This window comes from Cellulomonas sp. PhB143 (genome assembly GCF_003752595.1).
Lineage (GTDB): Bacteria > Actinomycetota > Actinomycetes > Actinomycetales > Cellulomonadaceae > Paraoerskovia.
In genome coordinates, this window is record NZ_RKIJ01000009.1 from 114,381 (window position 1) to 172,051 (window position 57,671).

At 72.0% G+C, this 57,671-nt stretch carries 46 protein-coding genes and 2 pseudogenes (2 of these 48 cut by a window edge); 20 read left to right on the forward strand and 28 right to left on the reverse strand.

Annotated elements, in window-relative coordinates; translation table 11 throughout:
• A protein-coding gene (locus tag EDF32_RS02015; protein WP_123306865.1) for a hypothetical protein crosses the window boundary here: on the reverse strand, positions 1-711 show its 5' portion. It extends 36 nt beyond the left edge of the window; 711 of the gene's 747 nt are visible here — the first part of the coding sequence; its start codon is at positions 709-711; its stop codon lies beyond the left edge, outside the window.
• A 131-nt stretch (positions 712-842) separates the two neighbouring features.
• Here EDF32_RS02015 and EDF32_RS02020 point away from each other — a divergent pair, with 131 nt between their 5' ends.
• Complete coding sequence (locus EDF32_RS02020; protein ID WP_123306866.1) at positions 843-1,061, forward strand: helix-turn-helix domain-containing protein; 219 nt, start codon at positions 843-845, stop codon at positions 1,059-1,061.
• Positions 1,062-1,088: 27 nt separating this feature from the next.
• On the opposite strand, the gene EDF32_RS02025 is transcribed toward EDF32_RS02020, so the two are convergent.
• Positions 1,089-1,673 (reverse strand): hypothetical protein, encoded by a 585-nt coding sequence (locus EDF32_RS02025; RefSeq protein ID WP_148061547.1) that lies wholly within the window; start codon positions 1,671-1,673, stop codon positions 1,089-1,091.
• A gap of 150 nt (positions 1,674-1,823) precedes the next feature.
• Between EDF32_RS02025 and EDF32_RS15010 the strand changes: the two genes are divergently transcribed.
• Positions 1,824-2,645 carry a LysM domain-containing protein gene (locus EDF32_RS15010; RefSeq protein WP_123306868.1) on the forward strand — a complete coding sequence of 274 codons (822 nt, stop codon included), beginning with the start codon at positions 1,824-1,826 and terminating at the stop codon, positions 2,643-2,645.
• A gap of 82 nt (positions 2,646-2,727) precedes the next feature.
• Entirely contained in the window at positions 2,728-3,360 is a 633-nt protein-coding gene (locus tag EDF32_RS14450) for an Rv3235 family protein (RefSeq protein WP_148061548.1), read from the forward strand.
• A gap of 110 nt (positions 3,361-3,470) precedes the next feature.
• Here the strand turns inward: EDF32_RS14450 and EDF32_RS15055 are convergent, their stop codons facing one another.
• The 8 genes and pseudogenes from EDF32_RS15055 to mtrA form a co-directional block, all read right to left on the reverse strand.
• Entirely contained in the window at positions 3,471-4,052 is a 582-nt protein-coding gene (locus EDF32_RS15055; RefSeq protein ID WP_370449907.1) for an SEC-C metal-binding domain-containing protein, read from the reverse strand.
• A pseudogene (gene secA, locus EDF32_RS02040) lies at positions 4,053-6,545 on the reverse strand (preprotein translocase subunit SecA); the annotation flags it as partial.
• Positions 6,546-6,652: 107 nt separating this feature from the next.
• Complete coding sequence (locus tag EDF32_RS02045) at positions 6,653-7,918, reverse strand: winged helix-turn-helix domain-containing protein (RefSeq protein ID WP_123306871.1); 1,266 nt, start codon at positions 7,916-7,918, stop codon at positions 6,653-6,655.
• A gap of 142 nt (positions 7,919-8,060) precedes the next feature.
• On the reverse strand, positions 8,061-8,735 hold the full coding sequence (hpf, locus tag EDF32_RS02050; protein ID WP_123306872.1) for a ribosome hibernation-promoting factor, HPF/YfiA family: 675 nt from the start codon (positions 8,733-8,735) through the stop codon (positions 8,061-8,063).
• A gap of 197 nt (positions 8,736-8,932) precedes the next feature.
• A complete protein-coding gene (locus tag EDF32_RS02055; RefSeq protein ID WP_123307218.1) occupies positions 8,933-9,709 on the reverse strand; it encodes a ComF family protein in 777 nt (258 codons plus the stop codon).
• 202 nt (positions 9,710-9,911) lie between these two features.
• Entirely contained in the window at positions 9,912-11,693 is a 1,782-nt protein-coding gene (locus EDF32_RS02060; RefSeq protein WP_123306873.1) for an LpqB family beta-propeller domain-containing protein, read from the reverse strand.
• Positions 11,690-13,531, reverse strand: a complete 1,842-nt coding sequence (mtrB, locus tag EDF32_RS02065) for an MtrAB system histidine kinase MtrB (protein ID WP_370449886.1) — start codon at positions 13,529-13,531, stop codon at positions 11,690-11,692. Before mtrB ends, EDF32_RS02060 begins: the two co-directional genes overlap by 4 nt.
• Before the next feature lie 54 nt (positions 13,532-13,585).
• Positions 13,586-14,269, reverse strand: a complete 684-nt coding sequence (gene mtrA / locus EDF32_RS02070; RefSeq protein WP_199734791.1) for an MtrAB system response regulator MtrA — start codon at positions 14,267-14,269, stop codon at positions 13,586-13,588.
• Positions 14,270-14,434: 165 nt separating this feature from the next.
• Here mtrA and EDF32_RS02075 point away from each other — a divergent pair, with 165 nt between their 5' ends.
• Genes EDF32_RS02075 through EDF32_RS02095 form a run of 5 tightly spaced genes read left to right on the forward strand, consistent with a single transcriptional unit; the run spans position 14,435 to position 19,741 of the window.
• On the forward strand, positions 14,435-15,559 hold the full coding sequence (locus EDF32_RS02075) for a glycerophosphoryl diester phosphodiesterase membrane domain-containing protein (RefSeq protein WP_123306874.1): 1,125 nt from the start codon (positions 14,435-14,437) through the stop codon (positions 15,557-15,559).
• Positions 15,556-16,215, forward strand: a complete 660-nt coding sequence (locus EDF32_RS02080; protein ID WP_123306875.1) for a DUF4129 domain-containing protein — start codon at positions 15,556-15,558, stop codon at positions 16,213-16,215. The genes EDF32_RS02075 and EDF32_RS02080 overlap by 4 nt, the downstream gene beginning before the upstream one ends.
• A complete protein-coding gene (locus tag EDF32_RS02085) occupies positions 16,212-17,423 on the forward strand; it encodes a DUF4350 domain-containing protein (RefSeq protein ID WP_233565626.1) in 1,212 nt (403 codons plus the stop codon). The genes EDF32_RS02080 and EDF32_RS02085 overlap by 4 nt, the downstream gene beginning before the upstream one ends.
• The gene (locus EDF32_RS02090) at positions 17,420-18,436 is read left to right on the forward strand and encodes a MoxR family ATPase (protein ID WP_199734792.1); all 1,017 of its coding nucleotides are present in this window, start codon (positions 17,420-17,422) and stop codon (positions 18,434-18,436) included. The genes EDF32_RS02085 and EDF32_RS02090 overlap by 4 nt, the downstream gene beginning before the upstream one ends.
• 12 nt (positions 18,437-18,448) lie before the next feature.
• The gene (locus EDF32_RS02095) at positions 18,449-19,741 is read left to right on the forward strand and encodes a DUF58 domain-containing protein (RefSeq protein ID WP_123306876.1); all 1,293 of its coding nucleotides are present in this window, start codon (positions 18,449-18,451) and stop codon (positions 19,739-19,741) included.
• 257 nt (positions 19,742-19,998) lie between these two features.
• On the opposite strand, the gene EDF32_RS02100 is transcribed toward EDF32_RS02095, so the two are convergent.
• Positions 19,999-20,988 carry a stage II sporulation protein M gene (locus EDF32_RS02100; protein WP_123306877.1) on the reverse strand — a complete coding sequence of 330 codons (990 nt, stop codon included), beginning with the start codon at positions 20,986-20,988 and terminating at the stop codon, positions 19,999-20,001.
• A 74-nt stretch (positions 20,989-21,062) separates the two neighbouring features.
• On the opposite strand from EDF32_RS02100, the gene EDF32_RS02105 reads away from it, so the two are divergent.
• Complete coding sequence (locus EDF32_RS02105; RefSeq protein ID WP_123306878.1) at positions 21,063-21,875, forward strand: RDD family protein; 813 nt, start codon at positions 21,063-21,065, stop codon at positions 21,873-21,875.
• A 69-nt stretch (positions 21,876-21,944) separates the two neighbouring features.
• Here EDF32_RS02105 and ahcY read toward each other — a convergent pair whose 3' ends face one another.
• Positions 21,945-23,492 carry an adenosylhomocysteinase gene (ahcY, locus tag EDF32_RS02110; RefSeq protein WP_123306879.1) on the reverse strand — a complete coding sequence of 516 codons (1,548 nt, stop codon included), beginning with the start codon at positions 23,490-23,492 and terminating at the stop codon, positions 21,945-21,947.
• A 361-nt stretch (positions 23,493-23,853) separates the two neighbouring features.
• Between ahcY and EDF32_RS02115 the strand changes: the two genes are divergently transcribed.
• The 5 genes from EDF32_RS02115 (at position 23,854) to EDF32_RS02135 (ending at position 29,833) form a co-directional block, all read left to right on the forward strand.
• Positions 23,854-24,750, forward strand: coding sequence for a hypothetical protein (locus EDF32_RS02115; protein WP_123306880.1), 897 nt, complete (start codon positions 23,854-23,856; stop codon positions 24,748-24,750).
• A gap of 561 nt (positions 24,751-25,311) precedes the next feature.
• The gene (locus EDF32_RS02120) at positions 25,312-26,643 is read left to right on the forward strand and encodes a glycine betaine/L-proline ABC transporter ATP-binding protein (protein ID WP_123306881.1); all 1,332 of its coding nucleotides are present in this window, start codon (positions 25,312-25,314) and stop codon (positions 26,641-26,643) included.
• The gene (locus EDF32_RS02125) at positions 26,640-27,566 is read left to right on the forward strand and encodes a proline/glycine betaine ABC transporter permease (protein ID WP_123306882.1); all 927 of its coding nucleotides are present in this window, start codon (positions 26,640-26,642) and stop codon (positions 27,564-27,566) included. The genes EDF32_RS02120 and EDF32_RS02125 overlap by 4 nt, the downstream gene beginning before the upstream one ends.
• Positions 27,567-27,631: 65 nt before the next feature.
• Positions 27,632-28,540, forward strand: a complete 909-nt coding sequence (locus EDF32_RS02130; RefSeq protein WP_123306883.1) for a glycine betaine ABC transporter substrate-binding protein — start codon at positions 27,632-27,634, stop codon at positions 28,538-28,540.
• A gap of 123 nt (positions 28,541-28,663) precedes the next feature.
• On the forward strand, positions 28,664-29,833 hold the full coding sequence (locus EDF32_RS02135) for an acyltransferase (protein ID WP_233565628.1): 1,170 nt from the start codon (positions 28,664-28,666) through the stop codon (positions 29,831-29,833).
• Here EDF32_RS02135 and EDF32_RS02140 read toward each other — a convergent pair.
• From EDF32_RS02140 to EDF32_RS02160, 5 genes are all read right to left on the reverse strand, one after another.
• Positions 29,802-30,644 carry a glycosyltransferase gene (locus EDF32_RS02140; protein WP_123306885.1) on the reverse strand — a complete coding sequence of 281 codons (843 nt, stop codon included), beginning with the start codon at positions 30,642-30,644 and terminating at the stop codon, positions 29,802-29,804. The genes EDF32_RS02135 and EDF32_RS02140 overlap by 32 nt on opposite strands.
• A complete protein-coding gene (locus tag EDF32_RS02145; protein ID WP_123306886.1) occupies positions 30,641-31,417 on the reverse strand; it encodes a hypothetical protein in 777 nt (258 codons plus the stop codon). Before EDF32_RS02145 ends, EDF32_RS02140 begins: the two co-directional genes overlap by 4 nt.
• The gene (locus tag EDF32_RS02150; RefSeq protein ID WP_233565630.1) at positions 31,417-33,312 is read right to left on the reverse strand and encodes a polysaccharide pyruvyl transferase family protein; all 1,896 of its coding nucleotides are present in this window, start codon (positions 33,310-33,312) and stop codon (positions 31,417-31,419) included. Before EDF32_RS02150 ends, EDF32_RS02145 begins: the two co-directional genes overlap by 1 nt.
• Complete coding sequence (locus tag EDF32_RS02155) at positions 33,309-34,454, reverse strand: glycosyltransferase family 2 protein (RefSeq protein WP_123306887.1); 1,146 nt, start codon at positions 34,452-34,454, stop codon at positions 33,309-33,311. Before EDF32_RS02155 ends, EDF32_RS02150 begins: the two co-directional genes overlap by 4 nt.
• A gap of 95 nt (positions 34,455-34,549) precedes the next feature.
• On the reverse strand, positions 34,550-35,530 hold the full coding sequence (locus tag EDF32_RS02160; protein WP_123306888.1) for a cation diffusion facilitator family transporter: 981 nt from the start codon (positions 35,528-35,530) through the stop codon (positions 34,550-34,552).
• Between the two features lie 178 nt (positions 35,531-35,708).
• Between EDF32_RS02160 and EDF32_RS02165 the strand changes: the two genes are divergently transcribed.
• Both EDF32_RS02165 and EDF32_RS02170 read left to right on the forward strand, forming a co-directional pair.
• Positions 35,709-37,208: a glycosyltransferase gene (locus EDF32_RS02165; protein WP_148061549.1), complete on the forward strand. Its 1,500-nt coding sequence runs from the start codon at positions 35,709-35,711 to the stop codon at positions 37,206-37,208.
• 80 nt (positions 37,209-37,288) lie between these two features.
• Positions 37,289-38,524, forward strand: a complete 1,236-nt coding sequence (locus tag EDF32_RS02170; RefSeq protein WP_123306890.1) for a CDP-glycerol glycerophosphotransferase family protein — start codon at positions 37,289-37,291, stop codon at positions 38,522-38,524.
• Between the two features lie 23 nt (positions 38,525-38,547).
• Here EDF32_RS02170 and cysN read toward each other — a convergent pair whose 3' ends face one another.
• Genes cysN through EDF32_RS02185 form a run of 3 tightly spaced genes read right to left on the reverse strand, consistent with a single transcriptional unit; the run spans position 38,548 to position 41,476 of the window.
• Positions 38,548-39,816, reverse strand: a complete 1,269-nt coding sequence (gene cysN / locus EDF32_RS02175) for a sulfate adenylyltransferase subunit CysN (protein WP_123306891.1) — start codon at positions 39,814-39,816, stop codon at positions 38,548-38,550.
• Between the two features lie 2 nt (positions 39,817-39,818).
• Positions 39,819-40,721 carry a sulfate adenylyltransferase subunit CysD gene (cysD, locus tag EDF32_RS02180; protein WP_123306892.1) on the reverse strand — a complete coding sequence of 301 codons (903 nt, stop codon included), beginning with the start codon at positions 40,719-40,721 and terminating at the stop codon, positions 39,819-39,821.
• Entirely contained in the window at positions 40,718-41,476 is a 759-nt protein-coding gene (locus EDF32_RS02185) for an inositol monophosphatase family protein (RefSeq protein WP_370449887.1), read from the reverse strand. The genes cysD and EDF32_RS02185 overlap by 4 nt, the downstream gene beginning before the upstream one ends.
• A 215-nt stretch (positions 41,477-41,691) precedes the next feature.
• Between EDF32_RS02185 and EDF32_RS02190 the strand changes: the two genes are divergently transcribed.
• Together EDF32_RS02190 and cysC are read left to right on the forward strand one after the other, a co-directional pair.
• The gene (locus EDF32_RS02190; RefSeq protein WP_123306893.1) at positions 41,692-42,633 is read left to right on the forward strand and encodes a sulfite exporter TauE/SafE family protein; all 942 of its coding nucleotides are present in this window, start codon (positions 41,692-41,694) and stop codon (positions 42,631-42,633) included.
• Positions 42,630-43,931, forward strand: a complete 1,302-nt coding sequence (cysC, locus tag EDF32_RS02195) for an adenylyl-sulfate kinase (protein WP_199734793.1) — start codon at positions 42,630-42,632, stop codon at positions 43,929-43,931. The genes EDF32_RS02190 and cysC overlap by 4 nt, the downstream gene beginning before the upstream one ends.
• A gap of 504 nt (positions 43,932-44,435) precedes the next feature.
• Here cysC and EDF32_RS14815 read toward each other — a convergent pair.
• The 8 genes and pseudogenes from EDF32_RS14815 to EDF32_RS02240 form a co-directional block, all read right to left on the reverse strand.
• Positions 44,436-44,591, reverse strand: a pseudogene (locus EDF32_RS14815) (IS5/IS1182 family transposase); the annotation flags it as partial.
• Between the two features lie 124 nt (positions 44,592-44,715).
• Positions 44,716-45,540: a sulfotransferase gene (locus EDF32_RS02210; protein ID WP_123306894.1), complete on the reverse strand. Its 825-nt coding sequence runs from the start codon at positions 45,538-45,540 to the stop codon at positions 44,716-44,718.
• Between the two features lie 73 nt (positions 45,541-45,613).
• On the reverse strand, positions 45,614-46,774 hold the full coding sequence (locus EDF32_RS02215) for a capsule biosynthesis protein CapZ (RefSeq protein ID WP_123306895.1): 1,161 nt from the start codon (positions 46,772-46,774) through the stop codon (positions 45,614-45,616).
• A gap of 51 nt (positions 46,775-46,825) precedes the next feature.
• Positions 46,826-50,353, reverse strand: coding sequence for a bifunctional glycosyltransferase family 2 protein/CDP-glycerol:glycerophosphate glycerophosphotransferase (locus tag EDF32_RS02220; RefSeq protein WP_148061550.1), 3,528 nt, complete (start codon positions 50,351-50,353; stop codon positions 46,826-46,828).
• Positions 50,322-51,020, reverse strand: a complete 699-nt coding sequence (locus EDF32_RS02225; protein WP_123306897.1) for an NTP transferase domain-containing protein — start codon at positions 51,018-51,020, stop codon at positions 50,322-50,324. The genes EDF32_RS02220 and EDF32_RS02225 overlap by 32 nt, the downstream gene beginning before the upstream one ends.
• 1 nt (position 51,021) lies before the next feature.
• Positions 51,022-52,320: a CDP-glycerol glycerophosphotransferase family protein gene (locus EDF32_RS02230; protein ID WP_123306898.1), complete on the reverse strand. Its 1,299-nt coding sequence runs from the start codon at positions 52,318-52,320 to the stop codon at positions 51,022-51,024.
• Between the two features lie 124 nt (positions 52,321-52,444).
• Complete coding sequence (locus EDF32_RS02235; RefSeq protein ID WP_123306899.1) at positions 52,445-53,332, reverse strand: ABC transporter ATP-binding protein; 888 nt, start codon at positions 53,330-53,332, stop codon at positions 52,445-52,447.
• Positions 53,325-54,245 (reverse strand): ABC transporter permease, encoded by a 921-nt coding sequence (locus EDF32_RS02240; protein ID WP_233565633.1) that lies wholly within the window; start codon positions 54,243-54,245, stop codon positions 53,325-53,327. The genes EDF32_RS02235 and EDF32_RS02240 overlap by 8 nt, the downstream gene beginning before the upstream one ends.
• Positions 54,246-54,657: 412 nt before the next feature.
• On the opposite strand from EDF32_RS02240, the gene EDF32_RS02245 reads away from it, so the two are divergent.
• Together EDF32_RS02245 and EDF32_RS02250 are read left to right on the forward strand one after the other, a co-directional pair.
• On the forward strand, positions 54,658-57,045 hold the full coding sequence (locus tag EDF32_RS02245) for a hypothetical protein (RefSeq protein WP_123306900.1): 2,388 nt from the start codon (positions 54,658-54,660) through the stop codon (positions 57,043-57,045).
• A gap of 20 nt (positions 57,046-57,065) precedes the next feature.
• Positions 57,066-57,671, forward strand: the 5' portion of a protein-coding gene (locus EDF32_RS02250; RefSeq protein WP_123306901.1) for a 2-C-methyl-D-erythritol 4-phosphate cytidylyltransferase. Its footprint extends 84 nt past the window's final position; 606 of the gene's 690 nt are visible here — the first part of the coding sequence; it begins with the start codon at positions 57,066-57,068; the stop codon falls past the right edge of the window.

A 57,671-nucleotide genomic window follows, 5' to 3' on the forward strand; every position in this document is an offset into this window, starting at 1 on the left:
CCCGTCCGACGAGAGTGCGGCCAGGACCACCGGCAGGTCCGCCTCCTCGACCAGGACGTGCACGGTCGCGCCACCGCCGACGACGAACGTCCCGGACTCCGCGTCGACGTCGTCCACGACCGCCGCGTGCACGATCCGTCGAGGGCTGCTGCCGTCGGCCGCCGCGCCGTCGGCCGCCGCGCCGTCGGCCGCCTCGTCGCCGTCGTCGGCCACCAGGTCCCCGCTCAGCGCTGCAGCGGCCGGGCCGGCACCCGCGCCGCTCTTCGTCTCCGGGACGAACCACACGTCGACCGCGGACCCCGCGGAGACCCGGTCGGACAGGCTCGCCTCGACCTGGAACGCCACCGGGCTGACCTTCACGTCGTCGTCGCCGCCGAGCGCACCCTGCGGGACGAGCTCCCCCTCGCCCACGGTCCGCACCGCCACCGCCGAGGCGGGCAGGTGCTCGGGCGAGGCGTAACGGTCCTCCTCGCCGGGGCCGAGCCGGACGTCGACGACGCGCAGCGACCCCGGCGCGACCGGGTCGCCGGCCGTCAGGGTCGTCGCCGCGGCGTAGACGGGCACCGTCCGCCCCGCCGACGACACGGCCCAGGACCCGAGCAGCACCGACACCGCCACGAGCAGCACCCCGACGAGCAGGCGCGGGTCCCGCCAGCCGGGCCGTCGCAGGCGTGCGGCCGTCGCCCCGGGCAGGTCGTCCATCGTGGTCATCGCACTCCTCGGCGCCGTCCCCCTGGTGCCACGGCACCCCGTCGGGAACCCATCATGGACCGATCCGCGGACCCGTGGGGACGCCTGTGGACGACCTGTCCGCGCCCGGGCCACCGTGTCAGAATTGGGACATGTCGCAACGCTTCCTGACCCTCGCGGACGTGACCGAGGAGCTCAACATCTCGGCCGGCGCGGCGTACCAGCTCGTACGCTCCGGGGAGCTGCCCGCCATCCAGGTCGGGGGGCGCGGGCAGTGGCGGGTCGAGGCGAGCGCCCTGGAGACCTACATCCAGCACCTCTACGAGCAGACGCGCCGGCGGATCGAGGACGGCGAGCTGCACGAGTCCTGACGCCGCGCTCAGTGGGCGCGCGAGACCTCAGCCTCCGGGCACCGTCTCGTTGACGCAGACGAGCGAGGAGAACGCGACGCTCGCGCGCGAGCCGGTGGGGCGCACGCCGTCGAGCCCGACCTGCTCCACGTCGAGGTGGTCGCGCCCGACGCGCGCCACCCGTCCGCGCAGCACCGCTGCGCCCGTGCGGACCTCGACGGCCTGACGGTCGCGCATGACGCCGCGCAGCACCGCCGCCAGGCTCGCGCCGGGGCGAGCGGGGACGTCGACGGCGGCCGGACCGAGCCCCTCGACGACCGCCACGGCAGCCAGCGGCAGCAGATGACCGCGGCCGGCCACGTCGAGGACCACCCAGTCGTGCGCCACCGCCGCGACGACTCCCGACACCCGCAGGTCGCTCCCGGCCCAGGCCTCGGCGCCCGCGCCACCGCGGTCACCGCCGCCGCACGCCCGGACGCTCACCGCGCTCCCCCGGGCGCCGGCGAGCCGCGCCGCAAGGGTGACCGTGGCCTGCTCCGCGCGGGTGAGATCCCCGACCAGAGCCCGGTCGTCGGCGGCGAGCTCGGCATCGAGCTGGGCGGACAGGTCGTCCACGAGGCGGTCCCAACGCATCCTCGGACCGTACGCCCGCGTCCCCCGGTCCCTCGCGTCGTCCACACCCTGGACGCCACCTGGACAAGCGACGCCGTGTCCGCTTAGATCACCATCACCAAAGAACACCAAACGGCATCAAACACAGTCAGCAAGATCGCAGGGGGCGAAATGACTGAGTTCGACCATTCCAGCGACCCACAAGGGTCGTACCACCCGTCGGATCCCGGGCGCCGACAGCCCGGCGGAGGGCGGTTCCTCGCCGTCGCCGGGCTCGCCGCCGGGAGCGCGGGCGTCGGCGCACTCTTCGTCCTGCGCGGCGTCGCCGTCCTGAGCGGACCCGCCCCGCGCGTCCAGGACCTCGTCGAGCTCGCCGTCCTGGCGGCGGGCACGCTCACAGCGGTCTGGCTGCTCGGCTCCTGCCTGGTCGCCGCGAGCTGTCTCGCCGCGAGCGCCGCCGGCCGACGCTGGGTCGCCGGCGAGCGGCTCGTCGCCCGCCACGGGCCCGCGCTCGTGCGCCGCGCGGCCCGCCTCTCGCTGACGGTGGGGGTCGGCGCCGGCCTCAGCCTCACGGCCCCCGCGGCCTTCGCGTCCGCGGGTCCCGCCCCGGTCCCGCGGGCCGACGACGCGGCGTCGCCTCCCGGCGTGTCCGTCGTCGAGCTCGGCTGGCTCCCGACCTCCTCCACCGGGTCCTCGGACCACGGGCCGCCCGGGGGCGGGGGCGCGCGCCGACCCCCGGCCTCCGCACCGGGCGTGCCGGCAGGCCCGGCCGCCACGCCGCCCGCCGCCGCCGAGGCGCCCCGGGCGACGGACGACGTCGTCGTCCGCCCGGGCGACACGCTCTGGTCGATCGCCGCCGACGCGCTCCCGGTGGACGCGACGCCGTCCGACGTCGCCGCCGCAACCCGGGGCTGGTACGCCCGCAACGTCGACGTCGTCGGCGACGACCCCGACCTCATCCTCCCGGGGCAGCACCTCTCGCCTCCCGCCTGACCCGCAGCCTGATCCCCGGACCGCCCGGCACGCCCGCGCACGTCCCGCAGACAGACAGACAGTGCCGCAAAGGAGCAGCAACATGACCGTCACGACCGAGCACCCCCGCACCACGCCCGCCTCGCCCGCCGAGCGCAGCCTGCGCGCCTTCGTCGACCCGCCCAAGGACGCGCGCCGCGCGCCCTCCCCCGGTGCGGCGCCGCGAGACCCGGACGTCGCGCCGACACCCGTCCCCGTGCCGGTCCCGTCGTCCGACGGCGCCGCACGCCACCTGCGCAGCGCACCCCTCGGCCGACCCCCGGCACTCGACGCGACCCACCTGCGGCGCGCCCCGCGCACCGCGGCGCCGGGACGAGAGGCCGGCCCGGTGCGGCCGGGGAGCCCGCTCACCGACCCGACCGCGACCTGCTGCGCCGTCGCGCGCACCGCGCTGGAGGTGCTGCGGGGGGAACGCCCGGTGGCACAGCTCGCCCGGTGGCTCGCGCCCGACGTGCACGAGGCCCTCGCGCGCCGCGCACGGCTGCTGCTGGCGGCCGCCGTACCGAGCGCGGCCCACGACCCGATCACGGTCCGCCGGGCCCGCACGGTCCGTCTCGGTCCGTCGTCGGCCGAGGCGAGCGTCGCGCTCGAGTGCGGCGGGCGCGTGCGGGCGGTCGCGGTGCGCGTGGAGGACCACCGCGGGTCCTGGCGCGTCACCGCGCTCGAGATCGGCTGAGCGCGAGCGGCTGGCGACGGCACGCCGACGGGCGTCACGCGCCCCACGAACGACGGACGGCCCGGCGCCGCAGGGGGTCGCCGGGCCGTCCGTGGACGACAGTCCGTTCCTCAGGCCTCGTTCAGCCCGTGGCAGACCTTGTACTTCTTGCCCGAGCCGCACGGGCACTGCGCGTTGCGCGGCGTGCCGGGGAACGTGCGCCCGTCGCTCTCCGCGCTCGCCGCCTCGCCGTGCAGCTCGCGGCGCGCGCGCCGGGACGCGTCGCCCGAGACCACCGCGGCGCCCGTCCCGTCCTCGCTGGGCGCGGAGTAGGACAGCGGGACGGGCCGCTCGGGACCGTCGAGCCCCTTCGCGACCAGCGTCGGCGCCGCCGGCTCTGCCACGTCGGCGGCCTCCGGCGCATCGGCAGGCTCCGGCTCGGCGGCAGGCTCCGGCTCGGCGACGGCCGCGGCCGGCACCGGTTCCGGCTCGGGCTCGGCGGCCGGCTCCGGCTCCGGCTCGGCGGCCGACGGCGCGTCCGGCCCGGCTGCAGCAGGCTCCGCAGCAGCAGGCTCGGCAGCAGCGGGCTCGGGTACGGCCGGCTCGGCCGTGGCAGGCACGGCGGGAGCGACAGCCGGGCGCGTCGCCCGGCCGAGCGGGGACGTCGCGGCGGTGACGGCGGCGCTCGCCGCGGAGACCGGCTGCTCCTGCACCTGGACCTCGAGGTTGAAGAGGTAGCCGATCGACTCCTCCTTGATCGCCTCGTTCATCGCGGCGAACAGCTGGAAGCCCTCGCGCTGGTACTCGATCAGGGGGTCGCGCTGCGCCATCGCGCGCAGGCCGATGCCCTCCTTGAGGTAGTCCATCTCGTAGAGGTGCTCGCGCCACTTGCGGTCGAGGACGGAGAGCACGACGCGCCGCTCGAGCTGGCGCATGTTCGCCTCCCCGATCTGCTCCTCGCGGTCCGCGTAGGCGTGCCGCGCGTCCGAGAGGATCTCCGTGAGCAGGAAGTCACGGTCGAGCCCCTCGAGGCTCCCCGCCTGCTCGCGCACCTCGTCGACCGTGATCGAGACGGGGTAGACGGCGCGCAGCGCGGTCCACAGCTCGTCGAGGTCCCAGTCGCCGACCGCGGCCTGGGCCGCCGCCCCGTCGACGTACGCGGTCACGACGTCGGTGAGGAAGTGCTGGATCTGCTCGTGCAGGTCCTCCCCGTCGAGCACCCGACGCCGCTCGGAGTAGATGACCTTGCGCTGGCTGGAGAGGACCTCGTCGTACTTCAGGACGTTCTTGCGGATCTCGAAGTTGCGCGACTCGACCTGGTTCTGGGCGCTCGCGATGCCGCGGGTGACCATCTTCGACTCGAGCGGCACGTCGTCCGGGAACCCGGCGCGGTTCATCATCGACTCGGCGAGCCCGGAGTTGAACAACCGCATGAGGTCGTCCTCCATCGACAGGTAGAACCGGGACTCGCCCGGGTCGCCCTGCCGGCCGGAACGGCCGCGCAGCTGGTTGTCGATGCGCCGCGACTCGTGGCGCTCGGTGCCGAGGACGTACAGGCCCCCGAGCTCCGTCACCTCGTCGTGCTCCGCGGCGACCGCCGCCTTCGCGGACTCGAGCGCCGCGGGCCAGGCCGCCTCGTACTCGTCCGGCGTCTCCGCCGGCGAGAGCCCCTCGGCCTCGAGCGCGTCGACCGCCATGAACTCGGCGTTGCCGCCGAGCATGATGTCCGTCCCGCGGCCGGCCATGTTCGTCGCGACGGTCACGGCGCCCTTGCGCCCTGCCTGGGCGACGATCGCCGCCTCGCGCGCGTGCTGCTTCGCGTTCAGCACCTCGTGCGGGACGCCCTGCACCTTGAGCTTGGCGCTCAGGACCTCGGACTTCTCGACGCTCGTCGTGCCGACCAGCACGGGCTGCCCCTTGGCGTGCCGCTCGACGATGTCGGCGACGACGGCGTCGAACTTGCCGTTCTCGTTCTTGTAGACCAGGTCCTTCTGGTCGATGCGCTGCGCCGAGCGGTTCGTCGGGATCGGCACGACGCCGAGCTTGTACGTGCCCTGGAACTCGGCCGCCTCGGTCTCGGCGGTACCGGTCATGCCCCCGAGCTTGTCGTAGAGCCGGAAGTAGTTCTGGAGGGTGATCGTGGCGAGGGTCTGGTTCTCGGCCTTGATCTGCACACCCTCCTTGGCCTCGATCGCCTGGTGCATGCCCTCGTTGTACCGGCGCCCGGCGAGGATGCGGCCCGTGTGCTCGTCCACGATGAGCACCTCGCCCTTGAGGACGACGTAGTCCTTGTCGCGCTTGAAGAGCTCCTTCGCCTTGATGGCGTTGTTCAGGAACCCGATCAGCGGCGTGTTCAGGGACTCGTACAGGTTGTCGATGCCGAGGTGGTCCTCGATCTTCTCGATGCCGGGCTCGAGGACGCCGACCGTGCGCTTCTTCTCGTCCACCTCGTAGTCGGTGCCGACCTCCAGGCGCCGCACCAGCTTGGCGAACTCGCCGTACCAGCGGTTCGTGTCCCCGCCCGCCGGGCCGGAGATGATCAGCGGCGTGCGCGCCTCGTCGATGAGGATCGAGTCGACCTCGTCGATGATCGCGAAGGCGTGCCCGCGCTGCACGAGGTCGCCCGTCGACCACGCCATGTTGTCGCGCAGGTAGTCGAACCCGAACTCGTTGTTCGTGCCGTAGGTGATGTCCGCGGCGTACTCGGCGCGCCGCTCGGCGGGCGTCTGCCCCGACAGGATGCACCCGGTCGACATCCCGAGGAAGCGGAAGACGCGGCCCATGAGCTCGCTCTGGTACTTGGCCAGGTAGTCGTTGACCGTGATCACGTGCACCCCGCCGCCGGAGAGCGCGTTGAGGTACGCGGGCAGCGTCGCGACGAGCGTCTTGCCCTCACCGGTGCGCATCTCGGCGATGTTGCCGAGGTGCAGCGCGGCGCCGCCCATGAGCTGGACGTCGAAGTGGCGCTGCCCCAGCGTGCGGCGGGACGCCTCGCGCACGGCCGAGAACGCCTCGGGGAGCAGGTCGTCGAGGGTCGCACCGTCGGCGATCCGCGCCCTGAAGCGGTCGGTCTCCTCGCGGAGCTCCTCGTCGGTCATCTCCTCGAAGCTCGACTCGAGCTCGTTGACCTGCCGGGCGAGGCCGGAGAGCTTCTTCAGGATCCGGCCCTCGCCGAAGCGCAGGGCCTTCTCGAAGATGGAGGGCACGCAGATCTCCCGTGTCGTTCGCGTCCACGGCCGGTCGGCAGCGCGGCGGGTGCGCGCCGCGCCCAGGGGTCGCCGACGTCACACCACGGACCATCGTAGGGCCGTTGTCACACCGGGCCCGACGCCGTGGCCCCCCGTTCGCTCTCCGACGAACCGAGCACCGCGCCCGCGAGCGCCCCCGCGAGGTCGCCGACGGGGCTGACGAGCACCTCGGAGAGCCCGAGCCACCCCGCCAGCAGCGCGAGCTCGGCCGCCAGCGCGCCCGCCGTCGTCGGGCTCGTGGCTGGCTCCGCGTGCGCCGCGAGGACCCGCAGCACCCCGCGGGCGCGGTCGGCCTTGAGGTCGACGCGCGCGGTGATCTCGTCTCCCTCGAGGAACGGCAGCACGTAGTACCCGTGGACGCGCAGGGCCGCCGGGACGTAGATCTCGATCCGGTACCGCATGCCGAAGAGGCGCTCGAGCCGGGTGCGCTCGAACACCACCGGGTCGAACGGGCTGAGCAGCGCGCCGCCCGTCGCCCGGCGCGGCACCTGCGCGTCGCGGTGCAGGTACGTCGCCTCGTCCCAGCCCCGGACCCGGACGGGTCGCAGGACGCCGTCGTCCACGAGCTCGGCGAACGCGGTGACCACCTGCGGGCCGCGGAGGCGGAAGTAGTCCTTGAAGCAGCGCAGCGTCCCGACGCCGTGCGCCCGCGCCCCGATCTCCAGGAGCCCGCGCACCGCGTCGGCGTCGTCGACCGGGGCGAGGCCCTGCGGCGGCACGACGCGCTCGGCCAGGTCGTAGCAGCGCTCGAACGACGACGTGCGCCGGGCCGAGGCCAGCTCGCCCACGTAGAACAGGTGCTCGAGGGCCTGCTTCGCGAGCGACCAGTTCCACCCCCAGTCGGGGCGTTCGTGCCCCGGCCCTTCGGACTCCAGCAACCGGTGCAGCTCGGGGGCCGTCACGGGGCCGCGCTCCGCGACCAGGGCGCGCACCCGCTCCACGACCTCGGGACTGCCGGTGCCGACGTCACGGATCGAGCCCCAGGCGTCCTGCAGCCTCCGGCGCCGCCAGGCCAGCAGCCGGTACGTCTCCGGGGCGACGTAGGAGGCCTCGTGGCCCCAGGCCTCGAGGACCCGCCGCGGCGCGCGGCCCGCGGCGCGGTCGAGCAGCGTGGTCGGGTACGGGCCGATCCGGGAGAACAGCGGCATCAGGTGCGCGCGGGCGAGCACGTTGACCGAGTCGATCTGCAGGACCGCGATGCGGTCCACGGTGCGCTGCAGGTCCCGCATGGTCGGGCCGCCCGGCCGCTCCGGTCGAGGCCGGTGCATTCCCTGGGCCGCGAGCGCTGTCCGCCGCGCCTGTGCGAGCGTCATCGATTCCACGCCCACCATCCTGCCGCGCGCCCCCGACACCGGCCCGGCCGCCGCGGTGTCGTGCGGTGTCGCGAGGTGTCGTGCGATGTCGTGAGGTGGCCGAGAGCACCGCGACCCCCGGCGCCGGGCGTCGGAGGTCGCGGTGCGCGTGCGGGCGTGCTCAGACCTGGGCGGGCGCCTCGCTGGTCCGCTCGCCGGCCGCCTCGACGTGCTCGCAGGCCGTGTCGATCGCGATGACCCCGTAGCTCCAGCCGCGGCGGCGGTAGGCGACGGACGGGCGCGCCGTCTCGGCGTCGACGAAGAGGAAGAAGTCGTGGCCGACCATCTCCATCTCGTACAGGGCGTCGTCGACGCTCATGGACGTGGCGCTGTGCAGCTTCTGGCGGATGACGACCGGCGAGTCCCCGAGCTGGCTCTCCACGGACTCGCCCGGCGACGCCGGGGGACGCGTGGGCTCGGGCTCGGCCCGCGGGCCGTCGCGCTCCGGGTCGTACGGCCGCACGTCGACGGGGGGCTGGACGGTGTTCTTACGGTGGTCCTTGCGCCGGTCGCGCGAGCGGCGCAAGCGCTCCTGCAGCTTGGCCGCGGCGAGGTCGAGCGCGCCGAACCGGTCGTCGGCGGCGGCCTCGGCCCGGACGACCGGGCCCTTCGCGCGGACGGTCAGCTCGACACGCTCGCTGACCCCGGCCAGCTTGGGGTTGTTCTCGTGGGTGATCTCCACGTCGATGCGCTGCGCGGTCGGTGCGAGCTGCTCGAGCTTGGCGAGCTTGTCCTCGACATGGCGGCGGAACCGCTCCGGGACCTCGGTGTGCCTACCGACGACGACGATCTCCATGTGAACCTCCGCTGCTCCGCGGGCGCCCGCCGTGCGGACGTCCCGGGGTGTGTGATGGGCCGTGCGGCCCGACGGGTCTGTGCTCGGCACCCCGTGAGGCGCCGGTGCTCGTCACCTCCCCCGGCCGCCGTCCTGGCCGGCCACTCGGTACGTCCTCGACGACGCCGGGCTCGTGTCCTCGACGTCGAACCACCAGGCTATCCCGGACCCCCGTCCGACCGCACGGCGCGGCTCGGCGGAGGCGTCGCCGCCAGCACGACCGCGCCCACGACGCGCGCCCCGGCGCCCGACAGGGCCGCCTCGCAGGCGGACAGCGTCGCGCCCGTGGTCAGTACGTCGTCCACCAGGAGGCACACAGGGCGGGGCTCGTCGCCGAGGCGCGCGCGGCGGCGCAGCGCGACCGTCCCGGCCTTGTTCCCCCCGCGGGCGCGACCGCCCAGGCCCACCTGGTCCCCCGCGGCGCGGCGCTGGCGCAGGGCGCGCACCACCCGCACCCGGGGCGGCGCACCGGCGTCGCGCAGGCCGTCGCGCAGGCCCTGCGCCACGGCCCGTGCCAGCTCGTCCACGGGCGTGCGCCCGCGCGCCCGCGTCGCCCTGCCCGACGACGGCGCGGGGACCACCAGCACCTCGCGCGACCGCCGCCCGGGGGCCCCGGTGACCGCGGCGGCCGCCGCGCGCCCCGCGTCCCGCAGGAAGGGCGCGAGCTCGCGGGTCAGGTCGGCGCGGCCCCGGTCCTTCCACGCGAGGACCACCTCGCGGACGCACCCCGCGTACGGCGCGGTGCACCAGACCGGCACCGGGTGCGGCCGGTCGGAGCGGTCGAGCCGGGGTGCGCCGTCCTCGCAGCGGGCGATCCCCCCGAGGCAGGCGCGGCACCACGGGCACAGCCGCACGTCCGGCGTCGCGCACCCGGGGCACTCCACCGGCACGACGAGGTGCCCGAGCGCGCGGGCCGCGCGGGCAAGAGCGCGCACCGCACGCAGAGCACGCAGCCGCCGAGCGCCCCGGCCGCGCCCGGGAGGGCGGGCGGCGGCCCGGGAGGGCGGGCGGGAGACGTCGACGGTGCGGTCCACGCCGCCCAGCCTGCGGCGGCCGGGGCACGCCGCGCGGGCAGGCCCGCGCACCCGTGCCCCGCCCCGGCACCGCGCCCGCCTGTGGACGCCCACGGGAGGCCCGTCAGCCCGGGTAGGCGACCAGGTCGACGTCGGTGGCCTCCGGCACCCAGATCGTCGCCGACTCCGAGCGGCCGTAGAGAACACCCTTCTCGTCGACCACGAGCAGCGTGCTCTCGCCGTTGCCCGCCGCGATCGCCACCGCCCCGGGCACCCGGGACAGCGACGTCGTCTGGCCGCCGACCTGCGCGAGGTGGACGACGACGTCGTCCTCCCCTGTCTGCCTCCCGAGCACCCCGACCTGCGTCTGGTCGGTCCACACGACCGAGGTGACGTCGACCGTGGAGGCCGCGACGCGGAACGGGTCCGAGAGCGCCGTCGGCCTGCCCTCCTCGTCCCGGACGATCCCGGCCACCTGCACGAGCGGACCACCGGTGCCGTCGCTGGCGACGACGAGCCGCGCGCCGTCCGGGGCGACGCGCACGGAGACGAGCGTCCGGTCCGCGAGCCACGGCACGGCCGCCAGCCGGGTCCGCGTGCCGTCCCGGTCGAGCACCGTGATCGGCCCGGTCGCCGACCCCGACCAGATCCACCCGAACCGGTCCGCGGAGGGCGCCATGAGATCGGCGCCCTCGAGCAGGGTGGCGCCCTTCGTGCCCGCCGTGGGGAGCCGGCGCACGTGTGCCGTGCCGTCGCGCACCAGGACCGCAGCCCCCGCCGCGCCCTGGGCCACGTCGCCCGTCAGGCCCAGCGCCGTGGGGAGCAGGCCCTCGAGCGACGGCGCGCCGTCGATCTTCGTGAGCGTCGAGCCGTTCACCGCGACGAGCCTGCCGTCCGAGGCCGCCACCGCCCCGCCGGACACCTGCGCGGAGGGCAGTGGGTCGACCGTGTCCACGCTGATCGGGGTCCCGTCCGCGGACAGCACCACCGAGCGGACCGGCTCGAACGCCTGCGTGCGCGGGTAGGAGTCCACGATCACCGCCTGGATCTGCGCCTGGAGCAGCGCGCGGTCCGCGGCCGAGGCGGACAGCACCGCGGAGCTGAGGTTCACCGTCGCGACCCCGTCCGAGACGGGGACGGTCTGCAGCGCGAGCGTCGTGCCCGGCGGGGCGACCGTGACCACCGAGTCCTGGAGCCACTCCGCGGGGCCGTCGAGGACGGCGCTGACCGCGTCCGTCTGCCACCGGGCGCTCTTGGGGAACCACCGCTCGTCGGAGACGAAGTACGTGCGGTCCGGGGTGGGGAAGTAGAGCGTCGTCTGCTGGTAGAAGACGTCGAGCAGACCGCTCTGGATGAACAGGCCGTCCTCGGCGTCGTCGATGCGCCAGCGGCCGTCCGGGTCCTGCACGAGACCGAACGAGAGGTCCTGCGTCGTGCCGTCGGACACCTCCGTGTACACGCCGTCCGCGTCGATCGTGCCGACGACGGAGACCGTTCCGGTGACCGTCGTCTTGCCCGTGTCGTCCGCGTCGTCGGGCACGACGAGCCCGGCGTCGCCCCGGTAGACGGTCACGCGCGCGGTCGGGTCCCAGTCGGTCGCCGAGCCCGTCAGGTAGGCCCGCGCGACGTCGTAGCTGCTTGTCGTGCCGGGACCCTGCGCGCTGAGGAACCCGTTGACGATCTGCTCGGGCGACGCGTCGTCGCGCGGCGGGTTCGGGTTGAGGTAGATGGGCAGCGGCGGCGCGGGCTCGGCCTTGCCGTCCACCACGGGGCCGGACGTCGGGATCGACGCGCACCCACCGAGCACGGCGAGCCCGAGCAGCGCCAGGAGGACGGTCAGGGCCGTGGCGGGCGCCCGGCGGCGGGCCCCGTGCCCGGGGGCCGCGCTGCGGCGTGCTGCGGTCATCGGCGTACCTCCTTCGCCGCGTCGGCGCCCGGTGGCGGCTCGAGCGCGTCCACGGACGGCAGCGACGTCGGGCTGGCCTGGTCCACCACGGCGACCTGGCCGGTCACCGGCCCGGGCTCGGGGTCGCTGCCCCGCGCGGGGCTGGGTGCGTCCGGCACGAGCGGGAGCGGCGAGTGGTCCAGGACGATCCCCGCCCGTCGCGGCAGCGTGAGCCGGAAGCACGCCCCCTCGCCGGGCCGGCCCCACGCCTCGAGCCAGCCGCCGTGCAGCCGCGCGTCCTCCAGCGAGATCGCCAGCCCGAGGCCGGTGCCCCCGGTGGTGCGGGCGCGTGCCGGGTCGGCCCGCCAGAACCGGTCGAAGACCCGGGCGACCTCGGGCGCCGTCATGCCGACGCCATGGTCGCGCACCACGACCGCGACGGCGAGCCCGTCGGCGCCGACGGTGACCTCGACGGGCTTGCCCTCGGCGTGCTCGATGGCGTTCGTGACGAGGTTGCGCAGGATGCGCTCGACGCGGCGCGGGTCCACGTCCGCCGTCGCGGGCTCGTCGCCGAGGTGCACCGACAGCCAGACGCGCTTCGCCTCGGCGAGCGGCTGCGCCTGCTCGACGGCGGAGCCCGCGACGTCCCGCAGGTCGCTGCGCTCGGCGTCCAGCACCGCCGCGCCCGCGTCGAACCGGCTGATCTCCAGCAGGTCGGCGAGGAGGTCCTCGAACCGGTCGAGCTGGGTGTACATGAGCTCCGCCGACCGGCGCGCCATCGGGTCGAGCTCGTCGCGCGACTCGTGGATCACCTCGCTCGCCATCCGGATCGTGGTCAGCGGGGTGCGCAGCTCGTGGGAGACGTCGGAGACGAAGCGCCGCTGGAGCATGGAGAGCTCCTCCATCTGGGTGATCTGGTCCTGCAGGCTCTCGGCCATCTCGTTGAACGAGCGCGCGAGCGTCGCCATCTCGTCGTGCCCGCGCACGGTCAGCCGCTCGTCGAGACGGCCCGCCGCGAGGCGCTCGGCCACCCGCGCCGCGCGGCTGACCGGGTCGACCGTCTGGCGCGTGACGATCCAGGCGATGACCCCGATGATCAGCAGCAGCACGATCGCGCCCACGAACAGGGTCTGCTGGATGAACTCGAGCGTCTGCTGCTCCGGCTCGAAGGAGTAGAGGTAGTAGAGCTCGTAGGTGCCCTCGCGCGGCACCTGCACCGTGGTGCCGACGACGACGCCAGGGACCTCCGCGGCGTCCGGGCCGGGGTCCGTCTCGATCGCCACCGACTGCATCACCTGGGGGACCTCGCCGCCCGAGTCGGCGGTCGCGAGCGTCGCCTTGCGCATCTCCGGGGTGATCACCGTCCCGTACCGGTCGGCCGTGCTGACGTCGACCACCTGCGACGGCTGCCCCTGGGGGTGCCAGAGGAACACGTCGCGCGTGCCGGGGCTCGCCGTCTGCAGCGAGAGCACCATGTCGGTGAGCAGCTGCTGCACGTCGGAGCTGGTCTGCGGGTTCGCCGCGTCGAAGTTGGTCCGCGCCTGCGTCGTCGAGCGGGCGCTCTCGGCGTCGACCGCCGCGAGTCGCTCGTTGAAGAGGCCGTCCCGGATCGACTGCGAGAGGAACGCCCCGAGCACGGCCACCGACACGACGCCGACGACCAGCGCGATCGAGACGACGCGCAGCTGCATCGAGGAGCGCCAGCGGCGCACGACCCGCGACCCGGCCCGACGCAGGACCGGGGGGACGACGACGCGCCGGCGGACGGGGGGCGGCGGGGTCCCCGTGCCGGTCTCGTCGCCGGCGGCGCCCTCCGCGCGGGCCGGGCCCTCCGTGCCGCCCGCACCCTGGGTGCTCACGAGCTCACCGGTCCCGTCGGCCCGCCGGCTCCCGGACCACCCGGTCCGTCCCGGTCACCGGCGCGGCGAGCCGGCCTTGTAGCCGACACCCCGCACCGTCAGGACGATCTCCGGGTTCTCCGGGTCGTGCTCGATCTTCGAGCGCAGCCGCTGGACGTGCACGTTGACCAGGCGCGTGTCCGCGGCGTGGCGGTACCCCCACACCTTCTCGAGGAGGACCTCGCGGGTGAAGACCTGCCAGGGCTTGCGCGCCAGCGCGACGAGCAGGTCGAACTCGAGGGGCGTCAGGGAGATCTGCTCGCCGTCGCGCGCCACCCGGTGCCCGGGCACGTCGACCTCGATGTCCCCGACCGTCAGCACCTCCTGCGCCGGCTCGTCCGTGCGGCGCAGCCGCGTCCGGATCCGCGCGACCAGCTCCTTGGGCTTGAACGGCTTCGAGACGTAGTCGTCCGCCCCGGACTCGAGCCCCAGGACGACGTCGACCGTGTCGGTCTTGGCCGTCAGCATGATGATCGGCACGCCGGACTCCGCACGGATCAGCCGGCACACCTCCGTGCCGTCGCGGCCGGGGAGCATCAGGTCGAGCAGCACGAGGTCCGGCTGGCTCGAGCGGAAGGCCTCCAGGGCCTGGTCGCCGTCGGCGCAGAACATCGGCTCGAAGCCCTCGGAGCGCAGGACGATCCCGATCATCTCGGACAGGGCGGCGTCGTCGTCGACAACCAGCACACGTTGCTTCATGCTGCACATGATGCCACCCGGCCCGCGGCGTCCACGGGCGCACGCACCCGGGGGCGGCGAGCCTGTGGACCGCGCGCCCCGGCGCCCGTCCACGCACTAGCCTGGCCTCTCCCGCACGGCGAGCCCCCGGCCGCCGCACGCCCGCCGGCAGAACAGGACCCCGCGATGAGCACTCCAGGCGAACCGCCTGCCGGCTGGGGCGAGACACCGCAGGGTCCGCTGGGGTACGGGCAGCCGCAGTACGGGCAGCCGCAGTACGGGCCGCCGGGCGCCCTGCCCCCGGCGGGCTACGGGCAGCCGGGGCCCGGCGGGCCCGGCTGGGGTCCGGGACCGCTGCCGACGACCGACAGGCCCGGGATCGTCCCGCTCCGCCCGCTCGCGCTGGGCGAGATCCTGGACGGCGCGTTCGGCGCGGTCCGCGCCAACCCGCGCGTCATGCTCGGCGTGCCTGCCGCCGTCCTCGTCGCGTGCACGCTCGTCTCGGTGGTGCTGGGCCTGCTCGTCGTCGGCCTGACCTCCGCGCTCAGCGCCGGCATCGACGCCGACCTCTCGGAGGTCGGCCTCGGTCCGGGCGGGTACGCGAGCCTGACGAGCATCGGGCTCCAGGCCGTGATCGTCCAGCTGGTCGCGGTGCCCGTCCTCAACGGGCTGCTGGCGGGCGCGGTCGGGGACGCCGTGCTGGGGCGGCGGCCGTCGGTCACCGAGACCTGGCACCGCACCCGCGGCCGGCTGCTGCGGCTCGTGGGGTACACGCTGCTGCTCTTCCTCGCGGCGTCCGTGCTCGTGGTCGGGATCGTCGCCGGGACGGTCGCGCTGATCGTGACCCAGGTCGACGCGGGGACCTCGGTGTGGGCGTCGGTCGGCACCGGTCTCGCCGCCCTGCTGGTGCTCGTCGTGCTCGTGCTGTGGCTCCAGGTGCGGCTGCTCTTCACGCCCGCGGCGCTCGTCCTCGAGAAGCAGGGCGTCTGGCGGTCCGTGACGCGGGCCTGGCGGCTGACCCGCAAGGGCTTCTGGCACGTGCTGGGCATCTGGCTCCTGGCGACGATCATGGTCGCGATCATCAGCGGCGTGGTCGCCTACCCCTTCACCCTCGTCGGGGGCCTGCTGGTCACGGTGTCCCCCGTCGCGTACACGGCCCTGTCGCTGCTCGGGTCGATCGTCAGCGGGATGCTGACCACGGTCTTCATGTCGAGCATCGTGGCCCTGCTCTACATCGACGCGCGCATGCGGCGCGAGGGGCTCGACATCGAGCTCGCGGGCACCGCCCGGCGCGAGCACGGGCAGGCATGACGGCCCCGGTCGCGTGGGTCGACCGCCTCGCGGCCGACGTCCCCGTCGCCCCCGACGCGGACACCGCCCGCGCGTGGGCCCGCGGAGAGCTCGCGCGCCCGGAGTACGCCGGGCACGGCCCGACGCTCCTCGAGCGGTTCCTCGACTGGCTCTCCGGCCTCGGCGCCGGGACCGGCGGCGCGGACCTGCCGGACGCGCTGCCCGTGGCGCTCGTGGTCCTGGTCCTCGCGGCCGTGCTCCTGGCCTTCTGGTCCACGGGCCGGGTGCGCGCGAGCACGCGCGCGCGCGCCGCGGCGGTCGTCCTCGAGGACGACGCCCGCACGAGCGAGGAGATCCGCGCGTCCGCCGACCGGGCCGCGGCCCGCGGCGACTGGGCCGAGGCCGTCCTCGAGCGGTACCGCGCGGTCGTCCGGGCGCTGGAGGAACGAGCCGTCCTGGACGACCGCCCGGGCCGCACCGCCCACGAGGTCGCCCAGGAGGCCGCGGCGCGCCTGCCCGGGTCGGCCGACGAGCTCGCCCGCGCAGGGCGCCTGTTCGACGACGTCCGCTACGGCGACCACGCCGTCGGACCCGCCGAGGACGCGGCGGTACGGGCGCTCGACGCGGCCGTCGCGGGCGAGCGCCCGCGCGCCGCCCCGGCCGGCGGGCGCCCGTGAGCGCCCCGGCCGCCCCCGCGCGGGAGGCGGTGACGGACCCGCCCCCGCGCCCGTCACCGGTGCAAGGCGACGGCACCTCCGGACGCTCCCGGCTGCGCGCGCGGTGGCGCCGCGCCCGCCTGCCCCTGGGGCTGCTGCTCGCCACGGCCGTCGTCGTGCTGTCCGTGGCGCTCCTGCCCGCGCCCAGCTCGATCGTCCCCTATGCGATCGACAACGCAGGGCCGGACGGCGCTCGCGCGGTCGCCGAGATCCTGCGGGACCAGGGCGTCGACGTCGTCGCGACGACGAGCTCCGCCGAGGCCGCGGCCGCACCCGCGGGCACGACCCTCGCGATCGCCCCCGGCCTGCCCCTGACACCCGACGAACGCGGCGACCTGGCCGACGCCGGCGCCGACCTCGTGCTCCTGGACGCCGGTGCCGACCTCGTCTCGCGCGCCACCGACGGGGCGGTCGGGTCCGCGTACGCGAACGCGCCCCGCACCACGCGGGAGGCCAGGTGCGACGACGCCGACGCGAGCGCCGCGGGCACGGCGACGCTCGGGGGCAGCGGCCTCGTCTCCGACGACCCCGACGCGGTGCTCTGCTTCCCGGGGGCCGCCGACGAGGGCGCCGGGTACGCGGTCGTGCGCTCCGGGGACCGCACCGTGCGGGTGCTGAGCTCGGCCGACGTGGTCAGCAACGGAGCCCTGCTCGACGCCGGGGACGCCGCGCTCGCGCTGCGGGCTCTCGGCCACCACGACCGGCTGCTGTGGTACGTCCCCGACGGCGGCGCCCCGGCCGCCGGCACCGACGCGGGGCTGCTCCCGCCGTGGGTGGGCGTCGTCGGCCTCGAGCTGCTCCTGGTGCTCGTCGTCGTCGCGATCTGGCGCGGCCGGCGCACCGGACGCCTGGTCACCGAGGACCTGCCCGTCGTCGTCCGCGCGTCCGAGACGACCCGCGGACGGGGCCGCCTCTACCGGGCGGGCGGGTCCCGCGGCCACGCGGCCGCCGGCCTGCGCGCCCTCACGGCCCAGCGGCTCGCGGAGCGCCTCGGCGTGCCGCGCACGGCGGACGCCGGCGCGCTCGTCGACGCGGTCGCGCGCGCCGCGGAGCTCTCGCCCGACCACGTCGTGCACCTGCTGTACGGACCACCACCCACCGACGACCAGGCCCTGCTGCTGCTCGCGCACGAGCTCGACATCCTGGAGAGCGAGGTTCACCCGCTGTGACCGAGAACGCCGAGAACCGCGAGAACCGCGAGAGCCCGGGGAGCACGCCCCCGCCGGGCGCGTCGCGCGACCCGCGCACCGCCCTGGCCGGCGTGCGCACCCAGGTCGGCAAGGCCGTCGTCGGGCAGGACGCCGCCGTCACGAGCCTGCTCATCGCGCTCCTGTGCCGGGGCCACGTGCTGCTCGAGGGCGTGCCGGGCGTCGCCAAGACGCTGCTCGTGCGGGCCCTGGCCGCGTCCCTCGACCTGGGCACCAAGCGCGTGCAGTTCACCCCGGACCTCATGCCGGGCGACGTCACCGGCTCGCTCGTGTACGACGCGCGGACGGCGGAGTTCTCGTTCCGCGAGGGGCCGGTCTTCACGAACCTCCTGCTCGCCGACGAGATCAACCGCACGCCGCCGAAGACACAGGCGTCGCTCCTGGAGGCGATGGAGGAGCGCCAGGTCTCCGTCGACGGGACCCCGAGGCTGCTGCCCGACCCGTTCATCGTCGTCGCGACCCAGAACCCGGTCGAGTACGAGGGCACCTACCCGCTCCCCGAGGCACAGCTCGACCGGTTCCTGCTCAAGGTCGTCCTGCCGCTGCCCGAGCGCGAGCAGGAGGTCGAGGTGCTTGCCCGCCACGCGGGCGGGTTCGACCCGCGCGACCTGCGCGCGGCCGGCGTGGCACCGGTCGCGGACGCCGACCTGCTCGCCCGGGCCCGGGCAGAGGTCGCCGGCGTCCGCGTCGACCGGGAGGTCCTCGGCTACGTCGTGGACGTGTGCGCGGCGACGCGCCGCTCGCCCTCCCTGGCCCTCGGGGTCTCCCCGCGCGGGGCGACGGCGCTCCTCGCGACGTCCCGGGCCTGGGCGTGGCTGTGCGCGCGGGACTACGTCACGCCCGACGACGTGAAGGCGCTCGCCCTGCCGACCCTGCGCCACCGGGTCCAGCTGCGGGCCGAGGCCGAGCTCGAGGGGGTCACCGCCGAGTCCGTGATCCAGACCGTGCTCGGCTCCGTGCCGGTCCCCCGCTGAGCCCGCCGGGTCATGGTGCTCACCTGGCGCGCACCCGTGCTGGCCGCGCTCGGCCTCGTGCCCGTCGCGCTGCTGCCCCGGGCGCAGACGGTGCTCGTCTGGACGGTGGTCGTGGCCGTCGTCTGCGCGCTCGACGCGCTGCTCGCGGCGTCCCCGCGCCGCGTCGCGGTCGTGCGCGAGACCTCGCGCTCCGTCCGGCTGACCCAGGCGGCGACGTCCACGCTGACGCTCACCAACGGTTCCGGTCGCCGGCTGCGGGGGCTCGTGCGCGACGCCTGGGTGCCCTCCGCCGGCGCGGCGGTCAACCGTCACCGGCTCGACCTGCCGGACGGCGAGTCGCGCCGCGTGCGCACCGCGCTCCTGCCCACGCGCCGCGGGGACCGGGCGGCGGACCGCGTCACGATCCGCACGGTCGGTCCCTTCGGCGTGGCGGGCCGCCAGGCGTCGCTGGAGGTGCCCGGGTCGGTCCGCGTGCTGCCCGAGTTCGCCTCGCGCCGGCACCTGCCCAGCCGCCTCGCGCGGCTGCGCGAGATGGACGGGCGGGCTGCCGTCCAGGTGCGCGGCGAGGGCACGGAGTTCGACTCCCTGCGCGAGTACGTCGAGGGCGACGACGTCCGGTCGATCGACTGGCGCGCGACCGCCCGGCGGCGCGACGTCGTCGTGCGCACGTGGCGACCGGAGCGGGACCGGCGGGTCCTCGTGGTGATCGACACCGGGCGCACGTCCGCCGCGCGCATCGGCGAGGCCCCGCGGATCGACGCGTCGATCGAGGCGGCGCTGCTGCTCGCCGCCCTCGCGGGCCGCGCCGGCGACCGCGTGGAGCTCGTGGCGTTCGACCGCACGGCCCGGGCGCGCGTCGCGGGGGCGACCGGGCCGCGCCTGCTGCCCGCCCTCGCCGACGCGCTCGCCCCGGTGGGACCCGTGCTCCTCGAGACCGACTGGACCGCGCTCGCCGCCACGGTGGAGCAGCGCCTGTCGCAGCGGGCGCTCGTCGTGCTGCTGTCCGCGCTCGACGCCTCCGCCGTGACCACCGGGCTGCTGCCGGTCGCGCGGCGGATGGCGACCCGCCACCAGGTCGTGCTGGCGAGCGTCGCCGATCCCGAGGTCGTCGCGGCGGCCGCCGCGCGCGGCTCCAGCGCCGAGGTGTACGACGCCGCGGCCGCCGCGCGCACCGTGCTGGAGCGCGCTGCCGTGGCCGACGTGCTGCGCCGCCACCGGGTCGAGGTGGTCGACGCCGGCCCGGACGAGCTCGCGCCCCGGCTCGCCGACACCTACCTCGCGCTCAAGGCCGCGGGCAGGCTCTGAGTCCGGACCGGCGCCGGGATGGCATGATGTCGTCCCGCACCGAGACCTCGACGCGGCCGGGGAACGCCCCGGACGCGAGCCGGACAGACACCGACCCGCAGGAGCAGCCGTGGAACCGACGCCCGAAGACCGTGCCCGCCGCCAGCGCCGCATCGCGATGATCGTCGTGGGCGCCATGCTCCTGACGTTCGTGCTGCCGTTCCTCGGCATCGTCCTGCTGACCTGAGGCTCCGGCCTGCCGGGGGGTCTCGGCGGGCTCAGGCCGCGACCGGCGCCTCGTCGCCCGCCTGGTCGCGCGTCAGGTCACCCGTCTCGCCGGCTGCGACGGCGCGACCGCCCAGCACGATCACCCACGTCCAGAACGCGGCGAGGGCGAGCGCCCCGATCGCGATCTTCAGCCACCACGCCAGCCCGGACCCCGTGACGAAGCCCTCGATCAGGCCGGAGACCGCGAGCACGCCGACGAGCCCGACGGCCACCGAGAACAGGGCGCGGCCCTCGGCGGCGAGGGCACGGCCCCGCGGGCGCGGACCCGGGTCGACCAGGGTCCAGAAGATCCGCAGCCCCGCGGCGCCCGCGACGAACACCGCGGTGAGCTCGAGCATCCCGTGCGGAAGGATCAGCGAGAAGAAGACGTCGGCCTCGCCGTGCGCCGCCATGAGGCCGCCGGCGGCGCCGATGCTCACCGAGTTCTGGAACAGCACGTACGCGGGCCCGATGCCCGTGATGCCCAGCGCCACGCACTGCGCCGCGATCCACGCGTTGTTGGTCCACACGGTCAGGGCGAATCCCGTCCCCGGGTCGTAGTACTCGGAGAACGCGTGCCGCACGTACTCCTCCTGCGCGGACGCCGGCCCGAAGACCTCGAGGCCGCCCGGCGCCGTCGCGACCCACACGCCGGCGACGACCGCCACCAGCACGCAGGCGGCGGTCACACCCCAGGTCCACCAGCGGATCCGGTACAGGGCCGCGGGCAGGGACACGAGCACGAACCGGCCCACGTCGCGCCACGCCGGCTCGTGCGCCCCGGCGATCCGGGCGCGCGCCCGGCCGAGGACGTCGGAGAGCTCGCCGACCAGCTCCGGGTCCGGGGCCGCGGAGCGGACGGTGGACAGGTGCGTCGCCACGACCTGGTACAGCGCGACCAGCTCGTCGGCCTCGGCGCCGTCGAGCCGCGAGCGGCGCACGAGCGTCCGGAGCCGGTCCCACTCGGCCCTGTGCACACTCGTGTACGCGTCCAGATCCACGGCTGTACCCTGCCACAGGCGGGCCCGGCCCGGCCCGGCTCACCCACAGGCCCCACCCCACGAGCAGGAGCGACATGCGCGACGGGATCCTCACGGGCGAGGGCGTGGTGCTGGACGCCCGCACGGCGTCGTTCCTGACCCGCGCGCTCGCGGTCGCGCTGGACCTGACGGCCCTGTGGTTCCTCGCCGTGGCCGTGCTCCTGGTGCTCGACGCGTGGCCCCCGCCCGAGGAGTACACGATCCCCGTCACGCTCGGCGCGGTCGTCCTGCTCCTCGTCGGCGTGCCCACCGCCGTGGAGGCCCTCACCCGCGGCAGGTCGCTCGGCAAGCTCGCCGCGGGGATCCGCGTGGTGCGCGACGACGGCGGACCGGTCCGCCTGCGGCACGCGTTCGTCCGCGCCCTGGTCGGCACGGTCGAGATCGTCGCAACCCTCGGCTGCATCGCCCTGATCGCGTCGCTGTCCAACGACCGCGGCAAGCGCCTCGGCGACATGCTCGCCGGGACGTACGTCGTCCGGGTGCGCGGCGCGCGCGGCGGGTCCGCGCCCGTCGTCATGCCACCGTGGCTGGCGGCCTGGGCCGCGCAGGCCGACATGCGCCGCCTGCCGGACGGCCTCGCCCTGGACGCCCGCCGGTTCCTCGGCCGCGCCCCGCGGCTCAATCCCGACTCCCGCGCCCGGCTCGGCACCGAGATCGCCGCACGCGTGGAGTCCTACGTGGCGCCCGGCCCGCCCCCCGGCACGCCGCCGGAGGTGTTCGTCACCGCCGTGCTGGCCGAGCGGCGCACCCGCGAGCACGTCCGGGAGGCCGCGGCGCAGGAGCTGGTGCGCCGCGAGGCGGCCACGGTGCGGCGCCTGCCGCACGACGTGCCCGACCCGCGGCGCTGACCCCGTACGGGCCGAACCTCAGTACCGGCCGACCCTCAGTACCGGCCGACCCTCAGCACCGGCCGAACCTCAGTACCGGTAGTGCTCGGGCTTGTACGGCCCCTCGACCGGGATCCCCAGGTAGCCGGCCTGCGCGTCGCTCAGCTCGGTCAGCCGCACGCCCAGCGCGTCGAGGTGCAGGCGCGCGACCTTCTCGTCGAGGTGCTTCGGGAGGCGGTAGACCTCGCGGGCGTACGTGCGCTCCTGCGGGTCCCGCCGCGCGTCGGCCCACAGCTCCATCTGGCCGATGACCTGGTTGGAGAAGGAGTTGCTCATCACGAACGACGGGTGACCCGTCGCGTTGCCGAGGTTGAGGAGGCGCCCCTCGGACAGGACGATGATCGACCGCTCGGCGCGCGCGCCGTCGTCGGACGCCGGGAACGTCCACTCGTGCACCTGCGGCTTGATCTCGGTGCGGGTCACGCCCGGGGAGACCGCCAGGCCCGCCATGTCGATCTCGTTGTCGAAGTGGCCGATGTTGCCGACGACCGCCTTGTCCTTCATCGCGGCCATGTGGGCCGCGGTGACGACGTCCTTGTTCCCCGTGGTGGTGATGAAGAAGTCGGCCTCGTCCAGGACGTCCTCGATCCGGGCGACCTGGAACCCGTCCATCGCGGCCTGCAGGGCGCAGATCGGGTCGATCTCGCTGACGATCACCCGCGCGCCCTGGCCGCGGAACGCCTCGGCGGCGCCCTTGCCGACGTCGCCGTACCCGGCGACGAACGCGACCTTGCCGCCCATGAGGACGTCGGTCGCCCGGTTGATGCCGTCGGGCAGCGAGTGCCGGATGCCGTACTTGTTGTCGAACTTCGACTTCGTCACCGAGTCGTTGACGTTGATCGCCGGGAAGAGGAGCGTGCCCTCCTCGGCGAGCTGGTAGAGCCGGTGGACGCCCGTCGTCGTCTCCTCCGTCACTCCCTCGATGCGCTCGGCGACGGTGGTCCAGCGCAGCGGGTCCGTCTCGAGCGAGCGGCGCAGCACCGCGCGCACGACGTTCGTCTCCTCGGCGTGGTCCGGCTCCCCCGGGCGGGTGTCCGCCGGGACGGCGCCCGCCCGCTCGTACTGCAGGCCCATGTGCACGAGGAGGGTCGCGTCTCCGCCGTCGTCCAGGATCATGTTGGGGCCGCCGGTGCCCTCGGCGCCCGGCCACACGAGGATCTGCTCGGTGCAGTCCCAGTACTCCTCGAGCGACTCGCCCTTCCAGGCGAAGACCGGCACGCCCTGAGGGTCCGACGGCGTCCCCTGCGGCCCGACGACGATCGCGGCCGCCGCCTCGTCCTGGGTGGAGAAGATGTTGCAGCTGGCCCAGCGGACCTCGGCGCCGAGCGCCGTGAGGGTCTCGATGAGCACCGCCGTCTGGACGGTCATGTGCAGAGAGCCGGCGATGCGCGCGCCCGCGAGCGGCTTCGCGTCGCCGTACTCGGCGCGCAGGGCCATGAGGCCGGGCATCTCGTGCTCGGCGAGCCGGATCTGGTGTCGGCCGGCCTCGGCCAGCGAGAGGTCGCGGACCTTGTAGCGGCCGGGGACCTCGTCGAAGGCGCCGGTGGCGGGCGCGGGGGCGTGCGCGGTCGTGGACATGGTTCTCCTCGGACTCGTGCGCTGGGGGCTCCCGTGTGCGCTGGGCTGTGGTTGCTGGGCTGTGGATCTCGAGCGCCTCCCAGGGTAGTGGCTGCCCCGCCTCGTCCCACGTCGCCGTCCCTCCGCCGAGGGCGACGCCGCGTCCGCCGACGGCGACGTTCCGCGCCGCCACGGGGCCCGATCCGCTCGCGGAACGTCGCGCTCGGCGAGAGGGGCGTCGCCGTCGGCGCAGCGGGGGCGGCCGCCCGGGGCGCCGGCGGGGCGCGTCTCCCGTCGTGCACAGGCACGTCGTCGTGCCCCCCGGTCCCCGGGCCGGGGCAGTCCTTCCCGCGACCGCGCCCGCGGACGGCATCGTCGTCGGATGCGACCACGGACCGACCCCCTCCCCCGTCTCGTCCACCGCGCCGGCGCGGGGGCGCCGAGCGACGGGCGCCTCGCCGGTCCGGGCTTCCTCCCGGTCATGCGCGGCACGCACGTGCCCGCGCCCGTCGACCTCACCTACGAGCTGCGGCTGGTCGCCGCGCGCGAACGCCTGCCCGACGCCGCCGTCTTCAGCGGCCCGTCCGCCCTGTGGATCCACGGCGTCGACCACCTCCGCGCGGACGGGCCGATCGAGGTCTCCTCCCCGCACGGGGCCCGCGTGCGCTCGCGTCCGGGACTGGCGGTCCGGGCACGCAACCTCGCGCCCGACGACGTCGTGGCCGGCCCGTGGGGTCCGGTCACCTCGGTCGCGCGCACGGCCTACGACGTCGGCCGCCACCCGAGCCGGTACCGCAGCGTGCCGGAGCTCGACGCGCTCGCCGCCGCGACGGGGGTCACCGCGGACGACGTCCTGGCCGTCGCCGCCCGCAACCGCGGCGCCCGGTGGATCCGCCAGCTGCCGGCGGCGCTGGACCTGATGGACGGCCGGGCGGAGTCCGTGCGCGAGTCGCAGCTGCGCGTCGTCGCGGAGTCCTACGGGCTGCCCCGGCTCGAGCCGCAGGTTGTCCTGCGCGACGCCGCGGGTACGTTCGTCGCGCGGCTGGACCTCGCATGGCGGCGCCTGCGGGCCGCGCTGGAGTATGACGGCGCGTACCACGACGACCCAGCGCAGTTCGCGAAGGACCGCGCCCGGATCAACCGCATCACGGCCTGCGGCTGGCGGGTGCTCGTCGTCGACCGCCACCTCTTCGCCGACCACGACGCGCTGGAGCGCGCCGTCCGCCACCTGCACGCCCAGGCGGTCGAGGAGGCGGGGCTGCGGGACCGCCGAGGGTGACGCCCGGTCCGCTGACGGTGACGCCCGGTCCGCCGAGGGTGACGTTCCGCGGCGCGAGAGGGCCCGATCCGCTCGCGGAACGTCGCCGTCGGCGAGAGGAACGTCGCCGTCGGCGATGGGGACGTCGCCCTCGGCGGATCCCGCCGGCACACCGGCACACCGGCACACCGGCACGCTCCCCCGGTGGCCCGGGTCACACCGCGACCAGACCATGTGCAGCCCGTCACACCACCCGCGACCCCCGGATGTCACGAAGAGGTAACAATCACAGTCGCCGCATTCCTGCAGCGCACAGCCATTTTTGCCCGCACTGCCCCCCGAGATCGTTCCGATATGGCAAAGGGTTGCCTGGTCAATCGTCGCCATCTGCGGCATGGTGGATCGCTGTTGACGCCGGGCCCCCACGGGTCCCGCATCGGCCGGGACCGGCGTTGCCGCCGCCCCCCGCCCCCGGGACCCGCGTCCCGGACGGTGGCGGGGAGACGCAGCGCGACGACGGTCGGCCGACGCAGCGCGCGTCCCACGACTCATGCACCACGAGACAGAGGTGGCTCAGTTCTGATGACAGCCGTTCGTGTGGAGAACGTCTACAAGGTGTTCGGCCGGCGGCCCAAGGAGGCCGTCCGCCAGATCGAGGCGGGCAAGACCCGCGACGAGGTCAAGGACCTCGGCACCGCCGCGGTGATCGACGCGTCGTTCGACGTGGCCGAGGGCGAGATCTTCGTCGTCATGGGCCTGTCGGGCTCGGGCAAGTCGACGCTGATCCGGATGCTCAACGGCCTGTGGAAGCCCACGTCGGGCCACGTCCGCATCGGCGACGACGACCTGTCGGAGGTCGACGCGAAGACCCTGCGTGCCCTGCGCCGCAAGCGCGTGTCGATGGTCTTCCAGCACTTCGCGCTCCTGCCGCACCGCACGGTGCTCGACAACGCCGCCTACCCGCTGGAGATCCAGGGCGTCGGCCGCGAGGAGCGGCGCGCCAAGGCGCAGGAGGCGCTGGACCTCGTCGGCCTCTCCGGCTGGCAGGACTCCCTGCCCTCCCAGCTCTCGGGCGGCATGCGCCAGCGCGTCGGGCTCGCCCGCGCCCTGGCCGCCGACACCGACATCCTGCTGATGGACGAGGCGTTCTCCGCGCTCGACCCGCTGATCCGGCGCGAGATGCAGGAGCAGCTCCTCGAGCTCCAGTCGACGCTCGGCAAGACGATCATCTTCATCACCCACGACCTCAACGAGGCCATGCACCTGGGCGACCGGATCGCCGTCATGCGCGACGGGCGGATCGTCCAGATCGGCACGTCCGAGGAGATCCTCACGGACCCGGCGAACGACTACGTGGCGCAGTTCATCGCCGACGTCGACCGCACCCGCGTGCTGACCGCCTCCTCGGTGATGCAGAAGCCCCGCGCCCTGGTCTCCCTCGGCGGCGGCCCGCGCGTGGCGAGCCGCGAGATGCGCGAGGCGCAGGTCCCGGCGGCCTACGTCGTCGACCGCTCCCGCACGCTGCGCGGCGTCATCCGCGACGACGACGCGGTGCGCGCCACGAAGGAGGGCAAGGAGTCGCTGGAGGGCTACTACTCGAGCGAGTACACGGCCGTCTCCGCGGACACCCCGCTCGCCGAGCTGTTCGCGCCGTCCGCGGAGTCGACGCTGCCGATGGCGGTCGTCGACGACAACGGCAAGCTCGTCGGCGTCGTGCCCCGCGTGACGCTGCTCGAGGCGATGGTCCCGCCCGAGGTCCCCGACGCGTCCGTCGGCGACATCGTCGCCGGCGACACCGCGGCCGCGGAGCACGAGGCCGAGGAGAACGAGGCCGAGGAGAACGAGGCCGGCGCCACCACCACGGGGGCCGCGCTCCCGGACGACGAGACCACGACGGAAGGAGTCCGGTCATGAGCATCGCCACCATCGCCTCGCTCAGCAGCGCCGGCACCACCACCGCCGCGAGCGACACCGGCACGATCGTTCCGCGCCTGCCCTTCGGCGACTGGGTCGCCTCGTTCGTCGACTGGGCCACCGACGCCTGGGCCCCGTTCTTCGACTTCGTCAAGGCCGTCCTCGAGGGGGCGTACGACGGCGTGGCGTGGGTCTTCGAGACCCCGTCGTTCGTCGTCATCGCCTTCGTTCTCGCAGTGATCGGGTACTTCGCGAGCGGCGTGCGCCTCGCTGTCGGGACGGCGGTCGGCCTCGTGGTCATCGCCGGGCTCGACCAGTGGGACCACTCGATGGAGACGCTCTCCCTCGTGATCCTCGCGTCCCTGATCGCCCTGCTGATCGGCATCCCGCTCGGCGTCTGGGCGGCGCGCAACGACAACGTCTCGCGAGCCGTGCGCCCCGTGCTCGACTTCATGCAGACGATGCCGGCGTTCGTCTACCTCATCCCGACGGTCGTCATCTTCCTCACCGGCGTGGTGCCGGGGATCGTCGCGACGGTCGTCTTCGCCGCCGCCCCCGGCGTCCGGTTCACGGAGCTGGGCATCCGCGGCGTCGACAAGGAGGTCGTCGAGGCCGGGCACGCCTTCGGCTCGACGAGCCGGCGCATCCTGCGCCAGATCCAGATCCCGCTCGCGATGCCGACGATCATGGCCGGCGTGAACCAGGTCATCATGCTCGCCCTGTCGATGGTGGTCGTCGCCGGCCTCGTCGGCGGCGGGGGCCTGGGTGGCGACGTCGTCGCCGGCCTGTCCCAGGTGGACGTGGCGCTCGGCTTCGAGGCCGGCCTGAGCGTGGTCATCATCGCGATGTTCCTCGACCGGGTGACCTCCGCGCTCGCCGACCGCTCGCCGGTCGCCCGCGCGCTGGCCGCGTCGAACGCCTGAGCGCGCCCACCCCCGACGCACGCTTCATCACCCCGGCGGACACCTCCGCCGAAGGAAGGAATGACATGGTCAGCCCCAGGACGCGCACCTACGCGCGCCGCACGCTCGCCATCGGCACCGCACTGATCCTCGTCGTCGGACTCGTCATCGGCTCCCGGTCGTCGGACGGCGGCGGCTCGGGCGCCAAGGACGAGAAGATCGCCATCGGCGTCCCCACCGGCTGGGACGAGGGCATCGCCGCGTCGTACCTGTGGGCCACGATGCTCGAGGACCAGGGCTACGACGTCGAGACGCAGGACGCCGACCTCGGCGTCATCTTCACCGGCCTCGCGGGCGGCGGCTACGACCTGTACTTCGACACGTGGCTGCCGACGACCCACAAGGCCTACATCGACAAGTACGGCGACGACATCGTCGACCTCGGCACCTGGTACGACCAGGCCAAGCTCACCATCGCGGTGAACGAGGACTCGCCCGCAAAGACCATCGGGGACCTCAAGACGATGGGCGACGAGTACGGCAACAAGCTCGTCGGGATCGAGGCCGGCGCCGGCGAGACGGGCGTCATCAAGAACGACGTCCTGCCCGGCTACGGCCTGGACAACATCGACTTCCCAGCGTCGTCGACCTCGGCCATGCTCGCCTCGCTCAAGGGCGCGACGGACAAGGGCGAGAACATCGCCGTCGAGATGTGGCGCCCGCACTGGGCGTACGACGCCTTCCCGATCCGCGACCTGAAGGACCCCAAGGGCCTGATGGGCAAGACGGAGAAGATCCACACCTACGGCGACAAGACCTTCGCGAAGGACCACCCCGACCTCGTCGGGCCGCTGAAGAAGTTCCGGATGTCCGACGACCAGCTCTTCTCGCTGGAGAACCTGCTGACGAACGACTATCAGGACGACAAGGAGGCGGGCGTGCAGAAGTGGCTGAAGGCCAACCCCGACTTCGAGTCGAGCATCTTCGGCAGCTGACCGGCCGAGCGCGCCGACGGAGCCCGGTCCCTCCCGAGGAACCGGGCTCCGTCGCGTCCCGGGCTCGGAAGCGGTCCGGGGGTGAATTTTCGCGACGCGCCGCCATCATCTACGTTGGAACGGATGACATCCGCTATGCAGGCACCTCCCGCGCCCGGTCGGACGACGTCGAAGGCCCCGCTCCCGGAGGTCTCGCCCGACCTGCCCCCGCCGTCCGCCCCGGTCCCGGGCGCAGGCCGGCCCCGGCTGCACGCCCTCGACGGCCTGCGCTTCGTCGCCGCGTCCGCGGTGCTGCTGTACCACTTCACCGGCACGGGCCAGGACTACTGGGGCGGGACGCCGTCGACCGCCTTCCCGAACGTCAACGAGGTGAGCCGCTACGGGTTCCTCGGCGTCGAGGTGTTCTTCGTGATCAGCGGCTTCGCGATCCTCCTGACGGCGTACGACCGCCCGCTGCGGGGCTTCGTCGCCTCGCGCGTGGGCCGGCTCTTCCCCGCCTACTGGGTGGCGATCGGCCTCACGGTGCTGCTGCAGGCGGTGTGGTCCGGCGGCCGCGCGCCCAGCGCCCTGGACACCGTGCTCAACCTGACGATGATGCAGGACCCGTTCGGCGCGACGAGCGTGCAGGTCGTGTTCTGGACGCTGCTCGTCGAGCTGAAGTTCTACCTGCTCATGGGCCTCCTCGTCGCCGTGGGCGTGACGCGCGAGCGCGTGATCGGCCTCGCGGTGCTGTGGCCGCTGCTGGGCCAGCTCGCCAAGGACTCGGGCTCCGACCTCGTGACCACCCTGCTCGTGCCCGACTACGCGCCGTACTTCGCCGTCGGGATGCTGCTCTACCTGGTGGTTCGCGACGGCAACGACGCCGCCGTGTGGCTCGGGATCGGGCTGAACCTCCTGCTGTGCGTGCGCCTGCTCACGCGCTACTCCGTGCACGCCAGCGACATCACGGGCGAGCCGGTCCGCGCAGGCGTCTGCGTCGCCGTCTTCCTGGCGATGGCCGCGCTGGTGTGGTGCGTGACGGCGGGGCCGCTCGCCCACCTGTCGTGGCGGTGGCTGACGACGCTCGGCGCGCTGACCTACCCGCTCTACCTGGTGCACAGCCAGCTCGGGTACGCCGTGATCGACGAGCTGCACGACGTGGTCCCCGGGCGGCTCGTGCTGGTGATCGCCACGGCGCTCTCCGTCGCGCTCGCGTGGCTGATCCACCGCTGCGTCGAGCGCCCGTTCGGGCCGCGGCTGCGCGCCGCGGTGGACCGCGGGCTCAGCCGGCGGACGGCGACCGCGCCGGCCTGAGCGGCTGCGCGCGGGTGCCGTCGCGCACCAGCGCCCACCACGCCGCGGGGCCGCCCAGCCGCCGCGCGGCCCGGGTCGCGAACGCCACGCGCGCCGCGGGCGCCCACCGCCCGAACACCTCGTTGAGCACCACGGCCCGCGCCGCCACGTCCGCCCCGCCCCAGCGCGACCCGGAGCTCTCGGCGGGGTGCACCGCGTACGTGAGGGGGACGGCGTCGGCGCGTAGTCCCGCCCGCAGCAGCGCGGCGACGAACAGGTACTCGTCGCCCAGGTGGTGACGGGCCCCCGCGCCGAACCGCTCGTCGAAGCGCAGGCCCGCGGCGCGGACCTGGGCGACATCGACGAGCATCTCGTAGGTCGCAGCCTTGGCGGAGGTCAGCAGCGTCAGCCGCCGCGCGGTGCGCGCGTAGCGCTTGCGCAGCCTCCCGTCCGGGTCGGTCGCCCGGCCGAGCGCCAGGGCGGCGCCCGTCCGGCGCAGGTGGTCGACGCCGGCCCGCACCCCGGCGAGGTCGATCGTCACGTCGTCGTCGCAGAAGAGCAGGTACCGCCGCCCCGCGTGCTCGATCGCGGCGTTGCGGCTGCAGGCGACGCCCAGGCCGGGGACGACGACGGTGCGCGCGCCGGGCGGGCCGGGCACCGTCGTCGGCCCCGGGTGCCCGTCCTCCTGCACGCAGACCAGCAGCTCGACCTCTCCCCCGTCGCCCGGGCCGGCGAGAGCCGAGCGGGCGGGGACCGCGCCGTCGGGCGCCCGGATCGCGGACGCGCGCGAGGCGAGCGTCGACCACCCGAGGGTCAGGCCGTCGCGGGTCATCTCGCGCCCCGCCGGGCCGACGCGCGCGCGAAGCGCATCATGCCGCCGGACAGCGCCCCGAGCTGGCCGAACGCGATGCGCAGCGCGAGGAAGAAGACGATGGCGTCGGCCGTGGCGACCTGGTGGTCCAGCGCGCGCCAGAGAACGGTCACCAGGACCACCACCATGCCGGCGCTCGCGAGCGCCGCGCCCGTCTCCGCCGTGCGGATCCGGGTCCCGACCCGCTGCCCGACGGCGACGGTCCCCGGCCGGCTGCCCATGCTCACGTACCCGAGCTGGAGCCCGAGCTGGCGCGAGTACATCAGCGCCACGCCGGCCAGGACGGCGCCGCTGACCGCGAGCGCGACCGCCCCGGTGACCACGTCGAGGTAGACGAACAGCAGCCCGAACGCGACGATCTGCACGAGGTTGACGAGCACGCCGGACAGGTCGAACGCGAGCGCCCAGTCCCAGCTCTCCTGCGCGGGGCTGCGCCCGTGGGCCTGCTGGTCGAACCGGCGGCGGAAGACCCGCACGCGCACGAACCGCACGAGGTGGTGCACGCCGCGGGCGACCCCGAACGCGACGAAGAAGATCACTCCGTCGCGCACCACCCCGCCCGGGTCGGTCTCGAACCGGTCGGGCCCGGAGACGATCAGGTGCGAGAAGAGCCGGATCACGAGCATCTCGGCGACGGGCACCGCGGCCATGACGAGGATCAGCCCGCCCACCTGCGCGCGGCTCGTGGGCGTCGCGAACAGGCGGGCGAACGTCCGCCACAGGTCACGGAACATCAGGCCCCGTCGACCGCCGCCCGGTAGGCCGCGACGCCGCCGGCCACGGCCTGCTCGATCTCGTCGAGCTTGTCGTCGCCGATGCGGTCGTCGGTGAGCATCGACGCGACCGGCACCATGCGCAGGTCGCGCGGGACGGTGATCGGCTCGTGGACGCGGTCGAGGCCGACCCCGAGCGAGTAGTCGCGGTACTTGATGCCGGTGCCGTGCACGCTCGACTCCATGCCCTCGAAGGTGACGAGCACGCACGGGATGCCGTAGCTGTGGCAGGCGATCATCACGTGCATGGCGCTGGTGACGACGGCGTCGTACGTCGCGAGCTGCTCGACGAGGTCGCGGACGGCGGTCGGGTGCGAGCGCAGGACGCTCAGCTCGTCCATCGACTCGGGCAGCGTGAGCGGGACGCCGATGTGCGTGAAGTGGCGCACCAGGGCGGTGCGCCCGTTGGTCTCGCCGCGCTCCACGGGGATCGCGCGGCGCAGCAGGGCGCCCGGGTCGCCGAACGACCCGACCGCCGGGCCGCCGCTCTTCTCGAGCAGCGCAGCCGTGACCGGACCGCGCACGGAGAGATAGGTGGCGGACGGCTCGAGCTCGATCTCGTCGCTGCTGATGCCGGTGCCGACCACGATCGAGTCGGGGCGCACGAACCGCCCGATGGAACCCACCGAGATCAGGTGCGGCTGCGAGGACCGGGCCGTGGGCGACTGGTAGAGCACGGAGCGCTCGGCCTGCGCGGCCAGCACCAGCGGGCTGAGCCAGTCGCCGAAGTTCCCGGGGAACGGGCGCGCCCACCACGCCAGGCGCAGCGGGTCCTGCCCCGGGTCGATGGTCGCGAAGTGCGCGAACGACCCCGCCGCCGTGTAGGCGGCGACCTCGGCGCGGTCCGGCACGCTGGCCGAGGCGATGCGGTGGTAGGCGCCCTCCATCCGCTCGAGGTCCCCCGCCTGTCCGGCGGCGACCATCTCGCGCACGATGCGCACGCGGTGCGGCGAGCCGCCGGGGCGGGCGATGCCGCTCAGCGCGTCGGCGCCGCCCCCCGTGAGCGCGTGCGTGACGCCGATCCGGTCGACCGTGCGGCGTACGGGGTTCGACACCCCGGCGGGCAGGGCCCGCTCCACGGACTTGGCGACGCGCAGGGCGCTGCGCCGGCCGCGGGTCCACACGGACGCCGAGCGGCGCTCGCCCACCTGGCCGTGCTGGGTCACGCGGCCCTTGAAGTCGTCGACGTTCCCGCTGGAGCCGAACGTGAAGAACGGCTCGACGCCGGCCTCGGCGCCCGCCGCGCGCGACGTGACGGCGGCCGAGGGGATGACCTGGAACGTCAGGCTCGCGGCGTTGGCGCGCCAGGACTCCTCGAAGAAGTAGTCGTCGGTCGCCTTGATCGACGCGGTGCGCTCGAGCCGGGCGGCGTCCGCGATCCAGCGCCGGGCCGCGGCGGTGGGCGCCACGCCGAAGAAGCAGGGCTCCCAGAACCGGGTGCGGTTCGCGTACCCGATGGTCAGCGGCGAGGAGAAGCCGCGCTGAAAACCGATGAGGTCCGCGGTCGAGCGGCGCACGTAGCCCGGCAGGGAGTGCAGGCCGCAGTCGACGTCGATCCAGAAGACCGTCGAGTCGGGGTGCGCCTCGCAGACGCGGGCGAGGAAGCCGACCTTGCGGCGGCAGATGTCGGCCCAGTCCTGGCCCTCGAGCGCGACGACCTCCTCGAGCTCGTAGGCGATCCCGAGGCGCTCGAGATTGCCGCGCAGCTCGTCGGCGAAGGCACGGTAGTAGGAGTCGGCCGTGTAGAAGGAGCAGACGACGACGTCGGTCGGCGGCTCGGTCGGCAGGTCCTGCGGCACGGTCGCCGTGGCCGGCTCCTCGAGCCGGACGAGATCGGTCAGGTTCTGGATGGTCATCGGTTGTCCCACTCGGTGTCGAGGATGGTCAGGTCGCGACGGCGGTCGACGCCGCCGAAGTAGACGAAGGGCGCGTCGGCGTAGGTCGGCACGCGGGGCCGGTCGCCGGGGCGCACGCGGGGCAGCGACTCGCGCACGCCGCCGCGCAGGAAGCCGATCCCCCACGCCATGTGCATCGTGGCGAGGACGCCGGGCAGGCACAGGCGCGCACCGCCCGAGAGCCCGCGGCCGGCGAGCGCGACCGCGACGACGAGCAGCACGAGGTACGCGGCCGGCAGGAGCAGAAAGGCGCTGAGGGTGTCTCCCCCGACGGCGAGCCCGAGGACGCCGAGGAGCAGCCCGAGGGCGCAGCCGAGCACGGCGGCCGGCGGGGCGAGGTAGCGGGCGCTGAGCGTGCCGCGGTGGCGCTGGGCGACGTCGCGGCGCCAGCGGCCCGAGCCGTGGAACTGGCGGGCGAGGGCGGGCCACGTGCTGCGCGGGCGGTACCCGACGCGCAGGGACGGGTCGAACCACACGACGTGCCCGGCGTGGCGCAGGCGGTGGTTGAGCTCCCAGTCCTGGGCGCGCAGGTACGTCTCGTCGTAGCCGCCGACCTCGACGAGGGCGTCGCGCCGGAACGCGCCCAGGTAGACCGAGCGCGAGGGTCCCTCGTGCCCGCCGGTGTGGAAGCCGACGGGGCCGATGCCGAACCGGCTGCTCATGGCCCGGGCGACGGCGCTCTGCAGGGCACCGTCGCCGAGCGGCACCATGACGCCGCCGACGTTCGCGGCGCCGGTGCGGAGCATCGTCGCGACCGTGCGGGCGACGTAGTCCGGCGCCACGATGCTGTGCCCGTCGACGCGCACCAGGAGGTCGTGCCGCGCCGCGGCGATCGCGGCGTTCAGGCCCGACGGCGTCGCGCCGCTCGGGTTCGCGACGACCGTCAGTGCGGGGTGCGCCATCGCGGCCGCGGCGGCGATCTCGGCCGTCCGGTCCGACGACGGCCCCACCGCGAGGACGACCTCGTACGGTCCCGCGTAGTCCTGGGCGAGGAGACGCTCCAGGCACTCGGCGAGGTGGGTCTCCTCGTTGCGTACCGCGAGGAAGACGGAGACGCCGGGGGCGTCGCCGCTCGGCTCAGGGACGTTCGGGTGGTCGGGCACGGTGCGACCGTAGGGCCGCGGGCGGGCCGTTCAGGCGCGTTTCGCGCTCCGGGGGCGAGTGTTCACCGAGCGTTCGGCGGCGGTTGCCGGGCGGGTCAACCGGCCGACGGGCTACCGCCGCCGGTCGGGGTACCGCCGCCGGTGGCGGCGTCACCGGTCCGGGCGACGGCCCGGCGCAGGTCCGGCTCGAGATACATCCGCAGCGTCAGGGGCACGGCGGCACGGGCGCGGACCTCGGCCGCGTCGATGGCCTCGGCGATCTGCACGGCGTCCTCGGCGGCGTCGACCTCGATCTTCGCCGCCACGAGCAGCTCCTCGGGGCCGAGGTGCATGGTCTTGAGGTGGATGACCGACGCCACCCCCGGCCCCACGAGCGCCTGCTCGATCGCGGCGACGTGCGCCTTGGTCGCGGACTCCCCCAGCAGGAGCGACTTGGTCTCGATCGCGAGCACGATCGCGATGAGGACCAGCAGGACGCCGATGCCGGCGGTCCCGGCGGCGTCCCAGCGACCGTCGTCGGTCACGAGCGTCATGCCCACGCCGCCGAGCGCCAGCACGAGCCCGACCAGCGCGCCGGAGTCCTCGAGCAGCACCACCGGCAGCTCGGGTGCCTTCGCCGTACGGATGAACGAGACCCACGACTGCGAGCCGCGCGTCACGTTCGACTCCTTCATCGCCGTGCGGAAGGACGAGCCCTCCATGACGATGGCGGCGAGCAGGACGACGACGGGCACCCACTGCCAGGAGTCGATCGGTTCCGGGTGCTCCCACTTGTGGAACGCCTCGTACAGCGCGAACAGGCCGCCGACCGTGAACAGCACGATCGAGACGATGAACGCGTAGACGTAGCGCTCGCGGCCGTACCCGAAGGGATGACTCGCGTCGGCCTCCCGGCGCGCGCGCTTGCCGCCGAGCAGGAGCAGGCCCTGGTTCCCGGAGTCCGCGAGGGAGTGCACCGCCTCGGCGAGCATCGAGGAGGCGCCCGTCAGCAGGAACGCGAGGAACTTGGTGATCGCGATGCCGACGTTCGCGGCGAGGGCCGCGAAGATCGCCTTGTTGCTGCCGTGCGATGACATGCGTGCTCCTGTGGTCCTCGAAAACGATCGGTCAGCGGGTCTGGCAGAAGGGCCAGGCCCGTCGAGCACGGGCCCTGACGCCGGACATGATCTCGGGTACCGATCCGTGGCCGAGGCTCAAGACGAGGGTATCGACTACCAGCCCGACGATCGCCGCGGAACCTCGACCGACTAGCCTGTGACCCGGCGCACGGATCCGGGTACTCCGGCCGGCGGACGACCCCGGTCCAGGAGGAACATGCGGCAGAACGGTGCGTTGGAGAGCGTGGGCGGACATCTCAGGCGCGCGGGTGTCGGGCTAGCCCGGGTAGCGAGCCAGGGAAGCACCGGCCCCGTCTACGTCGCCACCTTTCGGCTGCCCGAGTCGTTCGGCGGAGTCACCCACGCGATGCTGCAGCACACCCGCATGTTCGCTCGAACCACCTCAGGTCCGGTCGCTCTCCTGACGTTCGAGCACGGGCTGGACGTCTCCGAACGCCGGCGCCAGCTGCGCTCCGCGGGCCTTCTCGATTCGCGCACCGAGCTGCGAAACCTCTGGGCAGAGCTTCGCGAGGCGCCCCGTGCACCCTGGGCCAAGGGACACGTACTGCCCGACCTGCCTCCGGTCCCGGCTCACCATGCGGCGACCACCGAGAGAGCCGGCGACGGATCGACGGTGACCTACGAGGACACAGCAGGTGTCGTCGCGCGCGACCACCTACGCGCTGACGGGACGGTCGTCGTTCGTGACGTACTCGAGAACGGTCGACGCGTCTCCTTCTCCTACGCGGACCGGGAGGGAAGCGTGCGCGAGGTCCGTGGCCTCCGGAGGCTCCGTCGACTCTGGCTCGATCACGTGGTGCAAGCCCCAGCAACACTCGTCGTGGAGTCCAAGGGTCTCCTCACGGCAGTCGGGATGACGCACCCGCCCGGGGTCCGCAAGATCTTCGTCGTCCACGGTTCCCACCTGCTCGCGGGGGCGGCCGACGCCCACGGCCCGCTCGATCCGAAACGGTCGTCGTTCGTCGACCACCTCGACGACTTCGACCGCATCGTGTTCCTCACCCACGCCCAGCTCCGGGACGTCGGTTCCCGATATGGCCACCGGAAGAGCTTCACCGTGCTCCCGAACGCCCGTGACACCACGCGCGTCCGAGCCGAGCGCGATCGCCGACGCGGTGTCGTGGTCGCCCGGCTCGTCGCCGCGAAAGGAGTCGATGCCGCGATGCGTGCGACCGGCACCGCCGCTCGGGACGCCGGGCACCACCTGTTGCTCGATATCCTCGGCGACGGCCCCCAGCGCAGTTCCCTGGAACAGGTCGCGCACACGCTCGACCACGTCGACGTCCGCATGCTCGGGCACGTCACGGACGTACCACGCCGCTTCGCGAGCGCGTCGTTCTCCGTCCTCGCCAGCTCGACCGAGGGTCACCCGCTCGTGCTCGTCGAGTCGATGGCGCAGGGCTGCGTTCCCATCGCGTACGACGTCCGGTACGGGCCCTCGGAGATCATCGAGGACGGGATCAGCGGCTTTCTCGTCCCGTCGGGTGATGAGTCCGCCCTGGCCCGCGCGATCGCCTGCATCGTGGCGATGGAGCCTCAACGTCTCGAGTCGATGCGCGCCGCGGCCCGACGCCGCGCCGACGCGTTCTCCGAGCGCGTCGTCCGACGCAGGTGGCGGGACCTGGTCCGCAACTGACCCATGCCCGGGCTCTGACACTGGTTCTCGCGCTACGATCGGCCTCGCCCGTCCGACGACAGAAGACTGAGAGACCGACCGTGCCCGCGATCCGCGACGTCCAGACGCTCTACCGATCGGGTCTCGCGGCGCAGCGGCGCCGGAAGGCTCGCGCCCGCTGGATCGCGCACGAAGCGGCACGCGGGGCGCTCCCCGCGGACAGGTTCGAAGCCGTCCTCTACTTCGCGGACTCGGAGGTCAACCTCTACCAGCTCCGTCAGTGGTACGAGCCGATGCGGCACCTGGCCGAGCAGCACCCGGTAGCCGTCGTCGCGCGCAATGTCGTCACCGCCGACCTCCTGAGCGCCGAATGCCCGCTCCCGGTTGTGCACAAGCAGACCGTTGCGGAGATCGAGGAGTGGCTCGGCACCCAGCGCGTCAGCATCGTGTTCTACGTCAATCAGAACACGCGCAACTTCCAGATGATGCGGTTCCGGGACCCGGCGCACGTGTTCATCAGCCACGGCGAGTCCGACAAGGACTACATGGCCTCGAACCAGCTCAAGGCCTACGACTACACGTTCGTCGCGGGCGACGCCGCGGTCGAGCGCATCTCGAAGCGGCTGATCGACTTCGACGCGGAGAAGAGACTGGTGAAGATCGGCCGTCCGCAGGTCGACGTCGACTACTACGGCCCCACCCTGCCCGACGACGGCAGGACCGTCATCCTCTATGCGCCGACCTGGGAGGGTGACCGGCCGAGCATGACGTACTCGTCGCTCGGGTCCCACGCCGGCCCCATGCTCGACGCGCTGATCGCGACCGGCACGCACCGGATCGTCTACCGCCCGCACCCCCGGACCGGTGCATACGACCCGGCGTACAAGGTCTTGCACCAGGCAATCGTGCGCAAGCTCGATACCGCCAATGCGGCCGATCCCGCCGCACACCACATGGTGGACACAGAGACGGCGTTCGGCTGGCACCTCAAGGCGGCAGACGCGTGCGTCTGCGACATCTCGGCGGTCGCGTTCGACTGGCTGGCGACGGGCAAGCCGCTGCTGCTCACCGAACCGGCGTCACCGGAGGCGGAGGTGGACCGCAGCGGGCTGGTCGGAATGATCGAGACGTTCAGGGCGTCCGATGCCGCGAACGTCGTCGAACTCATCCGGTCAAGACCCGCGGCGATGGGCGGGTGGACCTACGACGCCATCGTGAAGCACTACTTCGGTGCCAGCAGTCCAGGCGGCGCCATAGCCGCCTTCACCGCTGCGGCCACGCGAGTGATCTCGCGGCGCCACACGTCGATGCCCGCGATCCAGTCCCCGGGCGACTGAACCTCAGGCGCACGACCTCTCGATCAGACGACGTGCGGGAGCGCGCCGACCATTCCCGCTGCGACGGTCTTGTTCGTGCTCTCGTCCACCAGGATGAACGAACCCGTTTGCGAGTTCTGCTGGTAGGAGTCCACAAACAGAGGCTGAGTGACCCGCATCTGGACGCGGCCGATCTCGTTGAGCGCGATCTCGGGCGCGCTCTCGTCCCGGTGCAGGGTGTTGACGTCAACGCGATAGTTGATCTGCCTGACGACCACGCGTGCCCAACGCGTCGTGTGCTTGATCGCGTACCGCTTCCCCGGCATGAGGCTCGCGGTCTCGTCCATCCAGCAGATCTGGGCATCGAGGTCCTGCACCGCTGCCGGTGTGTTGTTCGGCCGGCAGATCATGTCGCCGCGCGAGACGTCGATCTCGTCCTCGAGCCGGACCGTGACCGCCATGGGCGGGAAGGCCTCGTCCACCGGTCCGTCGGCAGTCTCGATCGAGGCGATCGTGGTCTCGAGGCCGGACGGGAGCGCGACCACGCGATCCCCCGGCTTGAGCACACCGCTCGCGACGGTGCCGGCGTAGCCGCGATAGTCGTGGAACTCGTGCTGCTGCGGGCGGATCACGCACTGGACCGGAAAGCGCACATCGACAAGGTTCCGATCGCTCGCGACGTGCAGCCGCTCGAGGTGGCTGAGCAGAGGCGCACCGTCGAACCACGGCATGTTCTCGCTGCGGTTGACCACGTTGTCCCCGGCGAGCGCGGAGATCGGGATGAAGGTCAGGTCCCGCACGCGCAATCGCGCGGCGAACTCGGTGAACTCCGTGCGGATGTCCTCGAAGACCTGCTCGTCATAGTCGACGAGGTCCATCTTGTTGACGCACACCACCACATGCGGGACGCCGAGGAGGCTGGCGAGGAAGGTGTGCCGCCGGCTCTGCTCCAGGACGCCCTTGCGCGCGTCGACCAAGATCAGGGCCACGTCTGCCGTCGAGGCACCGGTGACCATGTTCCGCGTGTACTGGATGTGACCCGGCGTGTCCGCGATGATGAACTTGCGCTTCGGCGTCGCGAAGTAGCGGTAGGCCACGTCGATCGTGATGCCCTGCTCGCGCTCGGCACGCAGGCCGTCGGTGAGAAGCGCGAGGTCGGTGTAGTCGTTGCCGCGCTCCTTGGACACGCGCTCGACCGAGTCGAGCTGGTCCTCGAAGATCGTCTTGGAGTCGAACAGCAGTCGCCCGATCAGCGTGCTCTTGCCGTCGTCGACAGAGCCGGCTGTGGCGAACCGGAGCAGGTCGGTGGTCATCTCTAGAAGTAGCCCTCTCGCTTGCGATCTTCCATCGCAGCCTCGCTGACCCTGTCGTCGCCGCGGGTCGCTCCACGCTCGGTAATCCGGACCGCCGCGGTCTCCTCGACGATGAGCTCTAGCGACGACGCCTCCGACTCGACCGCTGCCGTGAGGTTTGCGTCTCCGATCGTGCGGTATCGGACCGAGCGGACCTCGGACTGCTCGCCGTCCCTGAGCGGGGTGAACTCGTTGACGGCGAAGAGCATCCCACCGCGGTCGACGACCTCCCGCTCGGCGCCAAGGTACAGCTCGGGGATCTCGATCTGCTCGGCGGCGATATATGTCCAGATGTCGAGCTCGGTCCAGTTCGAGAGTGGAAAGACCCGGATGCTCTCACCCTGGTGGACGCGCCCGTTGTAGAGGTTCCAGATCTCGGGACGCTGGTTCTTCGGGTCCCACTGGCCGAAGTCGTCGCGGAAGGAGAAGACACGTTCCTTCGCGCGAGCCTTCTCCTCGTCACGACGCCCTCCGCCGAAGAGAGCGGTGAACCCGTTCTTCTCGACGGCGTCGAGGAGCACTGGAGTCTGGATGCGGTTGCGGGAGCCGTTCGGCTCCTCCCGGACGAGGCCGCGGTCGATCGCCTCCTGCACGGAGGCAACGACGAGCTGGAGCCCCAGGCGTTCGACCCATCGGTCACGGCACGTGAGCACCTCGGGGAAGTTCAGCCCCGTGTCGATGTGCATGATCGGGAACGGAACCCGAGCAGGGGCGAACGCCTTCGCCGCCAAGTGCAGCATGACGATCGAGTCCTTGCCGCCCGAGAACAGGAGGCACGGGCTCTGCATCTCAGCGACGACCTCGCGGAAGATGTGGATGCTCTCCGCCTCGAGCGAGCGCAACTGGCTCAGGACGCGGTTGTTCACGAGTGGGAACCTCCCCTATCGACGACCCCGACGGACGCGAGCAGGTCACGCACCCGATCCGCGAGGAAAGGATCGCACACGAACAGATCCGGCAGCCACGGGCTCTCACGGTTGTACTCGAGCGCGCTCCCGTCGAGTCGTGTGCACACCAGACCGGCGGCCCGGGCGACCGCGACCGGGGCTGCGGAGTCCCACTCGTACTGACCACCGCCGTGGATGTACACGTCGGTGGTGCCGTCGACGACGGACAGCACCTTCACACCGGCGGAACCCATCGGGACGAGCACTACGTCGTCGCGCTCCGCGAGCGCGCCGACGAATGCGGGCGGCCGGCTCCGGCTCGCGGCGACCCGCAACGGTCGAACATCGTCGAGCACCTCGGCGGAGCCGCACTGGGTGACGCGGTGCGTGCTCGCCGTGCTCTGGGCGATCCCGCGCGCAGGCAGCGCGACTGCCCCGTCGCCCAGTCCACGGCCTCTCTGCCACAGAGCGACGTGCACCGCGAAGTCGTCCCGCCACGACCCGTCGGCGTTCCGCTCGGCGAACTCACGGGTCCCGTCTAACGGGTCGATGATCCAGACGCGGTCCGCACCGAGCCGGGCAGGGTCGTCAGCGGCTTCCTCGGAGAGCACCGCGTCCGACGGTCGACTCGAGGCGAGCGCCAGCGCGAGCCAGGTCTGGGCAGCGCGGTCCCCCGCGTCCTTGAGGACCCTGACGTCGAGGTCGGAGGTCTCGTGCTCGCTGCGCAAGGACATCAGCACGCGACCGGCACCCTCAGCGAGTGCGACTGCTAGCGCACTGTCCGACATGGCGCCGAGACCCGTCGGATCGTCGGTCATCGTCCGCCAACTCCTTGCGATCGTTCGGGCCTCAGCCACGCGTCAGACCTTCCTGGGACTGGGTCGAAGCCGCAGGCGCGACGTCGAGGCTAGCATTCTCGGGTGCTCAACCATCCGACCGGAGGGCCACGATGGACCTCCCCCTGACGCTCGGCGGCCTCGTCGTCGGCTTCGTCGTCGGCATGACCGGCATGGGCGGCGGCGCGCTGATGACGCCGATGCTCATCTTCGTCTTCAAGGTCGACCCGCTCACGGCAGTCTCCAGCGACGTCGTCGCCAGTCTGTTCATGAAGCCTGCTGGTGCGTTCGTCCACCTGCGCCGTGGCACGGCAAACCTCCGGCTCGTCCTGTGGCTGTGCGTGGGTTCCGTGCCGGCCGCCTTCGTCGGCTCCTTCGTGATCGGAGCGCTCGGCGACGACGTCTCCGGGCTGGTTCAGAAGCTTCTCGGCGCTGCCCTCCTCGTGGCATCCGCAGGGCTCGTCACACGCGCCATCCTGGGGATGACGCAGCGCCGCACCCCAGCCGGCGAGGGCCCTGCGGCACCTCGCTCCCCCGAAATCGTCGTGCGTCCGATCCCGACCGCGGTGCTCGGCGCCGTGGCCGGGCTTCTCGTCGGCATGACCTCCGTCGGCGCAGGATCGGTCATCATCATCGTGCTGCTGATGATGTACCCGGCGCTAAAGGCCTCGGAGCTCGTCGGCACCGACCTCGTCCAAGCCGTGCCTCTCGTCGCAGCAGCGTCTCTCGGCCACCTCCTGTATGGAGACTTCGATCCCGGCCTGACCCTCTGGCTCCTCGTCGGCGCAGTCCCCGGTGCGTGGATCGGCGCTCAGGTGTCGAGTCGCGCACCAGGGGGGATCATCCGTCGCGCCTTGGCGATCCTGCTGCTGGCGTCGGGTCTGAAGCTCCTCGGTGCTCCTCTGGTCGTCGTGCTCGGCGCCGCGGTCGCCGCACTGGTGCTCGGCAACCTTCTGTGGATCACCGTTCGCCGTCGCCTGGCACGTGCGGACGCGGCGCCGAGCTCCAGACCCGTAGAAATCCGAACAAGCCCGAAGGGTCGAACCGACCAGTGAACCCGACCCGCGACGTCCCGCACCCTGTTCGCGCCCTCGACGAGGACGAGCTCGACCGCCTCGAGCTCTCGCTCGGCGGTGGCCTCGCGCCTCCTGCGTTGCCTGAGGGCACGGACCGTCTCACATTGACCGATCGGGAGAACACCCCGCTGGCAGTCGTGGAACGGACGCCGGACGGTGTACGGCTGACCGCTCAGCGTCAGTTCGCGCGGGGCACGGGTCCGGCCTCGGACGACAGGTTTCGCCGACCACCAACGGCGGTCCGGGGGACCCTTCCGGCCGATCATGAGATCGTCGCCGCAGTCGTCCGCACGCTTCCCACACGTGCGGACGTGAGGCTCGCGGTCCACTCCGCGTCGCGCGTCCGGGTCCATATGCTCCTGCTGGTGCCAGTACGGCGGCGCGCGACCGGCGGGCCGGGTGCCGACGCGCTGATTCGCGCCACGCAAGGACTCGCCGCCGAGATCACCGAACAGGTTCCCGGTACGTCGTGGGAGATCGTCGCTGTCCCCTGGTCGGAGGACGGGCCGATACCCGACGACGTCGCATTCGCATACGGCGCGGAAGACGTCGTCGACCTCGAGGGACGCCGCAGCGACGTAGAGCGCACCGCCGCAGCGTCTCTCGCGTCCCGCCGACAGGCGCTCACCGACAAGCTCTACCCGTCCTACTCCGCCGTGGAGCTCGGCGTGGCGCAGCGTGCGGACGGCGCCGTCATCCTCCTGACCGGGCTGTCCGGCTCCGGAAAGTCCACGATCGCCCGCGCCCTCGTCGCGCGGCTCGGGCAGGAGGGGCGCAACTCGACGCTTCTCGACGGCGACGAGGTCCGCCATCACCTCTCGCGCGGACTGGGATTCGACCGGCGGTCGAGAGAGTTGAATGTCGAACGCATCGGCTATGTCGCGTCCCTGATCGCGAAGCACGGCGGCGTCGCAGTCGCGGCCCCCATCGCGCCATTCGCCTCAGGTCGTGCGGCTGTCCGCAGCCTGGCTGAGACGTACGGCCGCTTCCTCCTCGTGCATGTCAGCACCCCGCTCGACGTCTGCGAGCAGCGAGACCGCAAGGGGCTCTACGCGCGAGCGCGATCTGGCGAGATTCCGGACTTCACCGGGATCTCGTCTCCGTACGAGACCCCGGACGACGCTGACGTCGCCGTCGACTCGACCGACCGATCGATCGACGAGACCGTCGACCTGATCATCAAGGCGCTGAGCATGCCAGCTAGTTTGGAGCCCTCGGCACGTCGATCGGGAGCGCACGTCGGCAAGGGCGGGTCGCTCGAGGCGGATGAGAGATAAAGGGCGGGTTGTTTCACATCTACGTGTGGTTCGATCTGCCGAGCTCAACGATGCACCTAATACGCACGGAGCACTTGTAGACGGCGTTGTGCGCCTGGTGTTCCTTGTCGGTGCGTGCCCCGCTCGAACTGGACGGGACGGCCGCAATCGCGGCCGCGGGGGACTACGTCAGACAGGCCGCCAAGTGTATTCGGAATATGACCGATTCGTTGCGAGCGGCCGGCGCATAGCTGCGGGATGTCGTGAGCTCCCGAGGCTCGCGTCCGCGTACCGGTCGGACCTCGCGCAGTGTGCAATGTCGCCCACGATGCGTTCGGCGATCACCACATGCCCAGCACGCTATTAGACGTCACCGTTGTGGGTTATGGAGATCAGGTGGTCGAGATCAAAACGGGTGCGGCGATCTCCGACTGAACCGTCTCGAAGCTGCTCGACAGCCAATGGAGCGTCATGACGAGGCAAAGTCTGGACAACTGCCCTGGAGGCCGCGGGAACGCGAGGGAACGGCCGGCCCTTTCCATCCCAGTGCAGATGGATTTTGGTCGTCAGCCCGCCGCTGGAACGGCCGACCGCGTGACCAGGCGGCTCATCATCGATTTTCTTGCGGTTCGACGGGGCCTCTGGGGACCCGGGCAGGGCAACGCCATGCTGATCTGCGCGCGATGGTGGAGTCGATCGAGCCGACCCGGCCCGAGTCTCCGCACGGCTGCGCCAAAGCCTGCGTCGTCTCCAGCGCCCGCGCCCTCCCCGCCCAGCTCGGGCCAACATGGAGTAGCAACACGGCCTAGTACGAGTGGCGGACCGCCATGACCTGCTTGACGCTCTCGACATCGAACTCCTCGCCCAGCCACTCGAACATCGCACGCAAGCTTGCGGGATCGGCGATGTATTCGTCGTAGTGCACACGGAAGGCTCGATCTCCCAGCACCTTGCACATCGCATCCAGCTTGGCCTCGTACTCGCCCAGCTTCTCCAGCGCCTGCGGGTCCTTGGCCCACCACTTGCTCTGCGCGACCACCTCGTGCTCGCGCGTGTTGACGACAAATCGCGCCCCGGGGAACACGGAGACGACGAATGCCAGGTACTCCTGGTAGTCCGGCGTGAACCACCGGATCTCCTTGTATCCAACGACGCGCGCGTCCAGCGGCGGGTGGATCACGGTGGCCAGCGCCAACCCCTGCAGCTGCTCTCGCGCGGCCGGGTCGTCGTAGAGATCGATGCCGTAGTAGGGGTGAGACGAGGCCAGCTCCGTGCTCCGACGCTGCTTGTTCGAGTTAAATCTCATCCGCTCCCGAAACTCATACAGCCCGCGAAGTGCGTCGCCGTTCTCACCGCGGATCGCATACCCCGGGATCGAGTTCAGAATTCCCTGGAGCAGCGTGGAGCCCGAACGGCCGTAGGTCACGATGAAGAGGTAGCCAAGGCCGGCGGGCGCCTCGCCCGCGCGCGTGCCGAGCTGAGCCAAGAGCTCGTCTCGCTCTCTCCTCGCGCGCTTCAGCCTCCGCCTCGACTTGTCCAGCTCGGCACGCAACGAGTCGCGCTCGTCCACGAGCGATCGCAGCCGCGGGGAGGCTCCCAGCAGGAGTTCGCGCAACTTCTCTGACGCCACAGTTCTCTACTCACAATCCACTAGACCGTTCGAATTTCTTCAGCGGTGGCGCACGGGCGGGACCGCCGACAAATCATGCACTACGCCGCCGGCGCGCGACCGCGTCGCGGATATCGAGGTCGGCGACGAGCCTTTCCGGATCGACGACGGCGGCCTTGCGGCGATATTTCCAGTCGGTGTTCACGCCCTTGAAGTGCCGGTGCAAGATCTCTGGATCCACGTCGAGCTGGAGAGGATTGAGGCTGTGAACGCGCCATTGGACGCTGCCGGGGAGCCGGCGAGGGTCGATGCACCACTTCTTCGTCGTCGCCTTCAGAGTCGGGTCGTAATGGAAATAGTCCGCGAAGGACGGAACCCCCTCGACAGCCTCTTCCGAGGCCTTCTCGATCCAACGCCCCTGGAACACGACCGCCCCATAGCGGGCTTCACTGGCGTGCGCGTAGACCGCTCGACCGTCCGCGGTCAGGACCAGCTCATCGATGTCGACGCTCAACACGCCCGATGCGCGCGCAAGGTACCTGCGCCGGGCGTGCTCGAGCACCGAGTACTGGCAGTAGTCGGAGTCCCAACGCACCGCAGGCCCTCCCCCTGGCCCGTAGGGGAAGTTCCACGGGACAACGACGACGACCTCGATGCCCGGCACCCGGGACAACGTCGAGAGGATGTCCTCCGGCGTGTACGCATCGGACCCGTTGTCGTAGAAGAGCACCGCTGACGTTCCGTGCTCCCGGGCGTAATACTCCGCCCACTCCTCCACCCACAACAGGTCGTTGTTCTTCGACAACGTGACCAGGACGCGGTGTCCCGCGAAAAGCTCCTGCCCCGACTCTTGCACCACGAGCGTCGCTCGACCCAGCGGGCCCTCGACCTGGATCTCGCGCGTTCGCCGTGGGACGAGACGTCGATGGCCCTCACCGGTCGGAACGAGATGGGACTCCTGCGTGCGGCCACGATCGTAGAAGGTTGGCAAGAGCTCTCCGCCGGGCCCGTTCCACCGCCATGTGCTCGCGCCCAGTCCCTTGGCCAAATTTCGCGTCGGCGGCCCCGCGAGGCCCACGACTCCACCCTCGTCGAAGACGTCGTAGAAGAGGGTGCTCGCGTCGTAGGCGTCCTCGTACCCGTCCTGGCGAAGCTCCGGAGGGCGAGGCGACGAACGCCGGATCGGCGCATCGGCTGGCAAGACCCATGAACTGAGCTGGGCGACATGCCGGTTGCTGGTGCTCTTCGATGACACTTCGGTTCCTTCCTGAAGTGCGACGAACGCCGCTACCCGACCGGCGCCCCGCTAGAAGAACCCGTCGATAACTCGGTCCGAAGCTTTTCCGTCCTCGAGGGCGTTGAACCGTTCCGTCCACGCCTCGTACCGTGCCGAGAACTCAGCTGCCACGCCGTCGAGGGATCGTAGCGCGTCGACGAGCTCTTCGGTCGAACGGAGGATCGGCCCCGGCGCCTCGGCCTCGAAGTCGAAGTAAAAACCTCGGACGCGGTCCCGGTAGTCGTCGATGTCGGGCGCCAAGAACATGACGGGGCGACGCGTCACGGTGTAGTCGAACATCACCGACGAGAAGTCGGTCACGAGGACGTCGGCCGCCGCGTAGAGCTCGGCGACCTCACCGTACCTCGAGACGTCCACGACGTTTTCCCCGGAGACACCCGTCCCGTGGAGCAGCGTGTTCGAGTGTCCGCGGACCAGCACGACGTACTCGTCGCCGAGCTCTGCTGCGAACTTTTCGAAGTCCAGGTGGTAGACCGACTGATACCGCCCGGGCTTGCCGTCGTACTTGTCGTCGCGCCAGGTCGGCGCGTACAGCAACAGCTTTCGAGGGTCGTCCACGAGCCCCAGGAGGCGTCGAGCCTTGGCGGCAGCGCCCCCCGGATCGTTGACGAGGACGTCGTTTCGCGGATATCCGCTCTCGAGGACGGACCCCTCGTAGGCAAACGCTCTGGGAAAGATCCCGCTGCAGAACCGGTTGGGCGAGATCAGGCCGTCCCAACTGCGAGCCTCACGGTCCATCATCTCCAGGTAGTTGCGGTAGCTGAACAGAACCCGCTTGATGTCGTGGCCGATCAGCTTCAACGGTGTCCCGTGCCAGGTCTGCAGGTACTTCTGCTCGTCGGCCTGCTCGAAGAAGGCCGGAAAATTGCTGTTGTTGACCAGATAGCGTGCCGAACCCAGCACGCGGTACCACTCGGCACTGAGCCGGACGAGCGGCACGGTGCCCTCCGGCACCTCGACAGAGCTGTCGTTCACGCTCCAATACGACGTGATATCGGGACGCACGACCCGTAGCCGCTGCCAGATCGCGTGGGGGTTGCACGTGACGTTCCTGCCGTGGAACGACTCGAAGAGGACGGCCTCCTCACGCGCGGCGTGGCGCGCCGGCTCATAGACCGTCTCCTGGAGCGTCCGTTGACTGAGCGCCGAGTTCACGCCGCCGGTATCGGCAAGCACCTCGAGCACTGGCCGGCGTTCCCGGGTGCTCCGCACCCAGAGGTCGCCGCCCTGGTTCAGAGCCGGCAAAGAACCCCAACATGCGTTGCCCCAGACGGTACACACAGGCTGGCCGCCGGCGTACTCGCACACGAGCTCGTAGAGCCCGGGCGGCAACCGTCGCTCACTGCCCGACCACTCTCGGAACGAGAGGGGGAACCTCATCTCGAACGAACCGCCCGGGTCGATGCGGACGGAGCTTGCAGAGACGTCGACCCGTGACCCGGTGAGGCGGACGTTCGAGAGCCCTTCAACCGCTCCCTCGCCGCGAAGCGCCCACTCCCCGTCATCGAACCGGTGCTCGGTAACGACGAGCGTGGCGCCACCTCGGGTGATCGCGACGTTGCCGCGATCGGTACGCCGCACACCGACGCCAGGTGCGAGCACCCGTCGGTCCGGGAACCCGGCGGGAACTGCGATGGCTTGGTATTTTCCGGCCTTGGCACGCAGACGCCACGTCCGGTGCGCCGCCAGATCGCTCGCGGCACCACGCAGCACGGCACGGTGAAGGTTCTCCCTCCCGACCACCGCGCTGGCCTTGGCGGTGTGGCGTCGGCGATTGCCGTCGTGGATCGCGACCACCGTGATGTCCTCATGCTCGGAGCAGAGCGTCAGCTCGACGTCGTCGTCGACCACCCGGACGTCCTCGAGCATGACACCGATGACCTCAGGCAGCACCGTCAGCGTGCCGTCCACCCACTCGAGGCGGTTCCTGCGCAGCGACTCCGGCGGACTCGCGAGCGGTAACTTCGCCGCACCGTTCGCCCGCGGACGTTCCAGGGGCGCCTCGCGGACGATCCCGGCCGTGGTCACCCGCAACCAGACACCACCCATGGCGGCCCGGAGCCCGCTCAGGTCGAGTCGCGCGACAAAGCCTGCCGGATCGTAGTCCAGCCACCGGTTCCGGATGTGCTGCATCGGCCGGACGCCGGCGTCATGCCGCCCCTCGGCCGACGCGAGCACGACCCCTCCCGGATCTTTGACCAAGATCTCGATCCGGGTCTCGTGCTCAGCAAGGTCGATGTTCGCGATGAATGCCCAGGCGCGGAGAACGAGCAGGTCGGTCCCCTCCCACGAGACACCGCGGAGCGAGCTGGTCAGCCGCAGCGCCGCCTCGCCGAACGTGAGCACGTCCGCCGGGATCGGCCGACCGACCTGACGGAGCTCCGGCGCACGGACGACAACCGTGCCGCTCTCCACGGACGTGGCGACACCGCCGCCGTTCTTGCGCTCGAACTCCCGCAGCAGCTCGACGTCCTCGCGGTCGCCGTGCACGCAGGTCCATGCGATCGCGCGCTTGATCGGAGAGGTCCGGTAGTGGAACGACCAGTCCCTCTCGTCGAAGATCGCCGTGAGCCATCGCACGATCACGGCGTAATACTCGTCCTCGACCCAGTCGACGTCCTTGACATACAGAGCTAGGTCGTTTCCGAGGATCCGCCGGTCGAGCCACTCCCGACGCAGCGCCGGGTTGCCGTGGGCCTTGAGCATCTCGTTCACCGCGCAGGTGACGGACTCGCGGTCCTTGAGGTTTCTCAGCTCGGCCGTAGTCTGAGTGATGGACCCCCCGTCCGTGCGGATCGTCCAGTTGTAGACCGACGTGCTGAGCACGTCGAAACGCCGAGCATTCAGGTAGGCGTTGACGGACGGCACCTGGTCCTCGTAGTAGATCCCCTCCGGGAACGAGAAGTTGATCCGCGAGAGGAACTCACGCGTGTAGAGCTTGTTGGTGGCGAAGACGTCGAGGATCATGTCAGGGCGATCGGCGATCGTGACGCCGAGGTCGTCGACGGCGTGCAGCTCCGCCACCCATGCCGCCGTCAGTTTTTTGCCGTTCTCGACGCGCTGCATCGCACCGCACGCGAAGTCCGAGCCAGTCGCCCGCACCGAGCTCAGGAGGCTCTCGACGGCATTCCGGGGGATCGTGTCGTCCGAGTCGACGAACATGACGTGTTTGCCGCGCGCGAGGGCAAGCCCCCGGTTGCGCGCGTTGCCGAGCCCGCCGTTCCGCTGGCGGACGTACCGGACCCTCTTGTCGGACTCCTCCACGGCCCGCACCACGGACCCCGTGGAGTCGCTCGATCCGTCGTCGACGACGACGATCTCGAGGGAGCGCTCAGTCTGGTTGAGGATGCTGTGAAGGCAAGCCCGGACGAAGGCCTCGGCGTTGTACGCCGGCACCACGACGGTGACTTCCGGCGGTTCACGGCGCACTCGTCGCCACGCAACAGCGCCGAGCGTCCTCAGGCGCCTTGCGGCCGACCGCGCGCGCGAATGTGTTGCACCCATCTCAGACGTGCTCGTTCGCACGCTCGAGGTCACCTTCGAAGTCGACCTCCACCGCGTACAGGTCGCTGATGTCCACCGGCTCGACCTTGAGACCGTGCTCCGCGATCCCGACCTCGATACCACGCTCGAAGTAGTCCTGGTCGTCGACCGCGTCCAACTTCTCGACGAGATACGCCTTGTCGGAGGCGGCGACGTAGTTGATACCGACGGCCTCGCCCAACGCGCTGCTGGTGGGCACCTGCTTCGAGAGGTCCTTGATGTGCCCGTCGTCGTCGACGGTGTACTTGACCTCCTCCTCCGCGACGGAGGCCGTGTTCACGCACACGAAAGACTTGTCCCGGTCGATCAGCGGCTGGACGCGGCGGAGCACCTCGGCATCGAACACGACGTCACCGTTCATCCAGAGGACTCCGCGGTCGCCAGTCACCCGAAGCGCCTTCAGCAGGCTCTTGGCGGTGTTCGTCTGATCGTAGAGCTCGTTGTACGCATAGGCCACGTCGGGTGCGGCTTCGAGGATCGCCTCAAGCTTGAAACCCACGACCACCAGCACCTGCGCATCAGGCCCGAAGCTCTCGCTGACGTTGCCGAGCTGCTGGGCAAGGATGGTCCGGCCGTCCTTGAGGGTGGTCAGGGGCTTGGGGTAGGGGCGGCCGAGCCGCGTGCCCATACCCGCAGCCAGGATCACGACCTGCGGTGACATCTCAAAAACCTTTCGTGGTGGTTACCGGGACGTCCGTGCCCGGCTGTGCGTCATGCGTTCGCTCGAAAAACCGAGAGGCGTCGAAGGTCGCCATCACCGCCGTACAGGCATCAACGAACTTGCGCGTCGACGCGCCTGGCGTTGTGTCGCCGAGATGGTATTCGGTAAGTCGGCGAACCCGTTCGGACAGTTCCGGGTCTGAGGCGGCGGAATCGATGATCGCGACGGCCTGGTCCAGGCCGTCCACCGAGATCCGCGGCACCAGGTCGGTCAGCGCAGTCGATGCGGGCACCGCCGAGGTGCACTCGGGAACGGTCATCACGAGCGGCCGGCCCGTGGGCAGCCAGTCCATCGCGACGCCCGAGACGTCGCATACGAGCACGTCTGCACCAGCAATCGACGAGGCGAGGGAAACCGTCGTGTCCACCCGGTGGTCTCCGCCGGCCGCGGCGATCAGCAACCGGACCCGAGCATCGGCGTCGCCGTAGACGGGATCACTGCAGCCGGACAACGGGTGCGGGCGGTAGACGACCCGATGGCCGCCGGTGGCAAGGAGCGCGGAGACCAGCGCCTCGCCGTGCGTGACGATGCTCCCGTAGGCGGCCGCGGGCTCTGAGCCCTCCCAGGTCGGCGCGTAGAGGACGGTCGTCCGGGGATCGCCGTCCGCCGGCGGCGCGGCCATAATCAGGGCCATCTGTTCCTCGACCTGCGGGCGCCCCACGGCGATGCAGCGCGCCGACGGGTCGTAGAAGGTGATGTGCCGCGCGATCCGGTCGATCGCGGCCTGGCCAGCGACGAAGTTGAAGTCGTACGCCTTGAACTGGTTCGAGACGGTGACGCCCTTGTCGCTGTCTCCGTGCATGACGTTCACGTGCGCCATCGAGCTCAGGCGAAGGTTCGTGAAGTTCGCCGGATTGTGATTGACGTAGATCGCGAGGCGTACCGCTGATCTGCTGAGCAGGTCCTCGACCGTCGCCGGCCGCGCAACGACGATCGCGTCCAACCCGGACCGCTCCCGCACCGAACGCGCCGTGCGCGAGTCTCTCAGCACCACCACGACGCGGTGGACCGTGTCCAGCTCGCGGAGCACCGCGTACCACTGTTCGAGTTGATAGAGGGAACCCGGCGGGTCGGGGAAATAGACCATCACCCGGTGCGGCAGTGTGGTGCCGAGCAGCGACTCGTCCTCACCGAGGCCGTCGGCGACTCCGCCGGGAACGAGACCGAGCCGACGCACAAGTCGCCACGCGCGGGTGCGGAGGGTACGGATCGGCCCGTTACCCCGTGGTGCCCCCGCCATGATGCTCCCTCGCCCGCGTACCAAACGGATGGAGCATAGCGCGACTCGAAGCGGCGATCGGGCACATAACCTTCACCGCGTGTTCATTCACCCGACATACAGGGCACTTCACCCGGGCAAAGTGCTACGACTTCGCCCTCGCGTCCCGCTTGCGACGCTCTCGCACCTGGCGGACGAACTGCTTGTACTCCTCGCACACCTCGTCGGCCGGCCCGTCCCGGACCAACCGTCCCTTGTGCACCCACAGGACCCGGGCGCACATCGCCTCCACGGTCGCGATCGAGTGACTGACGAGGAACACGGTGCCCGCGTTCTCCCGCACCCCGTCGATGCGTTCTTTGCTCTTCTGCCGGAAAGTCGCGTCGCCCGTCGCCAGCGCCTCGTCGATCATGAGGATGTCCGGCGTTGCGGCCGACGAGATCGCGAACCGCAGCCGCGCCCCCATCCCGGAGGAGTACGCCTTCATCGGCAGGTACACCGCGTCACCGATACCCGAGAACTCGACGATCTCATCGAAGCGCTCCCGCACCTGTCGCTGGGTCAGGCCCAGCGCGAGGCCACCGATCATGATGTTCCGCTCGCCGGTGAGGCTGCTCATGAGCACGGCGTTGACACCCAGCAGGGACGGCTCGCCGGAGACATAGACGGCGCCCTGAGTCGGCGGGATGAGTCCCGCGACGGCCCGCAGAAGCGTGCTCTTCCCCGACCCGTTGATCCCGACGATGCCGATCGACTCGCCGTAGTGCGCGACGAACGAGATCCCCTGGACCGCCTTGACCTCGCGGACTCCGCCGAGCTGGTCGCGACCGGAGGTGAGGATGCGCTTGGCGAACGAAGGCTTCTCCTCCGGCGTCGGGCTGACCTTCTTACCCCCGAATACCCGGTAGGTGATGTGGAGGTCGTCCACCACCAGCGAGGGCGCACCGATCTCCGTGACGACGGGGCCGGAACCCTCGAGGTCTTCCGGGTCGATCTCGAAGTCGATCTCGTCGTCCGCGCCACGCTCAGTCACGCCCGTACCTCTCCTCGCCGCGCCAGAACACCAGGAACCCGACGACGAGGAAGGCGAGCGCCCAGCCGATGCCCCACCACCACATCGTGACGTCGGGCGGGATGCTCGGCTCGTCCGTGATGGCTGCACGTGCCAGGTACAGGTAGACGGCCACGGGCTGGTGCTCGAGGGCCACGCCGAACGGACCGTCTCCCACGCGCAGCGTGATGCTGAACAGGACGCCCGAGCCGTACATGAGGAACCGCATCACGAAGGGGATGAGGTTCTTCAGGTCCGGCGTGATGGCGACCCAACGCCCGACGAGGAACGCGCACCCGGTGGAGAAGAGCCACAGCAGCGCGACGGCGGGCAGCACGAGGATCCAGGACCAGTCGAGCGGGACCGGGCCCTGCCCGGGGATGTACTGGCTGCTGAACGCGATGATCCCCATGACGATCAGCGCCGGCACAAGGGTCGTCAGCTCGGAGAGGACCTGGGAGATCGGGAGCACCGCACGGGGGAAGTGCACCGAGCGGACGAGGTTCACGTTGCCGCTGATCGACCGGGAACCTGCGACGACCGACTGCTCGAAGAAGCGGAACATGAACGTGCCGACAACGATGAAAGCGATGCCGTTCGACATGCCTCGGGTCGACTGGAGGATCAGGCCGAACATGATCACGTAGACGGCGGCGTTGAGCAGCGGGTTCAGCACGGCCCAGAGCTGGCCGAGGTAGCTGTTCTGGTTGCGGGCCTGCGACTTGGAGGTCGCGAGGACACCGATGAACGCCCGGCGCTCCCACAGCTGGCGTACGTACTTGCGCAGCGGAGGCCGCACCCCCATGCGGGTCAGCCCGTGCTCCGCCACGAGCGCGTCGCGCTCCTGCGGCGAGAGGCGCTGGTCGAGCGGCGCCGGGACCCCCTCGTCCTCCACGAGAACCCGCCGAGCACGCACCGCGCCGGCTGGCTCGCTCTGCTGGGAGGTCGTTGACACTGGCGGGGCACCGTTTCAGGGAGGGGGTGTGATCCGGCGCCTCGTCGAACACGCCGACGCCTATAGTAAGCATCTCTCGCGGGCCACCCTTCGGGTCCTGCCGGACGCCCCACGTAGACTTCGGCGGACATCACCCGCCGAACCCGGACCACCAGCGTCCGTGGGCGGCATCCACGCACGTCACGAGCCATGAGGAGTCAGGTTGTCGCGTATCGAGGCAGTGCGCCGCTTTGCCGCCGAACATCTTCCCGAGTCGGCGAAGGCCAGGCTCAGGGCCGCAGCGGCGTCCCTGACCACCGCAGCCCCGGCACCGGCCGCCCCCGCCGTCCCCGCGGCTCACGCGGCGCAGGGCGTGCCTGATGACCGCGGTCCGGACCTGATCGAGCTGCTGGGGACCGGCACCTCGCTCGAGGACGCCGCCTGGGAGGTGACCACCGACCTCCTGGACCGACGCGACCTCGCGAACGCCCGCTCGTTCACGGACAGCCTCGCGCTGCACGCGCCGACGTCCGAGCTCGGGCACCTGCTCCGCGGCGTCGTCGCCGCGTCGGAGAAGAAGCATGCGCTCGCGCTGTACCACTTCGACCTGTCCGCACGGGAGCCCGTTCTCCGTCGCGCGTCCCAGCAGTACGTGACGAGCCTCTTCGCGGTGGACCCGGCACGCGGCCTCGCCGAGACGCGCGACCTCGTGCAGGGCACCGACCTTCCCGCGGCCACGTGGTGGGAGGTGCTCCGGCACACGTTCACCGCAGACGAGCGCGAGCTGTCCTCGGCGGTGCTCGACCGGCTGGAGGACGCCTACCGCCGCGACCCGCAGGCCTGGACGCTCGGCGAGCGCAAGATCCCGTGGGTCCGGCGCTGGATCGACCGCGAGCGCCGCAAGCCCGCGCCTGCCGCGCCCGAGGGGCGTGTCCCGTTCGCGATCATGGACTACGGCCAGCCGGACCGTTCGTGGGCGTCGCAGAACATCGGCGACTACATCCAGACGCTCGCCTCGCTCGGTCACGTCGTGCGTCACCAGGGCCTGCGCTTCCACGGCGAGCAGGACGACGTCGTCGACCTCGTCAACGAGCTGCAGGGGCGGGTCCGTCCCGAGCTCCAGCTCGAGGGTGCCGACGCCGACGTCCAGCTGTACACGCTCGACCGGGACGCCTCGACGTACCAGGAGTTCCCCGAGGGAACCTGGGCGCTGACGTTCGGCTGGTTCATGCATCCGCTGTTCAACCTCGACGGTGCGTTCGACCTGCCGCTGCACCCGGCCGTGCGGCCCATCTTCGTCTCGTTCCACTGCAACAAGCGCTCGCTGCTGACGCCGGACGTCCTCGCGTACCTCCGGGAGCACGGGCCCATCGGCTGCCGTGACTGGACGACGGTCGACCTGCTGCTGTCCCTCGACGTGCCCGCCTTCTTCTCCGGCTGCCTCACGACCACGGTGAACACCGTGTTCCCGAACCTGACCGAGCCCGCGCCGAAGGGCACCGTCTACGTCGACGTCGTGCGGAGCACGGTGCCGGAGGGGGTCGAGAACGTCCCCCAGAAGATCCCCGCGATCAAGACCCGCTCCTTCACGCGCAACATGCACGACGCGATGGATCTGCTGGAGGGCTACCGGCGCAACTACACCGACGTCATCACCATGCGCCTGCACTGCTATCTGCCGGCCACGTCGATCGGGATGAACGTCCGCTTCGAACCCAAGAGCAACGCCGACGTCCGGTTCGCCGGCCTTGCGCCGCTCGACGCGCAGCAGTTCGAGGCCATCCGCACGCCCATGCGGGACCGGTTGCAGCCTGTCATCGAGGCGATCTTCGCGAAGAAGTCCGAGGACGAGGTCTATGCCCTTTGGCGCGAGGTGAACGCCGACGACGTGCGGATCGCCCGGGAGCGCCACGCTCGTCCCGCGCAGATCGACCCGCGTGGCGCGGACGTCGCCGCCGCGATGCGCGCCGTCGAGACCGTCGCGCCGTCCGCCACCGCCGGGGCCGTCGACGTGGTGCTGACCCCGACGGCGGGTCAGCTGGCGCACCTGGAGCCGCTCCTGCGCAGCATCGGCGCGCACAGCTCGCGCCCGGTGACCGCGTGGATCGTCCGCACCGCGGGTACCGCACCGTCGATCGCGGTGGACGGCGTCGACGTCCGGTGGGTCGACGCGTCCCGCGTGCCGACCAAGGGGCTGCCGCGTCGCGACGCGGCGCGGGCTGCGCTCGCCGAGCTCGTGCCCGTCGACCGCGCGGTGGTGCTGCCGGTCGACGCGTTCGTCGCCGGCGACGTCGCCGAGCTGCTCGGTACCGACCTGGCGGGGAACCTCGTCGCCGCTCGCACGACGACGCGCGCCGGGACGAGCGGTTTCGGCCTGCTGTACGCCGCTGGTAAGAAGCTCGACCGCGCGCCCGACAAGGCGTTCGAGCTCTACCGCCAGATGCACGCCGCCCACACGTTCGACTTCGACGCGTTCGACACCGGCGTCATGGTCGTCGAGCTCGCGGCGATGCGCTCGCAGGACGCGGCAGCTCGCATGCTCGGTGCGATGCTCGCGTTCCGGCTCGGCGACCGCGAGGCCTACCACTGGCTCGTCGGCCGCGGCCGCGTCGGTCTCGAGCCCGCGTGGGCCCATGTGCCGACCCGCGAGAAGCCGGACGACGGCGAGACCAAGCTCTGGTACTGGGCCGACGCCAACAAGCCGTGGGAGCGCCGCTACGTGCCTGGCGCGTCGCTCTGGGCGTCCGCGCAGCAGTCCTGATCCCCGAGGAAGAGGAAGAGATGTATTCCCTGCTCCTGCTCAACGGCGGCATCGGCGCTCGCGTCGCCGCCGGCCAGCCCAAGCAACTCATCAAGGTCCGTGGGATCCCCATCCTGGTGTACTCGTTGGTCGCAGCCGACGCGGTCGAGTCGATCGACCAGATCGTGCTGAACTATCCGGACGGCTGGCACGACACCGTCCGGCAGATCGTGTCGGACTACGCGATCAAGACGCCGGTCGTCTATGTACCGGCCGGTGCGTCGCGCCACGACTCCGTCGCCGCCATGCTCTCCAGCGCGTCGAACGACCATGTCGTCATCCACGAGACGGCTCGCCCGCTGGTCCGCACGGGCGATTTCGCACGTCTCGTCGCCGACCCGAACGCCAACGTCTCGTTCATGCTCGACATCCCGTTCACGGTCGCTCCCGTGGATTCCGAGCAGAAGGTCGTCACCGGCTACCTCGAGCGCTCCGGGCTCCGCAACGTCCAGCTTCCGCAGAAGTTCGCCAAGGCGGACCTGGAGCAGGCGCACGGGTACGCCCGCGAGCAGGGCAGGACGTTCACCGAGGACGCGACGCTCGTCGCCGTCGCGGGGCACACGGTGCACTTCATCGACGGTGACGAC

Excerpts from the sequence above, each read along its gene's own strand:
- EDF32_RS02020 (WP_123306866.1), top strand. The coding sequence starts at position 843 with ATGTCGCAACGCTTCCTGACCCTCGCGGACGTGACCGAGGAGCTCAAC.
- EDF32_RS02025 (WP_148061547.1), bottom strand. The coding sequence starts at position 1,673 with ATGCGTTGGGACCGCCTCGTGGACGACCTGTCCGCCCAGCTCGATGCC.
- EDF32_RS15010 (WP_123306868.1), top strand. The coding sequence starts at position 1,824 with ATGACTGAGTTCGACCATTCCAGCGACCCACAAGGGTCGTACCACCCG.
- EDF32_RS14450 (WP_148061548.1), top strand. The coding sequence starts at position 2,728 with ATGACCGTCACGACCGAGCACCCCCGCACCACGCCCGCCTCGCCCGCC.
- EDF32_RS02045 (WP_123306871.1), bottom strand. The coding sequence starts at position 7,918 with ATGGTGGGCGTGGAATCGATGACGCTCGCACAGGCGCGGCGGACAGCG.
- hpf (WP_123306872.1), bottom strand. The coding sequence starts at position 8,735 with ATGGAGATCGTCGTCGTCGGTAGGCACACCGAGGTCCCGGAGCGGTTC.
- EDF32_RS02060 (WP_123306873.1), bottom strand. The coding sequence starts at position 11,693 with ATGACCGCAGCACGCCGCAGCGCGGCCCCCGGGCACGGGGCCCGCCGC.
- mtrA (WP_199734791.1), bottom strand. The coding sequence starts at position 14,269 with ATGAAGCAACGTGTGCTGGTTGTCGACGACGACGCCGCCCTGTCCGAG.
- EDF32_RS02075 (WP_123306874.1), top strand. The coding sequence starts at position 14,435 with ATGAGCACTCCAGGCGAACCGCCTGCCGGCTGGGGCGAGACACCGCAG.
- EDF32_RS02080 (WP_123306875.1), top strand. The coding sequence starts at position 15,556 with ATGACGGCCCCGGTCGCGTGGGTCGACCGCCTCGCGGCCGACGTCCCC.
- EDF32_RS02095 (WP_123306876.1), top strand. The coding sequence starts at position 18,449 with ATGGTGCTCACCTGGCGCGCACCCGTGCTGGCCGCGCTCGGCCTCGTG.
- EDF32_RS02105 (WP_123306878.1), top strand. The coding sequence starts at position 21,063 with ATGCGCGACGGGATCCTCACGGGCGAGGGCGTGGTGCTGGACGCCCGC.
- ahcY (WP_123306879.1), bottom strand. The coding sequence starts at position 23,492 with ATGTCCACGACCGCGCACGCCCCCGCGCCCGCCACCGGCGCCTTCGAC.
- EDF32_RS02115 (WP_123306880.1), top strand. The coding sequence starts at position 23,854 with ATGCGACCACGGACCGACCCCCTCCCCCGTCTCGTCCACCGCGCCGGC.
- EDF32_RS02120 (WP_123306881.1), top strand. The coding sequence starts at position 25,312 with ATGACAGCCGTTCGTGTGGAGAACGTCTACAAGGTGTTCGGCCGGCGG.
- EDF32_RS02125 (WP_123306882.1), top strand. The coding sequence starts at position 26,640 with ATGAGCATCGCCACCATCGCCTCGCTCAGCAGCGCCGGCACCACCACC.
- EDF32_RS02130 (WP_123306883.1), top strand. The coding sequence starts at position 27,632 with ATGGTCAGCCCCAGGACGCGCACCTACGCGCGCCGCACGCTCGCCATC.
- EDF32_RS02135 (WP_233565628.1), top strand. The coding sequence starts at position 28,664 with ATGACATCCGCTATGCAGGCACCTCCCGCGCCCGGTCGGACGACGTCG.
- EDF32_RS02140 (WP_123306885.1), bottom strand. The coding sequence starts at position 30,644 with ATGACCCGCGACGGCCTGACCCTCGGGTGGTCGACGCTCGCCTCGCGC.
- EDF32_RS02145 (WP_123306886.1), bottom strand. The coding sequence starts at position 31,417 with ATGTTCCGTGACCTGTGGCGGACGTTCGCCCGCCTGTTCGCGACGCCC.
- EDF32_RS02150 (WP_233565630.1), bottom strand. The coding sequence starts at position 33,312 with ATGACCATCCAGAACCTGACCGATCTCGTCCGGCTCGAGGAGCCGGCC.
- EDF32_RS02160 (WP_123306888.1), bottom strand. The coding sequence starts at position 35,530 with ATGTCATCGCACGGCAGCAACAAGGCGATCTTCGCGGCCCTCGCCGCG.
- cysN (WP_123306891.1), bottom strand. The coding sequence starts at position 39,816 with ATGACCACCGACCTGCTCCGGTTCGCCACAGCCGGCTCTGTCGACGAC.
- EDF32_RS02185 (WP_370449887.1), bottom strand. The coding sequence starts at position 41,476 with ATGTCCTTGCGCAGCGAGCACGAGACCTCCGACCTCGACGTCAGGGTC.
- EDF32_RS02190 (WP_123306893.1), top strand. The coding sequence starts at position 41,692 with ATGGACCTCCCCCTGACGCTCGGCGGCCTCGTCGTCGGCTTCGTCGTC.
- EDF32_RS02225 (WP_123306897.1), bottom strand. The coding sequence starts at position 51,020 with ATGTCACCGCAGGTCGTGATCCTGGCTGCGGGTATGGGCACGCGGCTC.
- EDF32_RS02230 (WP_123306898.1), bottom strand. The coding sequence starts at position 52,320 with ATGGCGGGGGCACCACGGGGTAACGGGCCGATCCGTACCCTCCGCACC.